Origin of the sequence: Pseudomonas sp. BS3767, assembly GCF_900099665.1 — a bacterium.
Taxonomy (GTDB): Bacteria; Pseudomonadota; Gammaproteobacteria; order Pseudomonadales; family Pseudomonadaceae; genus Aquipseudomonas; species Aquipseudomonas cerasi.
The window spans coordinates 115343-173013 of record NZ_FNCX01000008.1 but is presented as its reverse complement, the minus strand read 5'-3'; the positions used below and the strand labels follow the sequence as shown (position 1 = coordinate 173013).

Genomic DNA, 57671 nt, shown 5'->3' with positions numbered 1-57671 from the left:
CCATGCTGGAGCAGAAAATCGCTCATCCACTGGCGGGAGCGAACACCGCCTGGGTTCCCTCACCTACGGCAGCCGCGCTGCACGCCCTGCACTATCACAAGGTCGACGTGTTCGCCCGTCAGGCCGAACTGGCGCAGCGCGAGCAAGCCTCGGTGGATGACATTCTGACCATTCCGCTGGCGCCGAATACTGACTGGACGCCGGAAGAAATCCAGAACGAACTGGACAACAATGCGCAGGGCATTCTTGGCTATGTCGTGCGCTGGATCGATCAGGGAGTGGGGTGTTCGAAAGTGCCGGACATCAACGACATCGGCCTGATGGAAGACCGCGCCACGCTGCGCATCTCCAGCCAGCACATGGCCAACTGGCTGCGTCACGGCGTTGTCAGCGAAGCTCAGGTCCTGGAAAGCCTCAAGCGCATGGCACCGGTGGTGGATCGCCAAAACGCCAACGACCCGCTGTATCGCCCTCTGGCACCCGACTTCGACAGCAACATCGCCTTCCAGGCGGCGGTCGAGCTGGTCATCGAAGGCACCCGGCAGCCCAACGGCTACACCGAGCCGGTATTGCACCGTCGCCGCAGGGAGTTCAAGGCCATCAACGGCCTGTAACTCGCCGCCCGGGCAATTGCAGGTTCTGGTCCTTGCCGGGCCAGAACCTGCAAGGGCTCACTGCCTCAACTTATCCCCAATTCCCGCTTGACCAGCTTCACCAATTGCTTGGTGTTGAGCGGTTTGAGAAGGAAGTCCACCACGTTCAGGTGCATGGCATCGATGGCATCGCGCACGTTGGCGTCGCCGGACACGATGATGATCGGCAGCTCGGCCCGATCCGACTCACGAACCTTGCGAATCAGATCCAGCCCGTCAAAAGGAGCCATCCGCAAGTCAGTGATCAGCAGTCCGATGGACTGACGCGTATGGATCATCTGCAGCGCAGTATCGCCACCGGGCGCAGTCATGCAACTGATGTCATTGAGGCTTAGAATTTCGGCCAGCAGCTCTCGCGCGTCGCTGTCGTCATCGACGATCAGGACCCGTTGCGGGGCGTCGCGGGCGGGCGTGAGCATGACCTCATGGAGGGCATCGCGCTCATCGTCGCTCAGAATATCGTGGTCAATCATTGCAGTCTCATCATTCCCTGAACTAATCCGACAGCAGATACGGGTCAATCTGCGATGCATTTCGTCGGCATCCCGGCCGGTCTCCGCTCGCAATCCGTTGCGCTCGTCAAATCAGTTATGTCGCAACCAGCACGACTGTGTCACTGGGTTCAAGGTAAGACTTACGTCCAATGGGCACCTGGCTGCAAGCGGCCGACCATGAGCACCAATAACAAGAACGCGGAACAGGCCATGAGCAAGGCAGATGCTTTCACCCAGGCAGGCAAGACAGCCGTGCTGCAGAACATACACGGCACCATGCAGTTTCTGCAAAAATTCCCGCCGTTCAATCAGATGGAAAACGCTCACCTGGCCTATCTGGTCGAGCAGTGCCAGCTGCGCTTCTACGCTGCCGGTGAAAGCATCATCAAGCCTGGCGACGGACCGGTGGAGCACTTTTACATCGTCAAACAGGGTCGGATCGTCGGCGAGCGTCCGCATTCTGCCAAAGGCGGTACGGAAACGACATTTGAAATAACCACGGGTGAGTGTTTTCCGCTCGCCGCCCTGCTCGGCGAGCGTGCCACCCGCACCGAGCATCTGGCTGCCGAGGACACCTTCTGCCTGCAATTGAACAAGCAAGCGTTCATCAAGCTGTTCGCGCTCTCCACAACCTTTCGCGACTTTGCCCTGCGCGGCGTCAGCAGCCTGCTGGATCAAGTCAATCAGCAGGTCCAGCAGCGCGCCGTCGAAACCCTCGGCACGCAATACTCTCTGAACACCCGGCTGGGTGAACTTGCCATGCGCCATCCGGTGATGTGCAGCCCGGAAACGCCCATGCGCGACGCCGTGAAGCTGATGCATGAGCAGCAGGTAGGCAGCATCGTGATTGTCGACGAGCGGCAGGCGCCGCTGGGTATCTTTACCCTGCGCGACCTGCGTGAGGCGGTTGCCGATGTGAATGCCGACTTCAGCGCGCCGGTCAGGCACACCATGAGTCTGTCACCGTTCCACCTGAGCCCGGACGCCAGTGCGTTCGACGCCGCCATCGCCATGACCGGACGCCATATCGCCCACGTGTGCCTGGTCCGGGACGGGCGGTTGTGCGGCGTGGTGTCGGAGCGGGATCTGTTTTCCCTGCAACGGGTCGACCTGGTGCACCTGGCGCGGACCATTCGCAACGCGCCACGCATCGAAGCGCTCACCGGCTTGCGCGGCGATATCGTCCAGCTGGTCGATCGCATGCTTGCCCACGGCGCGTCTTCGACGCAGATAACCCAGATCATCACCCTGCTCAACGATCACACCGTATGCCGGGTGATCGAGCTGACGCTTGCAGAGAGAGGCGACCCTGGCATTGCGTTCAGCTGGCTGTGTTTTGGCAGCGAAGGCCGTCGCGAGCAGACGCTGCATACCGATCAGGACAACGCCATTTTGTTCGAAGCGCGCGATGCCGCAGAGGCAGAGCAGATTCGCAAAGTACTGCTGCCAATTGCCGAACGCATCAACCAGAGCCTGGCGCAATGTGGATTTACCCTGTGCAAGGGCAACATCATGGCCGGCAATCCCGACCTGTGTCTGTCGCAACTTGAATGGTCACAGCGTTTCTCGACATTTATTCGCGAGGCGACGCCGGAGAACCTGCTGGCCTCGAGTATCTATTTCGATCTGCGCGTGGTCTGGGGTGATGAAAGCGGCGGCGAGCAACTGCGCCGCGGCATTCTTGATCAGGTCGCAGACAACCGGCTGTTCCAGCGCATGATGGCCGAGAATGCGCTGCGCCAGCGTCCGCCGGTGGGTCGTTTCAAGGATTTCGTGCTGGCCCGCAAAGGCAGTGAAAAGGACACCCTGGACCTCAAGGTCGAAGGCCTGACGCCCTTCGTCGACGGGGCGCGCCTGCTGGCACTGGCCAACGGTATCGGCGTGAGCAACACGCAGGAACGCCTGCGCCAACTGGTCGAGCGCGAAGTCATCGACCCGCTCGACGGTGCTGCGTATGAGGAGGCCTATCACTTCATTCAGCAGACCCGCATGCAGCAACATCAGCTGCAGAGTCGCCAGAATCTGGCTTATTCCAACCGCATCGACCCCGACACACTCAACCATCTGGACCGGCGCATTCTGCGCGAATCGTTTCGCCAGGCGCAGCGATTGCAAACCAGCCTGACCCTGCGTTATCAACTATGAATCTGTTCGAATGGCTCAAGCCACGGCCGAAAAAGACGCCTTTGCATGCACATCAACTGGAGCGCCTCGAACGACTGCCGGTGTGCGCGAACCTCAGCGGCACACCGCTGCGTGAACAGCGCTGGGTCGTGCTGGATCTGGAAACCAGCGGCCTGAACATGAACCGTGATCAGGTGCTGTCCATGGGTGCGGTGGTGATTGAAGACGGCGCCATCGATCTGGGCCAGCAGTTCGAGCGCACGCTGTTGCGCGTCGACCAAAAGATCAGCCCCGCCGTTCTGATTCATGGGCTGGCGCCCAGTGCGATTGCCGCAGGCAGTGAGCCGGTCGAGGCTTTGCTGGACTTCATGGAGTTCGTCGGTGACAGCCCGATCCTCGGCTTTCACGCGCCATTCGATCAGCACATGCTGTCGCGTGCCTTGAAAGAAAGCCTGGGCTATCGCTTGCAGCATCCGTTTTTCGACGCTGCCGAAATAGCTCCGATGCTCTGCGAGCACGCCAACCTGCGTCATGCCGGGCTGGATGACTGGACCCGTTTCTTTGGTCTGCACGCCGAAGAGCGTCACCACGCCAGCGCCGATGCGCTGGTCACCGCAGAACTGGCGCTGATCCTGTTCAGCCATGCCCGTCGCCAGCAGATCGACAGCCCCTTGCGGCTGGAGGAAGCACTCGGGCAATGGCGCAGACGCAGACAGTCACATTCTTTCTGACTGCGACTGCGTCAGCGCCTCACATTCAGTTCGGGGCGATGGTCTTGGCGATCACATCCACCGTCGCTTCGACCTGCTCCCGGTAGCGCTTGAGCTCGACCTTGTGCAATTGCTCAAGCTCGATCTGCTGCGAACAAAGGTTCAGCGCAGCAAGGACCAGCAGACGGTCACCGATCAACGTCGGGTATTTGCGCTTGGTGTCGGCCAGCGACGCATTAAGCATCGCGGCGGCCTTCATGAGCGTCAGGTCTTCGCCAGCCGGCGCCTTGACCGAGTACTCATTGCCCAGAATAGTGAGGACGGTTACACCGCTGCCATCGACGTTCATGCGCCGACAGCACTTGCGCTGGTCGCGCGATCAACCAGTGCCTGGATGCGCGCGGCAGTGCTGCCATGCTTCTCTTCCTGCTCCATCAGACTCAGTTGCAAGTTCTCGTTCTCGTCCTTGGCTTTTGCCAGCTCGGCACCGAGCTGTGCATTTGTTTCCTGAAGGGCCTGGTTCTGCTGCACCAGATCGCCGACAAGTTGTTCCAATTGGCTAAGGGAGGCTTCCAACATTTTGATTTCTCGAGCAAATTTCAACGGGCGCGTACGATAAAGAAAAGTCGCTGCGCATACCAGCGCTCAGGCTTCGATACCGCTCTGTCATGACATCGACATGTCGATAACGTAGACGCGTAGGGGGCTTGTGACTGCGTATTCGGTATCCGGTTCCTGCTGTTCGTCAGACTGCCTGAAACTGCGACAAATGCGCGCAGCCAATGGGCAGACTGCCATCGCAGAAAAAGCCCCCGCCCCGTCTTTTCAAGGGGTTGCGCCCGATCCGCGAGAGAAATGAAGAATTCGTCACGATTAAGTCACAGGCGATACGTGCCTATTAACTCAAGACTTCAGTCGCACGTCCGATAGGCACCCCACTCACGGCTTTATCCCCGTCTCTAAATCGCATGGAACGCGTAAATGACCCTGGAAGCTTTCCATGTCCCTGCGAAATATGAACATCGCGCCCCGAGCGTTTCTTGGATTTGCCATGATCGGCACCCTCATGCTGATTCTGGGCGTCTTTGCACTGTCACAGATGAGCAAGATCCGCGGCGCCACCGAGGTGCTGGCCGACAGCAACGTGCCCAGCATCAAGAGCCTCGATCGCTTCGCTGAAGTCAGTATTCGTCTGCGGGTATTGTCCTATCGATTGCTGGTCAATCGCGATCCGGAAACCCAGCAGAAAACCATCGAACTGATGGCGATGCGCAACAAGCAGATCACTGACGCTCAGACCGTTTACGAAAAGCTGATCAGCGCGCCCGAAGAGCGCAACCTCTATAGCCAGTACGTGCAGTTGCTGGGGCAGTATCGCCAGCTTGAGGATCGTCTGAAGACGCTGAGCCGTGCGAACAACATCGACCAGTTGCAGGAGTTGCTCAACAACGAAATGGTCAGCAACTCCGACCAGATGAACGTTGTGCTGCGCAAACTGGTGGAGATCAATACGGCGCAGTTGAATGAGGTCAAGGAACAGGCCTCCAGCGAGTACGACTCGGCATTCAATATGGTGATCGGACTGCTGATCGCCGCCACACTGCTGACCCTCGTGTTTGCCTGGATGCTGATCAAGAGCATTACCACACCGATTGCCACCGCACTGCTTGCAGCAGAGACCATCGCGCAAGGCAATCTGACCCGGCCGATCAGTATCGATGGCACCGATGAAGCCGGTCGTCTGCTGCTGGCCATGAAAACCATGCAGGACAAGCTGCGCGATACCTTGCAGGGTATTTCCGGCTCGGCCACGCAACTGGCCTCGGCAGCCGAAGAGCTGAATGCTGTCACTGACGAAAGCGCACGCGGGCTGGTGCAGCAAAATGATGAAATAGAACAGGCAGCCACTGCGGTCAACCAGATGACCAGTGCCGTGGAAGAAGTTGCGCGCAACGCCACCAGCACCTCGCAGGCCTCGCGCAGCGCGGCCACCTCTGCGGGCGATGGCCGCGACCTGGTTCAGGAAACCGTCAGCGCCATCGAACGCATGAGTGGCGACGTGCAAGGCACTGCCGAGCTGATCATCAGCCTGGCCAATGAATCGCGCGATATCGGCAAGGTGCTCGACGTGATTCGCGGCCTGGCCGACCAGACCAACCTGCTGGCATTGAACGCCGCCATCGAAGCCGCGCGCGCCGGTGAAGCAGGACGTGGCTTTGCCGTCGTCGCCGACGAAGTCCGTGCCTTGGCCCATCGCACCCAGCAATCGACCAGCGAAATCGAACGCATGATCAGCAGCATTCAGACCGGCACGGAACAGGCCGTCAGCTCGATGCGCAACAGCACCGAACGCGCCGAATCGACCCTGAACATTGCCAAGGGCGCGGGCCAGGCATTGAACACCATCAACAGCGCCGTGGAGGAAATCAACGAACGCAACATGGTCATCGCCAGCGCCGCCGAAGAACAGGCACAGGTCGCCCGCGAAGTGGACCGCAACCTGGTCAACATCCGCGACCTCTCGGCACAATCCACCAACGGCGCCAACCAGACCAGCGCAGCCAGCACCGAGCTGTCACGCCTGGCAATCGACCTCAACGGCATGGTGGCGCGCTTCGCGCTTTGATTGCAGGCAGAGGTACCTGACTCTCGTGCCAATGCTCCGTGTTGGCACGCCTTTCTGGACGCTCGCGTCCTCTTGCGACGCAGAGCGTCGGGAACCGCATTCCCACGCTGGAGCGTGCGGAACGATGCTCTCGACGATCGTGCGGCGCTCTGCGTCGCATGCCTTTCTGGACGCTCTGCGTCCTCTTGCGAAGCAGGGCGGTTAAAGCCTCACACTCGCAAACGTCGACTCATTACGCGCCTGACTCAAGGCCGACATCGGCCCGGACAACGGGGCGAGCACCAAGGCCTGCGGGATTGGCATCATGGCAACCTGCTGTGCGGTGTTGGACCCTACGCGCTCGTCACGTGGCGGGATGCCGAAGTATTCGCGGTAGCATTTGGAGAAGTGTGGCGTCGACACGAAGCCGCACACCGACGCCACTTCGATGATCGACATCGGGGTCTGCTTGAGCAGTTGTCGGGCGCGAATCAGGCGCAGTTTCAGGTAGTAGCGCGAAGGCGAACAATGCAGGTATTTCTGGAACAACCGCTCCAGCTGCCTGCGTGAAACGGCGACATACACAGCCAGTTCGTCAAGATCGATCGGCTCCTCGAGATTGGCTTCCATCAGCGCCACGATTTCCTGCAGCTTCGGCTGATTGGTACCGAGCATGTGCTTGAGCGGCACGCGCTGATGGTCCTGTTCGTTGCGAATGCGCTCGTAGACGAACATCTCGGAAATGGCTGCCGACAACTCGCGCCCATGATCACGACTGATCAGGTGCAGCATCATGTCCAGTGGTGCGGTGCCGCCCGAGCTGGTGAAACGGTTGCGGTCCAGCGTGAACAGCCGGGTGCTCATCGACACCCGTGGAAAGGCTTCCTGCATCGAAGCCAGACATTCCCAATGCACGCTGCACTCGAAACCATCCAGCAGGCCCGCGCACGCCAGCGCCCAACTGCCGGTGCACACCGCGCCCAGACGACGCGACTGACGTGCCTGGCTCTGTAGCCAACTGACGTGTTCACGCGTGACGGAGCGTTGAATACCGACACCGCCGCAGACGATAACCGTGTCGAGCAAAGGAGCCTTGTGCATTGCCGCATCCGGCGTGATCTGCAGACCATCGCTGGCCCAGACCTGTCCGCCGTCGACACTCAACGTGGTCCAGCGATACAGCTCGCGGCCCGACAACTGATTGGCCATGCGAAGGGGTTCTACCGCCGATGCGAGGGAGATCAGGGTGAAGTTATCCAGCAGCAGAAAGCCGATGGACTGTGGCGCGCGGTTCTGGGGTTGAGTCCCTTGATTGAACGATGTCATCACACTATCTCCTCTCATATGGCAATGGTTGGCCCCAGAACAGGCTCTTCTTGTAGCCCTCGTCATTGCAGGGCCTGGTGATGACATCGCAAATCCCATGCCGGAAATTGATCGCTCATTCAAGAACACCTGAAAACGACGTCGCGAAGCGTCTAACCGGCTGCGACCCACGTACCTGTCAGCGACGCCAAGGCCGCCGCAGGCGCAGTTCGATGAGCAGTTCGGTAGCACTTGGCGGAAACGACCAAGGGGCCTTCGCACGCCAAGTGCTACTCAAGGCACATCCCGATAAAACCCTGCCGAGGGCAGGCGTTCGCGCTAAAAAGTGGCGGCCTGCAGGGCGCGTGATCGAAAAGCGCGCAGCCGCCAAAAATGGCATGCGACCGGGCATGACCACTGCCGGATCTGACCCGATAATGAACTTGTCGGCGTTACCCCCCTCCAAAAGACCGCGTTCGCGCAGGCACCGACCTGCCAACCGACCGCTGCCGAACTGCGCAGCGACTGTGTAACGTACTGGCCGTTTTTTCGCAGTTCCGACACTGCAACCGGGCGTGCGTACGATGCAACGAATCTGTAAGCGACCTTGCGCGCACTGGATACGACGCCTCCTGCACTGGATACGACGCCCCCTGTAGGCGTTTGATTTTCCCTGTTACATGATCGGTTCCGACTCGATCGCCCGGCGCAGTGATGGAGCTTCGCGAAAAGCCTCGCCAACCCATAAGCCGCGTCAGCGTTCACCTGCTGATGACCAGAAGAAACTCACAGGAGTCCACCCATGAAAGGTTCCAAATCGTTGCTGTTGGCCGCCACGCTCTGTATGCCGGTGCTCGCTCAGGCAGCCGAGCCAGAGGCCTGTCATACGGTCAACTTCTCCGACGTAGGCTGGACTGACATTACCGTCACTACTGCGGTAACCAGCGCCGTACTCGAGTCACTGGGTTACAAGACCAAGACCACCATGATTTCCGTACCGGTGACCTACAAGTCGCTGGCTGACGGGAAGAACATGGACGTGTTCCTCGGCAACTGGATGCCGACCATGGAAAACGACATCAAGCCCTATCGCGAAGCAGGGACCGTCGAAACCGTGCGTGCCAATCTGGAGAACGCCAAGTACACCCTGGCTGTCCCGGAAGCGCTCTATAACAAAGGCCTGCATGACTTCGCCGACATCGCCAAATTCAAGAAGGAACTGGGCGGCAAGATCTACGGGATCGAGCCTGGCAACGACGGCAATCGCCTGATCCAGAGCATGATCGACAAGAACGCCTTCGGCCTGAAAGATGCAGGCTTCAAGGTTGTTGAATCCAGCGAAGCCGCAATGCTTTCGCAGGTCGACCGCGCCGTGAAACGCAAGAACGATGTGGTGTTCCTCGGCTGGGAACCGCATCCGATGAACACTCGCTTCAAGATGAAATATCTGACCGGCGGTGATGACTTCTTCGGCCCCAACTATGGCCAGGCGACCATCTACACCAACACCCGCAAAGGCTACAGTCAGGAGTGCAGCAACGTAGGTCAGCTGCTCAAGAATCTGTCCTTCACGCTGGACATGGAAAGCAGCCTGATGGGCAATGTGCTGGACGACAAAATGAAGCCTGATGCCGCCGCCAAGGCGTGGATCAAGAAAAACCCGCAAGTACTCGACACCTGGCTCGCAGGCGTGACCACCGTCGATGGCAAGCCAGGCCTGGAGGCAGCCAAAGCCAAGTTGACCCAGTAAGCCGACAGCAGGCGGGGCTGACCCGCCTGCTGCCCTCTTCACCTTCCGCAAGCGGACACCCGAAATCATGCTGACTGACCATAAAATCCCTCTGGGCGAGTACATCGCCGCATTTGTCGATTGGTTGACGGCCAACGGCGCCGATTACTTCGACGCGATAGCCTCGACACTGGAAATGATGATCCACGGGTTCACTTTCGCGCTGACCTGGTTCAATCCATTCGTACTGATCGGCCTTATCGCCGCCCTCGCGCACTTCATCCAGCGCAAGTGGGGCCTGACGGTTTTCGTCATCCTTTCGTTTCTGCTGATCCTCAACCTGCATTACTGGCAGGAGACCATGGAAACCCTGGCACAGGTGCTCTTCGCCACACTGGTGTGTGTCGTCATCGGCGTGCCGCTGGGCATCATTGCCGCGCACAAACCGCTGTTCTACACCATCATCCGGCCGTTGCTCGACCTGATGCAGACCGTGCCCACCTTCGTCTATCTGATTCCGACACTCACGCTGTTCGGTCTGGGCGTGGTACCCGGTCTGATCTCGACAGTGGTTTTCGCCATTGCCGCGCCGATTCGCCTGACTTACCTGGGTATCCGTGATGTACCTCAGGAGTTGCTGGATGCCGGCAAGGCCTTCGGCTCATCACGCCGCCAGTTGCTGACACGCATTGAACTGCCCTACGCGATGCCCAGCATTGCAGCCGGGATTACCCAATGCATCATGCTGTCATTGTCGATGGTGGTCATCGCGGCCCTGGTCGGCGCCGACGGCCTGGGCAAGCCAGTGGTCAACGCGCTGAACACAGCCGACATCGCGCTCGGTTTCGAAGCCGGTCTGGCAATCGTATTGCTGGCCATCATGCTCGACCGCATCTGCAAACAACCCGAAGCCAAGGTAGGGTCCGACGCATGAGTATCATCAAATTCGACAAGGTAGACGTCATCTTCTCCAAGGACCCGCGTGAGGCCCTCAAGCTGCTCGACGAAGGCCTCACGCGTGACCAGATCCTCAAGAAAACCGGACAGATCGTCGGCGTCGAGAACGCCAGTCTGGATATCGAGAAGGGCGAAATCTGCGTGCTGATGGGCCTGTCGGGCTCCGGCAAATCCAGCCTGTTGCGCTGTATCAACGGTCTCAATACCGTCAGCCGTGGCTCGCTGTTCGTCGAGCATGAAGGCTCACAGATCAACATCGCCAACTGCAGCGCGGCCGAACTGAAAATGATGCGCACCAAGCGCATTGCCATGGTCTTCCAGAAATTCGCCCTGATGCCCTGGCTCACGGTGCGCGAAAACATCAGCTTTGGCCTCGAAATGCAGGGTCGCCCCGAAAAGGAACGGCGCAAGCTGGTGGATGAAAAACTCGAGCTGGTGGGCCTGACCCAGTGGCGCAACAAGAAGCCCGACGAGCTGTCCGGCGGCATGCAGCAGCGAGTGGGCCTGGCGCGGGCCTTGGCGATGGATGCCGACATCCTGCTGATGGACGAGCCGTTCTCGGCGCTCGACCCGCTGATCCGCCAGGGGTTGCAGGACGAACTGCTCGCCCTGCAAACCAAGCTGAGCAAAACCATTGTGTTCGTCAGCCACGATCTGGATGAAGCACTGAAGCTCGGCAGCCGGATCGCCATCATGAAAGACGGCCGCCTCGTGCAATACAGCGTGCCAGAGCAGATTGTGCTCAATCCGGCAGACGAATACGTGCGCACCTTCGTTGCACATACCAACCCATTGAACGTGCTGTGCGGTCGCAGTCTGATGCGCACCGTCGACGAGTGCACCCACGTCAACGGTTCGGTGTGCCTGGACCCGAGCGGCGACTCATGGCTCGATCTGGCCGAAGGCAACGTGATCAAAGGCGCGCGGCAAGGTGCCACGGCCCTCGATCTGCAGAACTGGGCCCCCGGTCAGGACGTCGCCACCCTGGATCGACGCCCTACGCTTGTGCATTCCAACATTGGCATGCGCGACGCGCTGCAGATCCGCTACCAGACCGGCAACAAGCTGGTCCTGCAGGACGGCAATAAAGTGGTCGGCATTCTGGGTGATACCGAGCTGTATCACGCATTGCTGGGCAAAAACCACGGCTGACAAGGCCTGAAACCGACAAGCCCGCTCAACCGCGCTGGACTCATCCAGCCGGGAGCGGGCTTTTTTCGTCTGCAGCGTTGTCACGGGTAACTCCCTTCCGCTATTTCTGCTCCCTCCGCCGCCATGTCGTAAACGCACCTTTGTGTGGCGTCCATAGGCATTTGGCGTCTTCGGTCCGGCCCTACCATCGCTCTCAGAGGGCTCTGTCAGCCCGAACGACAAGTCAGGCGCCGCGCCGCCGCTGGGAGATCCGCGATGTTCAGCAAGCAAGACCAGATTCAGGGTTATGACGATGCACTGCTGTCGGCGATGAACGCCGAGGAGCAGCGTCAGGAAGACCATATCGAGCTGATCGCCTCGGAGAACTACACCAGCAAACGCGTGATGCAGGCGCAGGGCAGCGGCCTGACCAACAAGTACGCAGAGGGCTATCCCGGCAAGCGTTACTACGGCGGTTGCGAGCACGTCGACAAGGTCGAGCAACTGGCCATCGAACGCGCCAAACAACTGTTTGGTGCCGACTACGCCAACGTTCAGCCGCACTCCGGCAGTCAGGCCAACGCAGCGGTCTACCTGGCGCTGCTCCAGGCCGGCGATACCGTGTTGGGCATGAGCCTGGCGCACGGCGGTCACCTGACCCACGGCGCCAAGGTCAGCTTCTCGGGCAAACTCTATAACGCCGTGCAGTACGGCATCGACACCGCGACCGGGCTGATCGATTACGACGAAGTCGAGCGCATTGCCGTCGAATGCCAGCCGAAAATGATCATTGCCGGCTTTTCGGCCTACTCCAAGACCCTGGACTTCCCGCGCTTCCGCGCAATCGCCGACAAGGTGGGCGCCTACCTGTTCGTCGACATGGCGCACGTTGCCGGTCTGGTTGCCGCCGGTCTTTATCCGAATCCGCTGCCCTACGCAGACGTGGTCACCACCACGACCCACAAGACCCTGCGCGGCCCACGCGGCGGCCTGATCCTGGCCAGGGCCAACGAGGAGCTGGAAAAGAAATTCAATTCCGCCGTCTTCCCCGGTGGCCAGGGCGGCCCGCTGATGCACGTCATTGCCGCCAAGGCGGTATGTTTCAAGGAAGCCATGGAGCCCGCCTTCAAGGCCTATCAACAGCAGGTCATCGACAACGCACAAGCGATGGCGCAGGTGTTCATCGATCGGGGCTTCGACGTGGTCTCCGGCGGCACCGACAACCATCTGTTTCTGGTCAGCCTGATCCGTCAGGGCCTGACCGGCAAGGACGCAGATGCGGCGCTGGGGCGTGCGCACATTACCGTCAACAAGAACTCGGTGCCCAACGACCCGCAGTCGCCGTTCGTGACGTCCGGCCTGCGCATCGGCACACCGGCCGTGACCACGCGCGGCTTCAAGGTGACCCAGTGCATCGAGCTGGCAGGCTGGATCTGCGACATCCTCGACAACCTCGGTGATGCCGATGTCGAGGCTGACGTTGCCAGCCAGGTCGCCGCCCTGTGCGCCGATTTTCCGGTTTATCGCTGAGTCAGGAGTAGCCTCACATGCAGCATTACTCAGGCTTCGGCCTTCTCAAGCATTCCCTCAGCCACCATGAAAACTGGCAGCGCATGTGGCGCACGCCGACCCCGAAAAAGGTCTACGACGTGGTCATTGTCGGCGGCGGCGGGCACGGTCTGGCGACGGCCTACTATCTGGCCAAGGAGCACGGCATCACCAACGTGGCCGTGGTCGAGAAAGGCTGGCTGGGCGGCGGCAACACGGCTCGCAACACGACCATCGTGCGCTCCAATTACCTGTGGGACGAGTCTGCCCACCTGTATGAACATGCGATGAAATTGTGGGAAGGCCTGTCCCAGGACCTGAACTACAACGTCATGTTCTCCCAGCGCGGCGTCTACAACCTGTGCCACACCCTGCAGGACATGCGCGACTCCGAGCGCCGCGTCAGCGCCAACCGGCTTAACGGCGTGGACGGCGAATTGCTCAACGGCCAGCAGGTCGCCGAGGAAATCCCGTACCTGGACTGCTCGAAAAACACCCGCTATCCGATCATTGGCGCAACGGTTCAGCGCCGTGGTGGCGTCGCCCGTCACGATGCGGTGGCCTGGGGCTTCGCCCGTGCGGCCGACGCGCTGGGCGTTGACCTGATTCAGCAGACCGAAGTCATCGGCTTTCGCAAGGAAAACGGCGTGTGCATCGGAGTGGAAACCAACAAGGGTTTCATCGGTGCCAAACGGGTCGGCGTGGTAACCGCCGGCAACTCCGGGCACATGGCCAAGCTGGCAGGCTTCCGTCTGCCCATCGAATCGCATCCGTTGCAGGCACTGGTCTCCGAGCCGATCAAGCCGATTATCGACAGCGTCATCATGTCCAACGCGGTACACGGCTACATCAGCCAGTCCGACAAGGGCGACCTGGTGATCGGTGCCGGCATCGACAGTTGGGTCGGCTACGGCCAGCGCGGCTCGTACCCGGTGATCGAACACACCATCCAGGCCATCGTCGAGATGTTCCCGGTACTGTCCCGCGTGCGCATGAACCGTCAATGGGGCGGCATCGTCGACACCACGCCGGACGCCTGCCCGATCATTTCCAAGACCCCGGTGCCGAACATGTTCTTCAACTGCGGCTGGGGCACAGGCGGCTTCAAGGCTACGCCGGGCTCGGGCAACGTATTTGCCGCCAGCCTGGCCAAGGGCGAGATGCACCCGCTGGCCAAGCCGTTCTCCATCGACCGTTTCCACAACGGCGCACTCATCGACGAACACGGCGCTGCAGCCGTAGCCCACTAACAGGAGAACCCGACCATGCTGCATATCTTCTGTCCTCACTGTGGCGAACTGCGCTCCGAAGAGGAATTCCACCCGTCCGGTCAGGCGCATATCCCGCGCCCGCTGGACCCCGGTGCCTGCACCGATGAGCAATGGGGCGATTACATGTTCTTTCGCGATAACCCGCGCGGCCTGCATCACGAACTGTGGATACACGCCGCCGGTTGCCGCCAGTATTTCAACATGACGCGCAATACCGTGACCTACGAGATTCTCGAGACCTATCCGATCGGTACCAGGCCGCAGTTCACGGATCAGGGAGAAAAGGTATGAGCCAGACCCATCGCCTGCCCAACGGCGGCCGCATCAACCGCAGCAAGGTGCTCAACTTTACTTTCAACGGCCAGACCTACCAGGGCTTTGAAGGCGACTCGCTGGCCTCTGCCCTGCTGGCCAACGGCGTCGATATCATCGGCCGCAGCTTCAAATACTCCCGCCCGCGCGGCATCTTCGCAGCGGGTTCGGAAGAACCCAATGCCGTGCTGCAGATCGGCGCGACCGAAGCGACGCAGATCCCCAACGTGCGTGCCACGCAACAGGCGCTCTATGCCGGACTGGTCGCGACCAGCACCAACGGCTGGCCGAGCGTGAATACCGATGTCATGGGCATTCTGGGCAAGGTCGGCGGCAAACTGATGCCGCCGGGTTTCTACTACAAAACCTTCATGTACCCGCAATCGTTCTGGATGACTTACGAAAAGTACATCCGCAAGGCTGCAGGCCTGGGTCGCTCGCCGACCGAAAACGACCCGGACAGCTACGATGCGATGAACCAGCACTGCGACGTGTTGATCGTCGGCGCAGGCCCGGCTGGTCTGGCTGCCGCGCTGGCAGCAGGTCGCAGCGGTGCCCGAGTGATCATTGCCGATGAACAGGAAGAGTTCGGCGGCAGCCTGCTCGACAGCCGTGAAAGCCTCGACGGCAAACCCGCCGCCGAGTGGGTGTCTACAGTCGTCGCCGAGCTGAAAAGCCTGCCCAACGTCACCCTGCTGCCGCGTGCCACGGTCAATGGTTACCACGATCACAACTTCCTGACCATTCATGAGCGCCTTACCGACCACCTGGGTGATCGCGCGCCGATCGGCATGGTTCGCCAGCGCATGCACCGGGTACGTGCCAAGCGTGTGGTGCTGGCCGCCGGTACTCACGAGCGTCCGCTGGTCTACGGCAACAACGATGTGCCCGGCAACATGCTGGCCGGCGCCGTATCGACTTACGTTCGTCGTTATGGCGTGGCGCCGGGCAAGAAACTGGTGCTTTCCACCAACAACGATCACGCCTATCGCGTCGCTCTGGACTGGATCGACGCCAGTCTGCACATGGTCGCGATTGCCGATGCACGGCATAACCCGCGCGGCCCGCTGGTTGAAGAAGCGAGGGCCAAAGGCATTCGCATCCTGACCGGCAGCGCGGTCATCGAGGCCCGTGGCAGCAAGCGTGTGACGGCTGCCCGCGTTGCCGCCATCGACGTCAAGACGCACAGCGTGACCAGCCCTGGCGAATGGCTTGAATGCGACGTGGTTGCCAGCTCAGGCGGTTACAGCCCGATCGTGCACCTGGCCTCGCACCTGGGCGGCAAGCCGGTCTGGCGCGAGGACATCCTCGGCTTCGTGCCGGGCGAAGCACCGCAGAAACGTATCTGCGTAGGCGGCGTCAACGGTGTCTACAGTCTGGCTGACAGTCTGGCCGATGGTTTCGAAGGCGGCGTGCGCGCTGCCAGTGAAGCGGGCTTCAAGGTGGTCGAAGGCGTGATGCCCAAAGCCCTCAGCCGTGCGGAAGAGCCGACGCTGGCGCTGTTTCAGGTGCCGCATGAGAAAGGCACCGCTCGGGCACCCAAGCAATTCGTCGACCTGCAGAATGATGTGACCGCAGCGGCCATCGAACTGGCGACCCGCGAGGGGTTCGAGTCGGTTGAGCACGTCAAGCGCTACACCGCGCTGGGTTTCGGCACCGATCAGGGCAAGCTGGGCAACGTCAACGGTCTGGCCATCGCCGCGCGTTCGCTGAACGTGTCGATCCCGGAAATGGGCACCACCATGTTCCGCCCCAACTACACGCCGGTGACCTTCGGCGCGATAGCCGGGCGTCATTGCAAACACATCTTCGAACCCGTGCGTTTCACTGCGCTGCACGCCTGGCATGTCAAAAACGGTGCCGAGTTCGAGGATGTCGGCCAGTGGAAACGGCCGTGGTACTTCCCGAAGAACGGCGAAGACCTGCCCGCAGCCGTCGCTCGCGAATGCAAGGCGGTGCGCGACAGCGTCGGCCTGCTGGACGCTTCGACGCTGGGCAAGATCGATATTCAAGGCCCGGATGCACGCGAGTTTCTCAACCGCATCTACACCAACGCCTGGACCAAGCTGGACGTGGGCAAGGCGCGCTACGGCCTGATGTGCAAGGAAGACGGCATGGTCTTCGATGACGGGGTCACTGCCTGTCTCGCTGACAACCACTTCCTGATGACCACCACCACGGGCGGCGCAGCGCGCGTCCTGCAATGGCTGGAAATCTATCAGCAGACCGAATGGCCGGACCTGAAAGTGTATTTCACCTCAGTGACCGATCACTGGGCGACTCTGACGCTGTCCGGCCCCAACAGCCGCAAGCTGCTCAGCGAAGTCACCGATATCGATCTGGGCCGTGAAGCCTTCCCGTTCATGACCTGGAAGGAAGGTCTGGTCGCCGGTGTGCCAGCTCGCGTATTCCGTATCTCGTTTACCGGTGAGCTGTCCTACGAGGTCAACATTCAGGCCGACTACGCCATGGGCGTTCTGGAAAAGATCGCCGAGGCAGGCAAGCAGTACAACCTGACGCCTTACGGCACCGAGACCATGCACGTACTGCGCGCAGAGAAGGGTTTCATCATCGTCGGTCAGGACACCGACGGCTCGATGACGCCCGACGACCTGAACATGGGTTGGTGTGTCGGTCGTACCAAGCCGTTCTCCTGGATCGGCTGGCGCGGCATGAATCGCGAAGACTGCGTGCGTGAACAGCGCAAGCAACTGGTCGGCCTCAAGCCGGTGGACCCTGCCAAATGGTTGCCGGAAGGTGCGCAACTGGTGTTCGACACCAAACAGACGATCCCGATGAGCATGGTCGGCCACGTGACCTCCAGTTACGCGCACAACTCGCTGGGCTATTCGTTCGCGATGGGCGTGGTCAAAGGCGGTCTGGCGCGCATGGGAGAGCGGGTCTTCGCGCCTCTGGCCGATGGCAGCGTGATCGAAGCCGAGATCGTTTCTTCGGTGTTCTTCGATCCGAAAGGCGAGCGGCAGAACGTCGAGTAGTCCACGGTGAGCCGATCATCCGCAGCACACAGAATTCAAGCAGGTGAATCATGAGCACAGCCAACGTTTACCAGCAGCGCCCGACCACCGACGTCAAAGCCGAGTCGCCGCTGTTCCACGCAAACCTCGACAGCCTGATTGGCAAGGGGCGCGCCAGCCCGGGGGTTTTCCTGCGCGAGAAAAAGCTGCTGGGCCATCTGACGATTCGTGGCAATGCCCACGATCCGGCCTTCGCCACAGGCGTACACAAGGCGCTGGGCATGGAGCTGCCCGCCGCACTGATGCTGGTCATCAGTGGCGAAAGCTCGCTGCAATGGCTTGGCCCGGATGAGTGGCTGCTGATCGTGCCGAGCGGCGACGAGTTCGCGGCAGAACAGAAGTTGCGTGACGAACTGAGCGGGCAACACATCGCCATCGTCAATGTCAGCGGCGGGCAATCGATTCTCGAACTGAGCGGGCCGAAGGTGCGCCAGGTACTGATGAAGTCCACCAGCTACGACGTGCACCCGGACAACTTCCCGGTGGGCAAGGCAGTCGGCACCGTGTTCGCCAAGTCGCAACTGGTGATCCGCCGGACCGGTGAAGACACCTGGGAGCTGCTGGTCCGCCGCAGCTTCTCGGATTACTGGTGGCTGTGGTTGCAGGATGCGAGTGCCGAGTACGGGCTGAGCATTCAGACGTGAAGCGCCGGGAACCGGGGCTGAAACCGTAGCGTCGGTCTCAATGAAGACTCTTGGATTATCGTTCCCACGCTCCGCGTGGGAACGCAGTTCCGGACGCTCAGCGTCCTGCCCAAGCCTACAGGCTGGCACTGTCAGTCATATTTGCGGATAACAAATACTCTGGAGCATTGATTCAATGAGCCGCGCGCCCGACACATGGATTTTGACCGCCGACTGCCCCAGCATGCTGGGTACGGTAGACGCAGTGACGCGCTTTCTGTTCGAGCAGGGTTGCTACGTCACAGAACATCACTCCTTCGATGACCGTCTCTCGGGACGCTTCTTCATCCGTGTGGAATTTCGTCAGCCCGAGGCTTTCGACGAGCAGGCGTTCAGGGCCGGGCTGAGCGCGCGCGGTGAAACGTTCGGCATGATCTTCGAACTCACGGCGCCCAACTACCGGCCAAAAGTAGTGATCATGGTCTCGAAAGCCGATCACTGCCTCAATGACCTGCTCTACCGCCAGCGTATCAATCAACTGTCCATGGACGTGGTCGCGGTGGTGTCCAATCACCCTGATCTTGAGCCATTGGCTGGCTGGCACGGCATTCCGTACTACCATTTCCCACTGGACCCGAACGACAAGCCCGCGCAGGAAGCCAAAGTCTGGCAGGTCATTGAAGAGTCTGGTGCAGAACTGGTGATTCTTGCCCGCTACATGCAGGTCCTGTCTCCGGACCTGTGTCGCAAGCTGGACGGCAAGGCGATCAATATCCACCACTCGTTGCTGCCCGGTTTCAAAGGTGCCAAGCCCTACCATCAGGCTTACAACAAGGGGGTAAAACTGGTCGGAGCCACGGCGCATTACATCAACAACGATCTGGACGAAGGTCCGATCATTGCCCAGGGCGTGGAAGTGGTCGATCACAGCCACTATCCCGAAGACCTGATCGCCAAGGGTCGGGACATCGAAGGACTGACACTGGCCCGTGCGGTCGGTTATCACATCGAACGGCGGGTGTTTCTCAACGCCAACAGGACGGTGGTTTTATAGCTGCAACGGCTTCTCTCTGCTCCACCACAATAAAAGCGAGGTGACATGTATGTCTGGTAATCGCGGTGTAGTGTATCTCGGCGCTGGCAAGGTCGAAGTGCAATCAATTCCTTTCCCGAAAATGGAAGACCCACGCGGCAAGCGCATCGAACACGGCGTGATCCTGCGCGTGGTCTCCACCAATATCTGCGGCTCGGACCAGCACATGGTACGCGGCCGTACCACGGCGCAGACCGGGCTGGTGCTCGGTCATGAAATCACCGGAGAGGTGCTGGAAGCCGGTCGCGACGTGGAGCATCTGAAAGTCGGTGATCTGGTTTCTGTGCCATTCAACGTGGCGTGCGGCCGCTGCCGCAGTTGTAAGGAACAGAACACCGGCGTCTGCCTGACGGTCAACCCGGCGCGTCCCGGTGGTGCCTATGGTTATGTCGACATGGGCGACTGGGTTGGTGGCCAGGCTGAATACGTGCTGGTGCCTTACGCGGACTTCAACCTGCTCAAACTCCCGGACCGCGACGCGGCGATGGAGAAAATCCGCGACCTGACCTGCCTGTCCGACATCCTGCCCACCGGCTACCACGGCGCAGTGACTGCCGGGGTTGGCCCTGGCAGTACGGTTTATGTTGCAGGCGCCGGCCCGGTCGGCCTGGCTGCGGCGGCGTCAGCACGCTTGCTGGGCGCTGCCGTGGTGATCGTCGGCGACGTCAACCCGACGCGTCTGGTTCATGCCAAGGCTCAGGGCTTCGAAATTGCCGACCTGTCCCAGGACACCCCTTTGCACGAGCAGATCGCTGCCCTGCTCGGCGAGCCTGAAGTGGATTGCGCCATCGACGCCGTAGGCTTCGAAGCACGCGGTCACGGCCATGCTGGCGCTCAGGCCGAAGCACCCGCCACCGTTCTCAACTCGTTGATGGGCGTGGTGCGCGTCGCAGGCAAGATCGGCATCCCCGGCCTGTACGTCACCGAAGACCCGGGAGCCGTGGACGCCGCCGCAAAAATGGGCAGCCTGAGCATTCGCTTCGGCCTGGGCTGGGCCAAATCACACAGCTTCCACACCGGCCAGACCCCGGTCATGAAATACAACCGCCAGCTGATGCAGGCGATCATGTGGGACCGCATCAAGATCGCCGACATAGTGGGTGTCGAGGTGATCAGTCTGGATGAGGCTCCGCGGGGTTATGGCGAGTTTGATTCGGGCGTGCCGAAGAAGTTTGTGATTGATCCGCATGGGTTGTTTGGTGCAGCGTAAGCATCAACCGTAACGTCGGCTTCTTGGCTACTTACGTTAGCAGATTCGAAGCGGGTCATTTAGCCCCTCGAATCTGCTTAATTATCAAACTCAACGCGTCATCATCAACAATTTCAAGAGCGAGTTTGTAAGAGGGTGGTGTCGACAGGTCCTGAATAGGCTTAGCCAGTTTTCGCTGCTCTCTTATGTAGCGTTGAACATGTGTATATTCATAAACGACATCATCCTCATCATACAAACTTAATCCAACTCGCGTATCATTTTTCAGCTTTTTAGCCTTGTTGATATACTCACGATAAAGCTTATCATTGGCCTCAAACTCTTTTGCAGCTTCTCTAGAGTCAAGACCTGCTTGTTTATTCAATTTTTTTGCAGACACACTCAGTGACTCGACTTGTCGCACCGCTGCAGAGCGACTTGACTGTGGCGCACTCGCACTTAGTCCTGAGTTTATTTCATCAGAAAGAGGCCGCCAAGAAGCACCCGTAACGTTGCCCGATGATAAACGCCGAGAAGGCTTCATTACTTTAAATGCCGTTAACAGCCCCGTAAACAAAGCGCGTATGTTTCCTGTCCAGTCAACCCAGTTAACCGGATCCCCCCCACAATACCCATACGCATTCACCCCACCCTCACCAAACGGGCTCAGACTGTCCGGGCTGTTGAACCTCATCAACACCGGGTTAAACGTCCGATACCCATTCCCCAGCAAATAGTGCCCCGTCACCGGGTCAACTCGCTGGCCGGTAAAGCCCGGCAGGCTCGCGGGCCCTGAAGGATGACGATGTCCGTAAGGCGTGTAGGCAAACTCCAACCCCTGAGCGGCAATCACTGACTGCTGTTGATCCGTCGCCAACAACGCGCCGTCGCGCTGATTATTTTCTGTACTCAGGCAAGCAAGCACATGCTCATCCGTGCGCATAAGCGTGTGCTGGACCTGCCCCTGAACCTGCGTAGCCAGATGTGTCTTCTGATAAAAAAGGCGAGTGCTGCTCTGCCCCGCAGGCGCGCAATCGGCCAGGCGATCCAATGGATCGTAGCGGTAGACACAGAGCGCGGATTGCCCGGACGAAGCCATGGTTTCACTCCTTTGAAGTCACCCATGGCAGCAAGTCTGGGCTGAGTCTCTGTTTCCGCCCAGCTAGCAGAACTACTAGGCTGTTCCGCCTGCGGGACGAAAAACACTGGAGACGTGCCCTACTGCCGCACGGGCCTCACCAATACCGAGTAGTAATGCTCCTGCACATAGGCATTGCTATCAGGTTCCGGCACCCCGCGCATGCTGTCGATCGAAGGGAAAAGACCCAGATTCCAGTTCCGTCTGGCGGGCAATTGCGGCGTAACTCCATTTTGATCAGGCTCACGTGCAGGCTCGGACAAGTCCGAGGCCAGCACGCCGGTAATCTGCCCGTTCCGGTCCAGTACTTTCCCCGCCACGAACATGAAATGAAACGGGTAGTCCGATGACGGGCTGCCTTCCAGCCCTCCTCGCTCGATGAAACCGATACCTTCGCCGATCTCGGGAAATGACTGCTCGCCGACAAAATAGTCAGAGTGGCCGCGTGCATTTATCCAGTCATCGAGCGCTGTTGTCGTGATATTCAGGCTCACCAACTGACCATCCTGCCTGGCGACGACCTCGACATTGGGCACCACTGGAGCCGGATCACCCAGGCTCTCGCCCTTGTAATCGAACGCGACTTGCCCTCCGGCATATTTCGATACCAGGAACTCGGTGCTGGAGATGCAGCTTTCAGGCACCGCTGCCCTGGCTTCCAGCCTCACGTAACCGTCACGATCCGCTGCGATGGAGTGGAACAGGCTCGATGGCACATTAAGCTTGCCGGGTACCAGAACGTCGTCGCTCATGATGTGCAGGTCTTCGTGGTGAACCTGAAGCGTTCCGCTCGCTGTGTCATGAGCGGAATGGGACTCGTGAGTTGCCAAACGACCGGCCGGCCGCCGGGTGCGGATGCTGCAGATCATCTGATCGATGAGATTGCCGCCCTTGAGCGCTGGACGGTTGATCAGCGTGAACTCATGTCCGCCGATGTGACGCACCCAGGGCAGTGCCAGGGTCTCGGCGCGCGACCTGCCTTGCGGTGGTACCAGCAGAAACACCCCGTTGCGCTCATCCCAGTCGGCGCGGTAGATCCTGCCGTTATCCAGCTTGATGTAGTCACGTCCCTCAATCGAGTAACTGCCACGCTTTGGCCCGCTGCTGAGCGCTTCTGCACCGGTCAGATCGACAATCGCGCTGGCAATCCCCACACCTCGGGTCCGCTCGGGATAAAGGGCGTCATCGATGTGCAGTTGCAATTGCGCACCGCTCAGATGTGTATGCTCGTCCGGCTGCTCCAGACTGGTGACCGACTCATAGGTATAGCCGCGCTGCGAGGAGAGAAAAATGCGTCGCGCATCGGCTTCCGGGACGTCATCAAGGGACAGCACGGCGATACGTTCAATTCTCGACGGGTCGGTAAAACAGGCTTCGATATGATCGATGATCGACCCCGCATGACTCAGGTAAAACTCGTCGTGCAGATGCCCCGCCAGCATGCCGAGACGCCTGGCAGGCGAATGGGCGAACCAGGATTTTCCCCCTGACTTCAGGCTGACTTCTGCCATCATCAGGTTGTTGCGGGCCAGCTTCTCCTTAAGCTGACTGACGAAGGCGCTCCGCTCGCTGGCGAGCGGCGGAATGTTTTCCTGAGCAGCCAGAAGCGGCTCGCTCAGACGAAGCTGTCTGAGGATATTTTCCCCCAGGCGTAACTCTCTGGATCTCGATGCCGCTCCCCATTCAACGGTATGGCCCAGCAAGGTATTGGCCAAGGCCGCCTGGTTGCGCGCAGCAAAAAGAATGGCCAGTTCCTCAGGGGTATCGAGTACATAAAACGGATTTTCCACTGTGGTAATGGACGAGGGCAGCCGCGATTTGATTTTGGCCACAGCATCGATGTTCCTGGCGACCCATTGAGGGTTGCGCACATAGGCTTCGTTCGCCGCCTTCGCGCCATAGAACAGCTCCAGTGCAAAGTCATCATGGGCGATGCCGTTGCGATAATCCGACTGGTCGTGCCACAGCTGAGGCAACGCTCGTTTGGGATCGGCGTGCGGGCTGATTTTCTGCAGGCTCAGGGCAACAGGCTGCTGGTCGTGTAACGTCTCGCCCGGCGCCAGCGCCAGGAAGTGCTCGATGGGCAGCGTGCCGCGATAGTGAACGCCGCGATCCGCTTCGATCACCAGTTCCTGTCCGCTGCCATTACTGAGCGTCGCCAGAACACCCGCAACGGTCTTGCTGCCGACCAGACCTTGCAGCGTGTCGCTTATTCGGACGGTCACGAACATGCCTTGAGCCGCGACAATCTGTGCCTGAATTTCAGGCTTGTAGGCCGGTATGGCAGGCAACACCCTGGCGACTTCCATGCGGCTGCCGTCGGCGCGAATGAAGGCGGTCGTCTCAACATCGGTGCCCGCATGTTCGAGTACTTCGACATGACCATTACGCTCGGTGACGTATTTGTGCTCGATCACACCAAGCGCCATGCTCTGCTGGCTTACCCTGCCATCTGCGTCGATGACCCGCACGGAGGCTGTTTCAAGCGCCGCCACGCAGTTGTCATACCAGCTGACTGTGTTGGTGGGAGCCAGAAAACGCTCCGGGCGACCGCTGAAGCCAAGCGGAAAATCCTCGGTGTGGGCAAAACGTGAAAGCTGCGGGGCGTCGACCGTTGACTGCGGGTGCCTGCGCCATTGACCTGCTTCGAGGTCCAGCGCATGCAGAGGTCGCAATTCCGGCCCTGTCAGTCCGCTGACTGTCCGGCAGGCATGGCCGTTGAGCATGTAGATCTTCTCGCTGATTCCACCGAGCAGTACCGCCCGAGCGCCACCTTCGACCATCGCGTTGCCATTCCAGTCGAGGCTCGTGACCTTCCGGCCCGTCGGCAGCTCGGAGATCTGCCCATCCTCCGAGACCCGCCAATAGGAGCTGCTTGTGGATAGGCGACGCCGCGCGAGGTGTGCGCCCTCGGCTTCGCGTTCGATGGCATCGCCGTGCTCGCTGTGTCGGGCCGTTTCGTTCAGATCAGAGCGGTCAGAAACAGCGCGCTCGCTGACGGTCTGTTGATAACGCAGTATCGCGGACCGGAGCCCTTTCACCGCCGATATGCCGCAATGCAGCGCCGAATGCAGACCGACCAGCAGAAAACCGAAGTTCTTCACCGACTCCTCGTAGTCGTTGGCCTTGATCGAATCGCCGAGGGCCTGGACCTGCTGGCTCATCGTCCAGATAGTGGTGCCTTGCAGCATCAGCACACCCGCCACTCTGGGAGGGAGCGTGCGCATTTTGCACAGCACCAGTTCGGCAATGATGTTGAGTGCATCCAGCGCGATGCCTTCATCATTGCCGTCGTAAATGTCGAATCCCAGGTTGATGAAGTTGCCCAGCACAGGGATCAATCCGCCGACCTGATGCACCAGTTGCAGCACATGCTGCGCGCTGGTCGACATGTTCTGAATGTCATCGTCGTTCGCTCGGGCGCTCAACATCTGCCTGAACGCCAGAGCACTGGCTTCAAGCCGGACCTTCTCGTCGGCGCTCAATAACTCGATGCAATGAACCGGCCTGTCACTGTCCGCCAGCGCAACCCCTTCCAGAATCTGCAGGCGCTCGGCGGCAGTACCGGATACCAGCACCAGCCGCTCGGCCTCCAGCATCCGATAGGTTTCGGTCGCCTGAATGGCGTAGTTCTCGGCCTCGAGCCTGAACGCTGCCTGTGGTGCGGTCAGTCGAGCAGGCAGGTGGCCGTTGTTGACGAAGGCAATGTTCGCGTCGAATAAACCCGTCAGCTTCGCTTGCAGCACGTCCAGACTTGCCGTGTAACGGGTTTTAACGGCGAGCGCCTGAGCCAGTTGCCCGAGCCGTTCATCACGATTGTCGGCAAGCGCCAGCTCGCGGCGCAGGTCTTCGTCATACACCACACTCAGCAGGGTTCGATAACCGACCGACTCTTCGTGCCGGAAAAACGTACCGGTATTGATCCAGCCGGCCCGGTAACTGATATCGAACGAAGACCGTGCAATCACCGGCCAGCAGGCTTCATTCAACCCCAGATAACGGCATAGCTCACGCGCCACGAATTCCGGCTGGGTCGGCTGCAGAACGACTTGCAGGCGCTGTTGGTCCTCGAGGTTCTGCGCAATCACTCTGTAGTAGGTGTTGACGGCATCATTCAAGCGCCGGGTATAGGCCGCCTGACGCTGCGCGTGCGGCAACGCCGGCAGGTCCTCCTGGTAATGTGCCAGCAGGTGACGGGCCGCACGCAGCAACGTGACAGAGTGGCCGACGCTCCATTGCGCCTCGCGCAACTCATCGGTCAACTCCACGAACCGTGACCTGATGACGTCATAAGCACCCAGCGCCAGGGGATCCACGTAAAGAAACGGAGGTTCTTTGCTGCGGATATCGAAGGCTTCGATGTCGATATCGGCCAGCGGATGACGACGCTGGACAGGATTGGGCACGATCACTTCCACGATCAGCCGCTCAATATTGATCGCCCCCTCGGCTTCGCCATAGCGAATGGTGTTGATCATGTAAGACGACAGTTCCTGGCGCGCCGCGTCGAAGTATTCCGCAAGATCCTTCGCGCGCCAGGGATTGACGGTGTGCTGCTCGCGGTAGATGTCGTGGTGGCCATCGCTGTCGTAAACGACCAGTTTCAGCGTGATGCCACCGGTTTGCTGGAGCATTGTCAGCAGCGCGTTTTCGTTGTCTTGCAGCGACGCGCCAAAATGCCGGTAACTGTTCAGCAAGGTGCGGCATCGACCAAGATGCCACTGCATCTCCTTCTTCAGCTCAAGGTCGATGACACCGTAGTCGTCAGTGCCGTGCGCCTGAACCTTGTGCTGCCGAAAGGTGTAGACCTGCGAGGTATCGAGCATGAAACGCTGCTGTTCGGCGAGGGTGAAAGGCAACGCGGGTGCCATCCCCGCAGGATGGGCTTCGCGCTCTCCGGGCAACAGCGCAGTGATCGCCTGCAGCAGATGGTCGCGGGTGGCAGCCAGCGGAATGTCGACGCCGTAGTAATCGAGCAGACCATGCAGTGAGACGGTTTGATCGTCGCGAATGGCCAGGATGCACTTGGCATCTGCCGATTCAAGGTGCGGTACCAACCGGGCCAGGCAGTCGGTGAAACGGATAAATCGGAGGTGCAGGTCAGACAGCGTGGCGTGCGCAGGTTGCCGTCCCTCGGAGATGCCCTGCAGTCGCAGCGAGTGAACCGGCCTACCTTCATTCATCCTGACATGCAGCACACAGGTGAAAGACTGCCTGAAGTCCACCTGAGACGTGTTGACCAGATCAAGAACGTAGCGCAGGTCTTTACGGCGTACCCCGGGCAACAGATCGTCATCGACCTCGCCAGCCGGACCCGCGCTGGCGATAGCCCTGAGCAACGCCTTGAACCGCTGCAATATCGAACCGCCAAAAGTGACGCCGGCAAACAGCGGCGAGTCGTCGGCCACGGTCATGAATACTCTGTTGGTCATACAGGTGCCGGTCTTCACGTCGCGCATTCGTGCCCGCAGCGTGTTCAGCAACCTACGGTAATCGCCCCGCGTGCGGTCTATGCGCTCGATTCGGATGCTCGGCGAATGTGACTCGCGCTGATGACTCTGCGCAATATCGAGCGCCGCCTTGGCCAGTTCGTGCTCGGGGCCTGCCTCCAAGGCTGGCGAAGCGACGGAACGGGTAACGCGTTCTGCGCTGTCCCTGAGCACGTTCAGTTCATCGTCGAACAGCACTGATTTCAGGGTGTTCAGGAGCTCGATATCGTCGGCCCATCGCCCGAACACGCTGGCAGCCCCAAGTACCTGAATCTCGTCCAGTAGCGTGAAACCTTCAGGCCGCGGCCGTTGCAGAATGGCGGCCAGTTGCTCGCTGCCTTCGGTTGCCAGCATGTGCTGAAGCCTTTCCCGGCCGGCAACTGGCATGGAAGGAAATGATGAGGTGTGGGTATCGGTCATTGCTGATGCTCCGTGCATTCCAAATGACCGACACCATGCTGTTTCGCGGAAAAACGAGGTAATACATAGATGTTTTCGGACGACACGGGCCAGACACCGGGCAAATACAGGCTCTGCCGTTGTTCGCTACCGCGCGCTGGGAACAAGCTTCTGTTCCTCCAGTCAAACCCTGTGCTTCATCGCCCACTCACGGGCGGTTCGAGCTCGATAAAGGTGACGCAATGAAAACTGCACGCGCAATGGCTTTGGCAACGTTGATGGCAGCGGCTGCAAGCCCTGCATTTGCCTTCAATCTGAATGACGCCGCGAACGCGGTCTCCAATGCCACCAATGGCAATCAGAAAGCCACGGCGGCACCCGAAGTCGCGGGGCTGCTCAATACTCTCGGTACGCAGCTCAATGTCACCCCGGAACAGGCGGTTGGCGGGACAGGTGCGCTGCTCGGGCTGGCGAAGAACAAACTGACCAGCACCGATTATTCGCAGTTGGCCAAATCGGTCCCGGGCCTGGAGCAAATGTCCGGCACTTCCGCACTGGAAAGTCTGGGCGGCGCCAACGGGCTGGGCAGCCTGCTGGGCGGCAAGTCGGGCAATAGTTCGATGCTCAACAGCGCGCTGGGCAACGTGCAGAGCATGGGTGATGTGAACAACGCCTTCAAGGCGTTGGGCATGGACAGCACGATGGTCAGCCAGTTTGCCCCGCTGATTCTGCAATACCTGGGGCAGCAAGGTGCCAGTGGCTCGGCGTTGCAGAGTTTGAGTGGGTTATGGGGTGCCGGGAGCTGAACCGGACCTTATACGTGTAGCGTTCCTCAATATATCTCCGGTCTTATATTGCTTTTTTTGCACAGCGCCTGAGATCAACGCACCTGCTGAATTGAAGGCCACACCCACCATGGCGGTGCTGCGGTCTTCAGGAAATTGCCTTGCCCATTTGATAGCAGCCGCCCCAAAGGCGGCCGGGTCGCTTTTTTTCCCCGAATACACTTGCGACGCCAGCCCCGCGTAATACTCGGCCTGCTTAAAACTTAACCTTCCGTCTCCGTGAGTCGCAAAATGGCGATTCACTTGACGGAGGTTTTTGATGAAGGAAGACTGGCTGTCATTGAATCGCTCAAGCGCGTCATCAAGCCATTTTCTACTGCCTTGCAGAGGCATCGATGAGCCAACCGCAGGGATCAACCCTTTGCGGGCTGTTTCAATCACGTCGTTAAATTGCTCGCTGATCAGCTTTACAGACTTTATCGTACGCGTACTGAAAACTGCTACAACCACCTTAAATACTCGCCCCGTCGGATCGACATTATTGACAGGGTTTCCTCCACAGTAGGCATAACCATTTATCCCGCCCTCACCAAACGGGCTCAGCGTATCCGGGCTGTTAAAGCGCATCAGCGTCGGGTTGAATGCGCGAAGTCCATTGCCCAGCAAGTAATATCCAGTGATCGGATCAATCGTCTGCCCTGTAAAACCAGGTACGCTCAGTGCGGATGTTTGCAGGGATCGCAGGCCATAAGGACTGTAGACAAACGCCTGATTGCGCATGGCATCAAGGCTGTGCAGCACCGAGTTGGCTTGATCTGTCGCAAGCAGATCGAACAGGACCTGATCAGATTCCACACGGCGCAACGCCAGTAAAAGACCCTCTGCCTGAACAACAGAATGGTGGGAAGTGCCCTGTATTGCTGTGGTCAGGCGGTTGTTTCGATAGAAACGCCTGACGACCTCCTGCCCCGCAGGGGCGATGCTTGCCAGTCGGTTCAGTGCGTCGTAACGGTATAGGCCGATCGGCGAAACATGGGGCAATGACATGAGAGCGGATTCCGGCAACATTAAAGGCCAGTTTCATCCGCCCGTTTCGCCTCGTCTACCTGTCAGAACTGTCAGTGCCCAGGCAACTCCAGCCGCAACGCCGCAATACGCGCATCCTTTTCGTCCCAGAGCTGATTGACCCAACCCTGCACTTTCTCGCGAAATGCAGGATCGTTTTCGTAATCGCCCTGCCACAGCGCCGGGTCCAGCTCGCGGGTTCGGATGTCGACGATCACGTTGGAAACCCGGCCGCAGAGCATGTCCCAGAAACCGGGAATGCCTGAATCGGGATACACGACCGTCACGTCCAGGATGGCATCGAGTTGCTCGCCCATTGCCGCCAGCACGAAGGCAACGCCGCCGGCCTTGGGCTTGAGCAGATGGGTATAAGGCGAGCCCTGGGCCGCATGTTTGGCCGTGGTGAAGCGCGTGCCTTCCAGGTAGTTGACGATGGTCACCGGCTGACGCTTGAACAGTTCACACGCGGCCTTGGTGATTTCCAGGTCCTTGCCCTTGAGCTGCGGATGTTTCGCCAGGAACGCCTTGCTGTAGCGCTTCATGAACGGGTAATCCAGCCCCCACCACGCGAGGCCCAGCAACGGTACCCAGATCAGCTCTTTTTTCAGGAAGAACTTGAAGAACGGCGTGCGCCGGTTGAGTGCCTGGACCAGCGCGGGGATATCCACCCACGACTGGTGATTGCTGATAACCAGGTAGGACGTGTCACCGCGCAGCCCTTCATCGCCACGGATGTCCCACTGCGTCGGTATGCAGGTGGCGAAGATGACCTTGTCGATCTCGGCCCAGGTTTCGGCGATCCACATCACCGCAGCCGAACAGCGATCGCGCATACGGCCTCTGAACAGCAGTTTGAGCAGCGCAAAAATCAATAGCGGACCGATAAGCACCAGCGTATTGATCAGTAACAGCAGGGCAACAAAACAGCCGGTGAACAGACGGCGCATGACGGACTCTTGAAGGTTCAGGGGCGGCAATAATAAAGACCCACGCGTTTTACGCCAATTACACAGGTGCTTACAAATGTTTCACGTCTCGGCCTTTATGCTGACGTCATATTCATCCTGACGAACCTACTGCAGGTTCGCTGTCTAAAAACGGGCGCCAATCAGGCGCTGACTATTGCGAGGAACCTCTCACGTGAAACCGATCCTGGCGCTATTGTCTTTGCTGGCCCTGCCGGTCATGGCCGCTGAACCGACGTTGTATGGTCGCTACGAGAACATCAAGGTTGCGGAAATAGGCCAGACCTTCAAGGCCAAGATGGACACCGGCGCACTGACCGCCTCGCTGTCGGCAAAGGACATCGAGTTGTTCAAACGCGATGGTGATGACTGGGTACGTTTCCGCCTGGCAACCAAGGGTGCGGACGACAAGGTGTATGAGCACAAGGTCTCGCGGATCAGCAAGATCAAGGGACGCGCCGAAGGTGACGACGACGATGACGAAAGCATCAACCCCGCCAAGCGCCCTGTCGTTGACCTGGAACTGTGTCTGGGCGACAAGAAGCGTACGGTCGAGGTCAACCTGGTGGACCGCAGCCACTTCAACTTCCCGCTGTTGATCGGTGCCAAGGCGTTGCGTGAGTTCGACGCCGCGGTCAACCCGGCCCGCCGTTATACCGCTGACGAACCTGATTGCTGAGGTTATCCACAGTCCTCAGTATCGTGTGACGCTCCGCGCCCGATCCGGGATGTGCGGCACAGCGTAGATCTGTGACGCAGAGCGTCACCCACGGCATTCCCACGCTGGAGCGTGAGGAACGATCACCTTGTAACTATCGTGCCCATGCTCCGCGTGGGTATGCATTTCTGGACGCTCCGCGTCCTATCCGGAATGTGCGGCGCGGCGCAGATCTGTGACGCAGAGCGTCACCCACGGCATTCCCACGCTGGAGCGTGAGGAACGATCACCTTGTAACTATCGTGCCCATGCTCCGCGTGGGTATGCATTTCTGGACGCTCCGCGTGCTATCCGGAATGTGCGGCGCGGCGCAGATCTGTGACGCAGAGCGTCACCCACGGCATTCCCACGCTGGAGCGTGAGGAACGATCACCTTGTAACTATCGTGCCCATGCTCCGCGTGGGTATGCATTTCTGGACGCTCCGCGTCCTATCCGGAATGTGCGGCGCGGCGCAGATCTGTGACGCAGAGCGTCACACAGGGCATTCCCACGCTGGAGCGTGAGGAACGATAGCCGCCCGCAAGAACACCATCGTGCCCATGCTCCGCGTGGGTATGCCGTTCTGGACGCTCTGCGTCCTATCCGAGATGTGCGGTGCGACGCAGATTGACTCAGACCGGCGGCTGGGTCGCGATCATCGACGGGCGTTGACTGACGTCCAGATACCAGGCGGCCAGTCGCGGATAAGTGCTGCGCCAGTTCAGATCCGGCTGGCGGAAATCCAGATATCCAAGTGCAGCGGCGACGCTGATCGATGCGACATCGAAGGACGTGCTGAGCTCGGTGACCGCGTCGCTTTCGAAGTAATGCAGCGAGCGCTCAATCTTCTGCTGCTGGTTGTCCAGCCACTGATTCCAGTGTTTTTCCTGCGGACGCAAGGCAGTTTCGTAGCGGATCATTACCGCTGCATCCAACACCGCATCGGCCAGCGAAGCCAGGGTCAGGCGCCTCCAGCGTGCCGAGCCTTCCCGGGGGATCAGTGGCAGGCCCACGTGCTGGTGGTCGAGATAATCAAGAATCACCCGGCTGTCGTGAATGACGTTGCCGTCAGCCAGCCTTAGCGCGGGAAGTTTACCGGCCGGGTTGTCTTCATTGAGCTCGGCAGACGGGCTGACCGGTGTCAGCACTGTGGTCTGCAACTCGACGCGATCGAGCTGAGCGGTTTCATGCAGCATCACCATCACCTTGCGGGCGAAGGGTGAAGCCGCGTTGAAGTACAACGTCATCGTGGGCGCTGACATGGGTATTCCTCGAATGAGACAGGATCCTAGACTAGTCAGCCTGTGACGCGTCTGCAATCAGCGTTTCAATCAGCCGCGCCGCGCCAGCAAGCCCTTGATGCTCAACAGGGCAGCCGTCCCCATGCCCAGCCACGCCAGCGTATCCCACCAGCCATCACCCAGCAGCGCGGCGAACAAGCCGACGCCGATAAGCAGCGCTATCACGGCGGGTATCGCAAAGGTCCTCCAGAATCGCGATGGCCTGGAACTCATTGCGCCACCTGAGCCCGAAACACGCTCACCGAGCGCGCGGCACGACGCCTCACCCACCACAGATAGACGCCGCTGCCGAGTACGATGATGGTCAGCACGTCCAGCACTGCCCAGAGAATCTTCATCGGCATGCCGCCGTAATCACCGAAATGCAGAGGTTGCGACATGCCCAGTGCGTCCATATACCAGGGACGTTCGACCACGGCGGTGACTTGCAGGGTCTGCGCGTCGATCAGCACCGGTGTGGCGAGGTGCGCAGTCAGGTGTGTATTGCCTTTGAGGAACACCGCGTAATGATGCTCGCTGGAGAAGCGCGTGCCGGGGAAAGCGATGAAATCGGCCTGCATGCCCGGCGCAGCGGATTCGGCAATTTCCAGCAATCGAGTCGCCGGGGCGCGCTGGGTCAATGGCGGCGCGTCCTTGTAAGGGGCGATCATGGCCGCCAGCGCATCATTGCGCCAGGAGGCAATCAGCAGATCGGCACAGGCGCTGATGACTCCCGTCACGCCGACCACCAGCGCCCAGGTCAATGTCACTACGCCGATCAGGTTGTGCAGGTCCAGCCAACGCGTACGCCTGGATTTATTGGCCCGCACCTGGCCGAACTCCAGCTTGCGCATGAACGGCGCATACAACACGGTCCCGGAAACGATCGCCACCACAAACAGCAAGCCCATGAACGCCAGCAGCAATTTGCCGGGCAGGTTGGCGTACATGTCTACATGCAGGCGCAGCATGACCATCATGAAGCCGCCGTTGGCAGAAGGCATCTCCAGCGCCTCACCGGTGCGCGCATCGAGGGCGAAGGTGTGCGAGGAGTTGGGCTCGGTGCCGGCGGTTGCAGCGGTGATTGCCATTACGCCATTGGGGTCTTCGTCGTCCCAGCCGAAATACTGCATCACCTCACCGGGGCGATGCGCTTCGGCTGCCCTGGCCAGTTGCTCCAGATCCAGGCGTGGTGTGTCGGCAGGCATCTCCCGGTAATGCGGAGCGTCGCCGAGCAGATGATCGATTTCATGATGAAAGATCAGCGGCAGGCCGGTGACAGCCAGCATCAACAGGAACAGGGTGCAAATCAGGCTGCTCCAGGTATGCACGATGGACCAGCGGCGCACGGTTTGGCTTTTCATGGTTTATCCACAGACGAAGAGACGCAACGCTACGCGCGTCCCCGAAATGACTTGTAAGACTAAGCCGCTCGAAACCAAAAAAGTGTCAGGGCGATCCGCTGTCTGCATGAACGGGTATGTTTCAGAGTTTTGCCGGAGGATTACCGGGCTGTTGATCCCTGGGCAGCACGGACACCCACCACGCCGTGTGCTGTTCTATCTGCACAGGCAAGGTCGGCAGCAGCGCCCTGAGCGCCAGGTCAGTGTCTTTCAATGGGAAGGTACCGGTAACCCGCAGATCAGCCACCTTCGGGTCGACGCCCAGATGTCCTGCCCGGTAACGCCCCAGTTCAGCGAGCATGTCCGCCAGCCGCGCGTTGTCCACCACCAGCATGCCGCGCGTCCAGGCGTCGACACCGGAAGGCATGCCAAGCAACGGGCCAAGTCCGTTGCGGGTCAGCAGCACCTGTTGGCCCTCGCGCAGAACCTGTTCACCGGAAGCATTGCGCGGGTGGGCGACGACCGCCGATTGCAACACGCTGAGCCGTGTTCCATCGGACTCGCGCCGGACCAGAAAACGCGTTCCCAGAGCGCGCATCTTTCCATCCGCCGTCTCGACGATGAAGGGCCGCGGGTCGTCATGATCGCCGGTCTGCACCAGTATTTCACCGTCCTGCAGAATGACCCGACGTTGCTGCGCATCGAAGCGCACATCGATTGCGCTGTGGGTGTTGAGGCGAATCAGGGTGTTGTCCGCCAAACGCACGTCACGCTGTTCACCGGTGGCGGTGCGCTGGTCGGCAAGCCAGTAATCTATCGGCAGATAGCGGTCGCCGACGAACAATGCCAGACCCAAGGCCATGAACACCCCGGCCAGACCGCCACCGAGCTTGCGCAAACTGTGTCGCAGGGCACCCGGCGACTGTTGCAACGCCTTGCGTGCCGGACCTGCGGGCAAAGCAAAGCGCTGATTGACCATGCCCAACTGGCTCCAGGCCCGGGCATGCTCTTCATCGGCGGCCAGCCAGCGCGCCAGTTCGGCGTCATTGCCGTCGTTGCTGTCCATGTTCAGTTGCCACTGGATGGCCGCATCGAGCACGCGGGCAGAGACCGGTCTGGCGTTCACGTCGGCTCACCGTAAAGTGCCACGTAGCACTGACGCATGGCCTGAGCCAGGTATTGCCTGACGCGCGAGACCGAAACGCCCAGCCTCTCGGCAATCTCAGCGTGACTCATGCCGTCGAGGCGACTGTACAGAAAGGCTGCCCGTGCCTTGCTGGACAGTGTGCCGAGCATGCTGTCGATCGCCTTGAGGTCTTCCAGAATCAGCATCTGCTCTTCCGGAGAGGGCTGCTCGGCCTCGGGCACCTGCATCAACTCCCCAAGATAGGCCTGCTCCAGCGCAGCGCGTCGGAAGTGATCGAACATCAAGCCTTTGGCGACGGTTGCCAGGAAAGCACGCGGTTCTCTGGGCGTGAGTAATTCATGGCGCCCCAGCAAGCGCACAAACGTGTCCTGACTCAAATCCTGAGCACGTTGCGGGCAGGCGACATTGCGTCTGAGCCAGGCCAGCAGCCAACCGCGATGATCGCGATACAGCGCACCAACGATCTCGCTATGAGTGCTTGGGACTGACGACACGAATGGCCTCGATGAGAAAGTTCTAACTAAAGAGAATCATTCGCGATTGTGGCAGAGCGGAGGGATAGTGGCAATTCGCGTCTGTCGGGAGGCGGGTCTGAATCGAGTGGGCGCTCGTGCCCATGCTCAGCGCCATTGCGAAGCGGAGCGTCGGGAAATGCAGTCTCACGCTGAAGCGTGAGGAACAAGAATCCTGTAACTATCGTGCCGATGCTCCAGTGTGAAATACATTCACGCTGGAGCATGCACAACGACAGGCGTCCCGGGAGGACGCCTGGGCGTTAGATCAGGCCTGGTGGCTGATCTCGCGCAGCGGCTTGCCGCGTGCCGGCTTGTCGCCTGCGACGAAGTAGTCGGCCGTGCTGCGTGGCAGCGGCTGGCGACCACGGATCTTGTCGGCGATTTTCTCGGCGATCATGATCGTCGGTGCATTCAGGTTACCGGTGGTGATGATCGGCATGATCGAGGCATCGACCACACGCAGGCCTTGCAGGCCATGCACGCGACCCTGACCATCGACAACCGCCATTTCGTCGGTGCCCATCTTGCACGAGCAGGACGGGTGATAAGCCGTCTCGGCATGCTCACGCACGAACTGGTCCAGTGCCTCGTCAGACTGCACGTCGATGCCGGGGCTGATTTCGCGGCCACGGTACGGGTCCAGTGCCGGCTGCTGCATGATCTCGCGCGTCAGGCGGATGCCATCGCGAAACTCCTGCCAGTCCTGCTCGCTGGCCATGTAGTTGAACAGGATGCTCGGGTACTCGCGCGGGTCTTTGGATTTGACCTGCACGCGGCCACGGCTCGGCGAACGCATGGAGCCGACGTGAGCCTGGAAACCGTGCTCCTGAACGCCCTTGGTGCCGTTATAGTTAATCGCGACCGGCAGGAAGTGGTACTGAATGTTAGGCCATTCGAACGCTTCACTGGAGCGAATGAAACCACCGGCTTCAAACTGGTTGCTCGCACCGATACCTGTACCGAGGAACATCCACTCGGCACCGATGGCAGGCTGGTTCCACCACTTCAGCGAAGGGTACAGCGACACCGGCTGGGTGCAGGCGTACTGCAGGTACATCTCCAGGTGATCCTGAAGGTTCTGGCCAACGCCCGGCAGGTCATGAACCACCGGAATATCCAGCTTGTTCAGCACTTCGGCCGGGCCGACGCCGGAACGCTGGAGAATCTGTGGCGAAGCGATCGCGCCGCCACACAGCAGCACTTCCTTGCGGGCACGGGCCTGGATGCGGGTATCGCTGTCGCCTACCAGGTACGCCACGCCGACTGCACGCTTGCCTTCGAACAGAATGCGATCGGTCAGCGCGTGAGTGACGATGGTCAGGGTCGAGCGCTTCTTGGCCTCGTCCAGATAACCACGGGCGGTACTGGCGCGACGACCGTTAGGCGTCACGGTGCGGTCCATCGGACCGAAACCTTCCTGCTGATAACCGTTGAGGTCGTCAGTGCGCGGGAAACCGGCTTGCACGCCCGCCTCGACCATCGCGTGGAACAGCGGATTGTTGCCCGCCTTGGGCGTGGTCACGCTGACCGGACCTTCACCACCGTGGTAGTCGTTCGGGCCAATGTCGCGGGTTTCGGCCTTGCGGAAGTAAGGCAGGCAGTCGAGGTAGCTCCAGTCTTCGAGACCCGGCTCCTTGGCCCAGCCGTCGTAGTCCATCGCGTTGCCGCGGATGTAGCACATGCCGTTGATCAGCGATGAGCCGCCCAGGCCTTTACCGCGGCCGCATTCCATGCGGCGGTTGTTCATGTGCGGCTCTGGCTCGGTCTCGTAGGCCCAGTTGTAGCGACGGCCCTGCAGCGGAAATGCCAGGGCGGCAGGCATCTGGGTGCGGAAATCCAGCCGGTAATCCGGGCCACCGGCTTCGAGCAGCAGAACGGTGACGCCTGCGTCTTCGGTGAGACGGGCTGCCAGGGTGTTACCGGCCGAGCCGGCACCAATGATGATGTAGTCGTATTCGGATTGAGTCGTCATAGAGGCTCCCTCATAGAGCTGCGAGTTTCAAGCCTTGGCCGCAAGCAGAAGCAGCGAGGCGATACTCTTGAAAATGGGGTGCGGCAGGCAGCTTTTGAGTGCGTCTGCTTGAGGCCTGCCGCGTGCCACTGAAACCGTGTTTAGAAAACCGAGGCGTAATCGCCCAGTTCGATTTGTACCGACTTGATGCGCGTGTATTGGGCCAGCGAGCTGATGCCGTTCTCACGACCGACGCCCGACTGCTTGTAGCCGCCGACCGGCATTTGTGCCGCCGACTCGCCCCAGGCGTTGATCCAGCAGATACCGGCTTCCAGCAGATGAATCACGCGGTGGGCGCGGTTCAGGTCGCGGGTCACGATGCCTGCAGCCAGACCGAAGTCGGTGTCGTTGGCGCGGCGCACCACTTCGTCTTCGGTGTCGTAACCGAGGATGCTCATCACCGGGCCGAAGATTTCTTCACGCACGATGGTCATCTCGTCGGTGCAGTCGGTGAACACGGTCGGCGCAACGAACGCGCCCTTGTCGAACACACCGCCGGTCAGGCGATCGCCGCCGCACAACAGACGTGCGCCCTGCTCTTTGCCCTTGGCGATATAACCCAGCACGCTTTCCATGTGCTCGAAGCTGACCAGCGGGCCGAAATTGATAGTTTCGTCTTCCGGGTTGCCGGCGCGGATGCGCTTCACACGCTCGAGGATTTTCGCTTCGAACTCGGCTTTCAGAGCGTTCGGCACGAACACGCGGGTGCCGTTGGTGCAGACCTGACCGGAACTGTAAAAGTTGGCCATCATCGCGATATCGGCCGCACGGTCCAGATCGGCGTCGTCGAACACGATCAGCGGTGATTTGCCGCCCAGCTCCATGGTCACTTCCTTGAGCGACGAGCTCGAGGCGCTGGCCATGACTTTCTTGCCAGTGTCGGTGCCGCCGGTGAAGGAGACTTTCTCGATGCGCGGGTGCTCGGTGATCCAGGTACCGACTTCACGGCCGCTGCCGGTCAGCACGTTGAATACGCCGTTCGGTACGCCCGCTTCGGTGTAGATTTCTGCCAGCTTCAGGGTGGTCAGCGAAGTGACTTCACTCGGCTTGAAGATCATCGCGTTACCCGCGGCCAGCGCCGGGGCGGATTTCCACAGTGCGATCTGGATCGGGTAGTTCCAGGCGCCGATACCGGCCACCACACCCAGCGGCTCGCGGCGGGTGTACACGAATGAAGAGTCGCGCAGCGGAATCTGCTCACCTTCGATGGCGGGTACAAGACCGGCGTAGTATTCCAGCACGTCGGCACCGGTCACGATGTCCACGTAGCGGGTTTCGGAGATGGCCTTGCCGGTGTCCAGCGTTTCCAGAGCGGCCAGTTCATCGTTGCGCTCACGCAGGATGTCGACGGCACGGCGCAGGATGCGCGAACGCTCGACGGCGGTCATGGCGGCCCAGATTTTCTGGCCCTTTTCGGCGGCGACGACGGCGCGCTCGACATCGTCCTTGCCGGCGCGCTGGATCTGCGCCAGGACTTCGCCGTTCGCCGGATTGATGGCGTCGAAGGTTTCAGGGTTGCTGGCATCGACATAACCGCCATCGATGTAAAGTTTCTGCAGTTCAAAACGGGCCATAAAGTCCTCGCAAATTCAGTGGGGGGGCGATGACTGATTTCAGTGTGCCGGGTTCGTTCGGCAACAGGCTTTTACAGTCGTTCGGTAAGGGGCTTCGAAAGCCTCAGCTCGCCGATTTCGCCAATTGGAAATCCATGTACTCGTAAGCGATCCGTTGCGCTTGCTCGGTGTCGAATGCATCGCCTGACAGCGCGCCTCTCAGCCACAACCCGTCTATCAGGGCTGCCAGCCCGCGGGCGGCGCTGCGTGCCTGTTCCAGTGGCAAGGTACGGCGGAACTGACAGCACAGGTTCGAATACAAACGGTGGTCGTTGATGCGCTGCAATCGGTGCAGCGAAGGGTGATGCATGCTGGTCGCCCAGAAGGCCAGCCAGGTTTTCATGGCCGGGCCGCTGACCTGACTGGCGTCGAAGTTGCCTTCGATGATCACTTGCAGGTGAGCCCTGGGGCTGTCCTCGGTCAGCGCCTGACGGCGTTCGCGGACGTTCTGGATCAAGGCGTTCATCAGATGCCGCATCGTGGCGGCGATCAGGCCGTTCTTGTCCTGAAAATAGTGACTGATGATGCCGTTGGACACGCCTGCCAGTCGCGCAATCAGCGCAATGCTGGCATCGCCCATACCGACCTGATCGACCGCAGTCAGCGTGGCCTGGATCAACTGTTGGCGGCGGATGGGTTGCATTCCGACCTTGGGCATTGGCGCGATTCTCCCGGGTGTCTGCAGTGATCGTTGTACCAAAACGGTGAGACCAGTCTAAAGATTTTTTATTGAACGATCAATCAATAAAAAATAATCGGCGGGTTTTCGCCGGTAAACGGCAAGCTGAAAAGCGCCTGAATGCGGGAGTTCTGGAGGATGCGTCAAGGCGCAGATTTGTGACGCGGAGCGTCACCCACTGCATTCCCACGCTGAAGCGTGAGGAACGATATCTCAACTATCGTGCTCAGCTTCATCCTCAACTATCGTGCGACGCTCCGCGTCCGGTGTTCAGCGCTGGAACAGTCAATCCTGCAAAACCACATCCGCCAGTTGATCAATCGCTTCCTGCCGCTCCGCCTGATTCGGTTTGGCGTGCGGGTTGAGTGTGGACCATTGCGGGTGGGCGCGGGCGCGATTCAGGGGCTCGGGGATTTTGCCTTTGCGCCAGGTCTTGTCCTGCGGTGTGGTCAGTTCGATGCTGTGCAGAGCAGCGTGGCCCCTGACACCCAGCGCCAACAGCAAGTGGCGCTGACGCAGGGCGAGCAGGCGCAGTACCGCATCATCGACGGTCAGTTCTCTGCGCCCCTTGAACTTGCCGAGCAACCGGCCTCCGTAGCTGCGCGCCGTGGATAACGCACCACCAGCAATCGCGCCGACCAAAGCCGCCGCGCCAAGCGTTACGCCGCCGACCATCAGGTCGACCCCTGCACCGGCCGCAGCGCCAGCCGCCACCCCGCCGCCAACGCGCACGCCCATCAACTTCAGGGTTTCCGGGTTGAACAGATCATCACCCCAACGACCGTCCATCAACGGCAAATCGCTGCTGGACACATCATCCTTGCGAAACGCATACAGCTTGAGCAGCGCCTCGACACATTGCTGTTCGCGCTGGCGAACCGCCTTGCGCAACGCTTCCACAGCCTGCTGCTCCTGCTCGGCAGTGGTCTCGACGCTACGCCGGCATGCAGCACAATCAATCAGCAGTTCGGCGATCAGGCGAGCAGCGCTGTGACGTTTGGCCGTGCGCTGTTTTTCCTGATCCTCAATCAAACGCTCGAGCCGCGGCCGCGCGCTTTCCAGTAGAAGCGCCAGGCTTTCATACAGACGTCGACCGCCGTCTTCCGGCGGTGCGACGCTGTCGAAGCGCACCAGTGCATGCAGCCCCAGGCGTGAAAGCGCTTCGCGCCACTCCGGCTCGCGGTGTTGCTGTGCACTGACGAAATTCAGCACCGGCAGCAGCGGCTTGCCACAACTGGCCAGCACCGCCAGCTCATCACGGTACTTGGCGAGTACCGGTTCGCGTGCATCGATCACATACAGCCCAGCGTCCGAGCCGAGCAACTGGCGCATGACTTTGGCCTCCTGTTCAAAACGCTGGCGCGCCTCGCTGCCCTCCAGAAAGCGCGCCAGTCGCGCCGGTCCGTCCAGACGCTCGCCGGGACGGTCCAGGCGCTCCAGATAATCGAGCAGTGCGATAGCGTCTTCCAGGCCAGGCGTGTCGTACAACTCGACCAAGGCCTCGCCGTCCACAGAAAGGCGCGCGCCTTCGACATGACGAGTCGTGCTGGGGCGATGGGACACTTCGCCAAAGCTGACATCACCGGTCAGGGTACGCAGCAGCGAGGTCTTGCCGACGTTGGTATGACCGACCACCGCCAGCTTGATCGCACGAGTGCTGTCTGCTTCAGTCATGGCCTGTCTCCAGCCAGTTCAAGGGCGCACTGTCGGCGTGTGGCAACTGCAGCTGATCCAGCGCGACGTGCCAGTCGCCAAGGCGCTCGGGGTCAAGCCTCTGCCCGGCAGGCGCGGGCAGCAGCCAGATGCGCGCTGCACCGGCGCAGCGTGCCAGTTCGGCGATCAACGCCAGACTGCCACGGTCCGGCGAGCGGCGCGGGTCACAGGCGATCACTATGCGCGCAGGCGGATACTGGGTCAGTTGCTCCAGCAGCTTGTGGCGCGACTCACGGCTGTCGAGAACACCTGCATCAGCAACACCCGACGGCAGCGCTGGCGGCCAGACCTGCTGATCATCCAGCTCGATGGCCACCAGCAACGCGCCGTCGCTTTCGCTCGCCCCTGCGCCGGACTGCACCTGATGCAGTGCGGCAGGCTCGGCATCGTTGACACCCAAGCGCTCGCTGCTGGGCATCAGGCGCTCACGCAATTCAAGGTATTCGGGCAAATCCAGATCAAGGCGCAGCGCTGCCCTGCCCTGCTTCCAGCGCCACAGGCAGAACCCGGCCAACAAAAGACGCGGCACGATGCCGTACACCAGCAGCACACCGACCAGCCATGCCGCCCAGGCCTGACGCGCATTCTCGATACTCAACGCGCCATTGCCGCTGGCACGAATCATGGTTTCGTCCGGCACACTGAATCCCAGCCACGCCGGGATCGTACTGAGCGTCTGGGTAAGGCTGACGAACGTGTCGCTGCTCAGAATGGTGGTTTCCCAGACAAACCCGTAGCGTCGGGTCGCCATCAGCATCAACAGCAACACCAGCGCAGTGAGTAACGCCAGCAGCCACAAGCTGTGAACCACCAGCCCCAGCGCCCAGCGGTTCAGGCGCTGGCGTTGCAGCAGCAAAACCAGCGCGGGGGCAAGCTGCGCGGCCTGGGCGTCACGGGCGAGTTTTTCGCTCAGCCACAGCCACACTCGGCCCAGCCCGGTGTTACTGCGCCCGGCGAAGATCAGGCCCAGCGCCCAGGTCAGCAACAGCACAAGGTTCAGCCCCAGCAGGCTGCCCAGCGCCCAGAACACATTGACCGCTGCCTGCCCGTCGCCCATTGCAGCGAACGCCAGGCCAGCGCCACTGATCACCGAGAGCACCGCCAGCGCAATCAACGCCAGCCGTGCGCCCTGCTTCCAGTGGTGCAGTGCGCCAAGCATGCCGTCGCGCTGCGCCAGGCCGAGGGCGCGGTGGGTAATGCGCGCAGTCAGGTCGCCTCCGGCAGCGCGGGCACGGCGATTGGCTTCCTGATCATCCAGCACGCCCGCCTGCTGTTCACGCAGGCGCACGGCTTCGGTCAGCCAGAGGGTATCGAGGGGGGTCAGTGCAGTCACACAGTGTCTCTTGATTGAATTCAGCGGTGAGCATAACCGCAGTCATGGGACTGAGCACGGCGCATGTCAGTTCATTCGCCTGCCCTGCGACCTCTGATATCCTCGCGGCATGAAAACTCATCTCCCCCTCAGCCTGATTGCCGCCCTTGGTGAAAACCGAGTGATTGGCGTCGACAATTCCATGCCCTGGCATTTGCCGGGGGATTTCAAATACTTCAAGGCAACGACGCTCGGCAAGCCGATCATCATGGGCCGCAAGACCTGGGATTCGTTGGGTCGCCCGCTGCCTGGCCGCCTCAACCTGGTGGTCAGCCGCCAGACTGATCTGCAGCTTGAAGGCGCGGAAGTCTTCGCTTCGCTGGACGCCGCCGTCGTGCGCGCCGAGCAGTGGGCGCAGGAACAGGGTGTCGACGAGGTGATGCTGATCGGCGGCGCGCAGCTTTATGCCCAGGGCCTTCCCGAGGCGGATCGCCTGTACCTGACTCGCGTGGCACTGAGCCCTGATGGCGACGCGTGGTTTCCTGAATTCGATACGGCGCAGTGGGCGCTGGTATCCAACATCGAAAACGCCGCCATCGATGACAAGCCTGCCTACAACTTCGAAGTGTGGGAACGCGTCTGATCAGCAATTTCTGGAGCAATTGCGGCCGCTGACGAAAAACTGCAACAAAAGTGTCGTTTTTGGTTTCACTGTCGCAAATAAAGGGGCAAACGGCGTCATTTGGCCTTTTTCGGGTCGCTGACGTACTTTTGCCTTCACAATAATTTGTTACGGTCTGCCCCTTCGTTTTTTCGACAAGGGGAAATCGCCTATGAAACTCGTGCCAAAACTGTTGGCTGCTGCCGTCTGCTTCGGGCTTGCCAGCCAGGCTATCGCGGCCACCGAATTGAAGCATTGGCCCGAGCCTGCCGCCAAGGCGCTCGACGCGATGATTGCGGCGAATGCCAACAAGGGCAATTACGCCGTCTTCGACATGGACAACACCAGCTACCGCTTCGACCTCGAAGAGTCGCTGCTGCCTTACATGGAAAACAAAGGCCTGATCACCCGCGAAAAACTCGACCCCTCGCTCAAGCTGATCCCCTTCAAAGACACCGCCGAGCACAAGGAAAGCCTGTTCAGCTACTACTATCGTCTTTGCGAAATAGACGACATGGTCTGCTACCCGTGGGTCGCGCAGGTGTTTTCCGGCTTTACGCTTCAGGAGCTCAAAGGCTATGTCGATGAGCTGATGGCCCTGAAAAAGCCGATCCCTGCGACCTACTACGAAGGCGATACCGTCAAGCAGCTCAATGTCGAGCCGCCGCGGGTATTCACCGGGCAGACCGAGCTGTACAACAAGCTGATGGAAAACGGCATCGAGGTGTATGTGATGACCGCCGCGTCCGAAGAGCTGGTGCGTATGGTCGCTGCCGATCCGAAGTACGGCTACAACGTCAAACCGCAGAATGTGATCGGCGTGAGCACGCTGCTCAAGGACCGCAAGACAGGCGAGCTGACCACCGCACGCAAGCAGATCACAGCGGGCAAATACGATCCGAAAAGCAACATGGGTCTGGAGCTGACGCCATACCTGTGGACACCGGCAACCTGGATGGCGGGCAAGCAGGCGGCCATTCTGACCTACATCGACCAGTGGAAAAAACCGGTCCTGGTCGGCGGCGATACCCCGACCAGCGACGGCTACATGCTGTTTCACAGCGTCGACGTGAGCAAGGGCGGCGTGCACTTGTGGATCAACCGCAAGGACAAGTACATGACCCAGCTGAACGGCATGATCAAGGACAATGCCGAAGCTCAGGCCAAGGAGAAGCTGCCGGTCACGGCGGACAAGAACTGGGTGATCGTCAAGCCGGACGAGATTCAGTAAGCGACACGACATTGCGGGTTGTCAGCAACCCGCAAACCCGGTCAGTCGACTTTCTCGAACTTCAGATCCCAGACGCCGTGTCCGAGCTTCTCGCCACGGCGCTCGAACTTGGTGATCGGCCGTTCCGCAGGGCGCGGAACGTACTGGTTGTCTTCGGCCTGGTTGCGATAACCGGGCGCCACGCTCATCACTTCCAGCATGTATTCCGCGTACGGGCCCCAATCAGTGGCCATGTGGAACACGCCGCCTTCCTTCAGCTTGCTGCGCACCAGTGCGGCGAATTCAGGCTGCACGATACGGCGCTTGTGGTGACGACTCTTGTGCCACGGGTCCGGGAAGAACAGCATCAGTCGATCCAGGCTGTTGTCCGCAACGCAGCGGTTCAGCACTTCAATGGCGTCGCAATCGTAGACGCGCACATTGGTCAGCCCCTGGGTGAGTACGCCGTTGAGCAATGCGCCTACGCCTGGAGAGTGCACCTCGACACCGATGAAGTCGTGCTCGGGAGCCGCAGCGGCCATTTCCAGCAGCGAGTGGCCCATGCCGAAGCCGATTTCCAGCGTACGCGGCGCAGAGCGACCGAATACCTGATCGAAATCAACAGGCGTGTCGGTCAGCGACAGGCCATACAGCGGGAGGCCTTGATCGAGGCCGCGCTGCTGACCTTCGGTCATGCGGCCGGCACGCATCACAAAACTCTTGATGCGGCGGTGCGGGCGCTCTTCGCCTTCTTCGACAGCAGGCGACTCTGGGTGCGGAACGTGCGAATCAGTCATCAACGGGCTCTTACTTGATCAGGCCATCCAGCGGCGAAGACGCGCTGGCATAGAGTTTTCGTGGCATGCGCCCGGCCAGGTAGGCCAGACGACCGGCAATTACGGCGTGCTTCATGGCTTCGGCCATCATCACCGGCTGCTGGGCATGGGCGATGGCCGAGTTCATCAATACGGCTTCACAGCCCAGTTCCATCGCGATGGTGGCATCGGAGGCAGTACCGACACCGGCATCGACCAGCACCGGCACTTTGGTTTCTTCAAGAATGATCTGCAGGTTGTACGGGTTGCAGATACCCAGGCCGCTGCCGATCAGGCCGGCCAGCGGCATAATTGCGATACAGCCGATTTCGGCCAGCTGACGGGCGATGATCGGGTCATCACTGGTGTAGACCATAACGTCGAAACCGTCCTTGACCAGGATCTCGGCGGCCTTGAGGGTTTCGATCACATTCGGGAACAGGGTTTTCTGGTCGGCCAGCACTTCGAGCTTGACCAGATTGCGGCCGTCGAGCAGTTCGCGGGACAGGCGGCAGGTGCGCACGGCCTCGGTCGCATCGAAGCAGCCAGCGGTGTTCGGCAATATGGTGTAGCGATCAGGCGGCAGCACGTCCAGCAGGTTCGGCTCGCCGGGATTCTGGCCCAGGTTGGTACGGCGCACGGCAACGGTCACGATCTCGGCGCCCGAGGCTTCGATGGCCAGACGGGTCTGTTCCATATCGATGTACTTGCCGGTGCCTACCAGCAGGCGCGACTCGAAAGTCCGACCGGCCAGGACGAAGGGCTTGTCGCTGCGAACATTGCTCATCGGAAATCCTCATAACGTGCAGATTGGGTTGGGCGCAGTGCGGATTGCGAACTAGCCACCGCCAATGGCATGAACCACTTCGACCTGATCGCCTTCACTCAGGACGGTCGCCGCATGTTGACTGCGCGGCACGATATCCAGGTTCAGTTCCACCGCGACCCGGCGCCCTGCAAGGTCCAGACGGGTCAGCAATGCCGCGACGGTTTCGCCATCGGGCAATTCAAAGGGTTCGCCGTTCAACTGAATGTGCATGCGAGAGCAGCCATCATTTTAGGGGGCCAGCATTCTAGCCCGATCAGCCGGTATGACCAAGGCAAAGCCACGCCATTCGTCTCAAGCGCGGCCTGCTTTCCGGGGAGCAGGCGCTCAAGGAGGCGAGCCCAGCCTCCAGGCCGCCAGACCGAGCATCGACCAGCCGAACAGAAATGCCAGCCCACCGAACGGCGTGATGATGCCAAGCTTGCTGAAACCGGTCAGGGTCAGCGCGTAGAGGCTGCCGGAAAACAGCAGGATACCGACCGCGAAGGAGAATCCGGCCCAGGTGATCAGGCGCCCGGGGATGTGCGTTGCCAGTATCGCCACGCCGAGCAGGGCCAGCGCGTGAATCAGCTGATAAAGCACACCAGTGTGGAACACCGCCAGATACTCGGCACTCAGGCGTTCCTTGAGACCGTGGGCAGCAAATGCGCCCAGGGCGACACCGGTGAAGCCGAAGAAAGCGGCCAGCATCAAAAAGCTACGAAGCATCAGGAACTCCAGTGAAAAATCGTCGAAAGGCGCACGGTCTGTATAATGGCCCGTTCAACGGATTCGGCCAAGCCATCTCTATGCTGCAGTCTATTCTTCGTCGTATTGTCAAAGCCCTGCTGTGGTTCGCCGCAGGCAGTGTTCTCGTGGTTCTGGTTTTGCGCTGGGTGCCGCCACCGGGCAGTGCGCTGATGGTCGAGCGCAAAGTCGAATCCTGGGTCGATGGCGAGCCTATCGACCTGCAACGCGACTGGGAACCGTGGGACAAAATCTCCGACGACCTGAAAATTGCGGTCATTGCCGGCGAAGACCAGAAGTTTGCCGAGCATTGGGGGTTCGACGTCGACGCCATTCAAGCGGCCATCCTGCACAACGAGCGCGGCGGCTCGATACGCGGTGCCAGCACGCTCAGCCAGCAGGTGTCGAAAAACCTGTTCCTGTGGTCCGGCCGCAGCTACCTGCGCAAGGGGCTGGAAGCCTGGTTCACCATGCTGATCGAACTGCTCTGGTCCAAGGAGCGCATCCTCGAGGTGTACCTCAACAGTGTCGAGTGGGACGAAGGTGTATTCGGCGCCCAGGCTGCGGCGCAACATCACTTCCGCACCAACGCCAGCGCGCTTTCCGCCCAGCAGGCCAGCTACCTCGCCGCCGTCCTGCCCAACCCGCGCCAGTGGAGCGCCAGCCACCCGAGCAGCTATGTCTCCCGCCGCGCGGGCTGGATTCGTCAGCAAATGCGTCAATTGGGTGGGGATGAGTATTTGCAGGGGTTGAACAGCAGTCGTCGCTGGTGATGCGCTGGCGCTAGTTCGGAGAAGAGGACGCAGAGCGTCCAGAACGGCATGCCGACGCAGAGAGTCGCACGATAGCTGATACACAAACAAAAACGCCCCGATTGTCTCGGGGCGTTTTTCGTTGCTAGGTAGCCTTACGCGGCAATCGACGTCTTGAGCTTGTTCATCGCGCTTTTTTCCAGCTGACGAATGCGCTCTGCAGAAACGTTGTACTTCTGCGCCAGGTCGTGCAGCGTGGCTTTTTCTTCTGCCAGCCAGCGCTGGTAGAGGATGTCGCGGCTGCGTTCGTCCAGCACGTCCAGCGCCTGATGCAGATTGGCGGTGGAGTTGTCGGTCCAGTCGGAGTCTTCCAGTTGACGCGCCGGGTCGTAGCGGTGGTCTTCCAGATAATTGGCTGGCGACTGGAACGCGCTGTCGTCATCCGCCTCGGCTGCCGGGTCGAAGGCCATGTCATGGCCCGTCAGACGGCTTTCCATCTCACGCACTTCACGCGGCTCCACACCCAGGCTTTCAGCGACGCGGTGCACTTCATCGTTGTTCAGCCAGGCCAGACGCTTCTTCTGGCTGCGCAGGTTGAAGAACAGCTTGCGCTGCGCCTTGGTCGTGGCGACCTTGACGATGCGCCAGTTACGCAGGATGAACTCGTGAATTTCAGCCTTGATCCAGTGCACGGCGAAGGACACCAGACGCACGCCCATTTCCGGGTTGAAACGCTTCACGGCCTTCATCAGACCGACGTTACCTTCCTGGATCAGGTCGGCCTGAGCCAGACCGTAACCCGAATAACTGCGCGCGATGTGCACGACGAATCGCAGGTGGGCGAGGACCATTTGACGGGCCGCGTCCAGATCCTGCTCATAGTAGAGACTCTCAGCCAGTTCACGCTCCTGCTCGGGCGTCAGCAAAGGAATGCTGTTGACCGTGTGCACGTAGGCCTCGAGGTTCGCACCCGGGACTAGAGCATAAGCAGGTTGCAAAGAAGTGGTCATACGAAAAAACCTCCAGCGCACAGGTTATGTGCAGTTCAGCATTAGCCAGATTGACCCGGAACCGCTAACCAAGTTCCTTGATTTTCAGAGGCCAGTCTGGTGAAACAATAATGTGGCTCTACCGGGGCGCCAGTTCACGAAGATGTCGGGCCACCGCAATCCAGGCACCGATATACCCTAACAGAACCGCTCCAAGCAAGAGGGAAAGACCATCACCCATCGGCACACCGGCCAGCGCAAAGTCACTTCCATAGAGACCTGCCAGTCCGACAACCGCGCCGTTCAGCCAGTTCAGGCCATAAGCCAGAACGCCCCAGGAAAGGATGCCCGCCCCGAAGCCGTACAGCGCGCCCATATAAAGGAAAGGCCTGCGCACGTAGCTGTCGGTACCGCCCACCAGCTTGATCACTTCAATTTCGATGCGGCGGTTTTCAATGTGTAGACGAATTGTGTTACCAATTACTAACAGCAAAGCCGAGACCAGCAGAACCGTCAAGCCGAAAACGAAACGGTCACCCAGTTTGAGGATCGCGGCCAGCCTTTCTACCCAGACCAGGTCCAGTTGCGCCTGTTCTACTTTAGGTAATCCGGCGAGTCGCGTACGCAAGGCTTCCAGCGCAGGTTTGTCCACTTCGTCCGGCGTCACCAGCACCACGCCCGGAAGCGGGTTCTCCGGCAATTCCTTGAGCGCCTCGCCTAACCCGGACTGCTGCTTGAACTCCCCCAATGCCTGTTCGCTGCTGATGTACTCGGCATCTGCCACACCGGGCATCGCCTTGATTTCATCGCGCAGGCGCGTGCCGTCGGCAGTACTGGCATCCAGATTCAGATAAATCGAAATCTGCGCCGCGCGCTGCCATGAACCACCCAGACGCTCGACATTGCTCAGCAGCAACGACAAGCCCATCGGCAAGCTCAAGGCAATCGCCATCACCAGACACGTAAAAAAGCTGCCAATCGGCTGTTTGCCCAGGCGTCGCAGGCTGTCAAGTAGACTGGAACGATGGCTTTCCAGCCAGGCGGACATCAGCGCACTGAAATCAGGGCCATCGTCATCGTGGTCGTGGCGCTGCTTTTTCTGTTTCGGCGGTAGCGGATCGGCCGCTTTTGGCGCGACGCGCTCTGAAACCTTGGGGCTGCGTGTGGCACTCATACTCCGGCCTCCCCGTCACCGATCAGACGACCGCGCTGCAGGGTCAGCATGCGATGACGCATGCGGGCGATCAATGCCAGATCGTGACTGGCAATCAGCACGCTGGTCCCCAGTCGGTTGATATCTTCAAACACACCCATGATCTCCGCCGCCAGCCGTGGGTCGAGGTTACCGGTCGGTTCATCGGCGAGCAGCAGGGCCGGACGGTGAACAATGGCGCGGGCAATGCCGACACGCTGTTGCTGACCGGTAGAGAGGTCACCCGGGTACAACTCGGCCTTGTCGGACAACGCTACCCGCTCAAGCGCCGAATCGACCCGCTTGGCGATTTCGGGCTTGGACAGGCCGAGGATCTGCAAAGGCAACGCAATGTTGTTGAACACCGTGCGATCGAACAGCAACTGGTGATTCTGGAATACCACGCCGATCTGACGACGCAGAAACGGGATTTGTGCGTTGCTGATTTGCCCAAGATCCTGACCGGCCAGCATCAGTTTGCCGGTAGTCGGACGCTCCATGGCCAGCAACAGGCGCAGCAGCGTGCTTTTGCCGGCACCGGAATGACCGGTGACGAACAAAAACTCGCCGCGACGTACTCGAAAGCTCAGTTCATGCAACCCGACATGTCCATTCGGGTAGCGCTTACCGACCTGCTCGAATCGAATCATGGACGCTCCCGCTCCGCAAACAGTGCCTGAACAAAGGGTTCGGCCTCGAAGGTACGCAGATCATCGATACCTTCACCAACGCCGATATAGCGAATCGGCAAGCCGAACTGCTTGGCCAAAGCGAAAATCACGCCGCCCTTGGCGGTGCCGTCCAGCTTGGTCAGCGCCAGCCCGGTCAGCGTGACGGTCTGGTTGAATTGCTTGGCCTGATTGATAGCGTTCTGCCCGGTGCCCGCATCGAGGACCAGCAGGACTTCGTGAGGGGCATCTGCGTCCAGCTTGCCGATCACGCGGCGAACCTTCTTCAACTCCTCCATCAGATTGTCCTTGGTGTGCAGACGTCCGGCGGTGTCGGCGATCAGCACGTCGATGCCACGAGCCTTGGCAGCCTGCACGGCATCGAAGATGACAGAAGCCGAGTCGGCACCGGTGTGCTGAGCGATGACCGGTATGTGATTACGCTCACCCCAGACCTGCAATTGCTCGACGGCTGCAGCGCGGAACGTGTCGCCCGCCGCCAGCATGACCTTCTTGCCTTCCAGTTGCAGCTTCTTGGCCAGCTTGCCGATGGTGGTGGTCTTGCCCGCGCCATTGACGCCGACCACCAGAATCACGAACGGCTTGTGCTCGGCCTTGATCACCAGCGGTTGCTCGACAGGCTTGAGCATCGCAGCCAGTTCGCCCTGCAACGAGGTGTACAACGCTTGGGCGTCGGTCAACTGCTTGCGCGCGACCTTCTGAGTCAGGCTCTTGATGATGACCGAGGTGGCCTCAACGCCGACATCGGCGGTCAGCAGGCGGGTTTCGATTTCTTCCAGCAGATCATCATCGATGGCCTTCTTGCCCAGAAACAGGCTGGCCATGCCTTCGCCGATGCTGGCACTGGTCTTCGACAGGCCCTGCTTGAGACGCGCAAAAAAGCCGACCTTGCCGGTTTCTGGCTCAGGTGTCGGTGCGGGCGCCGGCACTGCAACCGCTTGCGCAGCAGGCTGAACAGGTTGCGGCATTGCCTGCGCGACCACTGGCTCAGGCTCTGCAACAGGTTGAACCAGGACCGGCTCAGGCATCGCGAGCGGCACGATATCCGCCACCGGCTTCGCTATGACGGGTTCAGGCTCCCGCGGTTCGGGCGCAACAGGGGCATGGTTCTGTTCAGGGATGGCCGGCGTGACATGCGGCTCTCGCTCGCCACTCAATGCCACAGGCTCTTCAGTCACCGGCAAGGTCAGCCAGGGCTGGGGCGACGGAGCACCGGGCTCGACATGACGTTGCGAGGCAGGCTCAGCCGCTTCGACGGTGACTTCAGACACCGATTGCGAGGCAACATGAGGCTCAACCTGCGGCGTCGCTGCAACCTGATCGGCGATCGGGTCGGGTTGCGTCGGGGATGATTCTGCTGGCTTCGACTCGGTTTGCTGCGGCTTCTTGCGCAACCATCCGAACAGGCCTTTCTTCTCTCCAGCCTCGGCTGGGGTCTTCTTGTCGTCGTTGGAACCAAACATGGAGGACGGCTATCTCAAGGTTGCGGGGCGCCAGAGGGCGACCCGGAAAAATTCTGACATGCAAAACAGACTGCGTTTAGGACTTCTTGTTCACTCATCGGCCGCGTGTGCAGCTACCTTTACCTGCGTTTCAGACAGGTTTCACTCGCAATCGGCCAGTGAAGGCTGTCTCTGAAGCAAACGGATCAGTATCCTAACACCCCCGCGCCCGCCGACGCTAAGTTCAAGCGGGCCGTCCTACAGGTTCAAACTACGAATGAATGCTCTTGCCCGCCGCGCCGCAGGCCTGCTGCTCAGCACAATTTGTCTGCCTTTGACAGCATTGGCTGCTGATCCGCAACCGACTCACGAATTCACCCTCGACAATGGCCTGAAGGTTATTGTTCGCGAAGACCACCGCGCTCCTGTGGTGGTATCGCAGATCTGGTACAAGGTCGGCTCCAGCTACGAAACGCCGGGCCAGACCGGTCTGTCCCACGCACTTGAACACATGATGTTCAAAGGCAGCAGCAAAACCGGGCCGGGCGAGTCCTCGCTGATTCTCCGCGATCTGGGCGCTGAAGAGAATGCGTTCACCAGCGACGACTACACCGCCTATTACCAGGTGCTGGCGCGTGACCGCCTGAACGTCGCGCTGGAGCTGGAAGCCGATCGCATGGCAACCCTGAAATTGCCCGCCGACGAATTCAGCCGCGAGATCGAGGTCATCAAGGAAGAGCGTCGCCTGCGTACTGACGACCAGCCAATGGGCAAGGCGTTCGAGCGCTTCAAGGCAATGGCCTACCCTGCCAGCGGCTATCACACGCCGACCATCGGCTGGATGGCGGACCTGGAGCGTATGAAGGTCGAAGAACTGCGCCACTGGTACGAATCCTGGTATGCGCCGAACAACGCCACGCTGGTGGTCGTCGGTGATGTGCAGCCGGACGAAGTCAAAGCCCTGGCAGAGCGCTTCTTCGGATCGATCCCGCGCCGCGATGTACCGCCTTCGAAAAAACCACTGGAACTGGCCGAGCCAGGCGAGCGCAAGATCACCCTGCACGTCAAAACCCAGTTGCCGAGTCTGATCTACGGTTTCAACGTACCGAGTGTCGCAACCGCTGAAGATCCCCGCTCGGCGAACGCCCTGCGTCTGATCGCAGCGCTGCTCGACGGTGGCTACAGCGCACGCATTTCCTCGCGCCTGGAACGTGGCGAAGAGTTGGTCTCCGGTGCCTCGTCGCGTTACGACGCGTTCGCTCGCGGCGACAGCCTGTTCATGATCAGCGCCACACCCAACCTGCAGAAGAAGAAAACCCTGGCCGATGTGGAAGCCGGGATCTGGCGCCTGCTCGATGAGCTGAAAACCAAGGCACCGTCCGCCGAGGAGCTGGAGCGTGTCCGGGCTCAGGTCATTGCCGGTGTGGTCTACGAGCGCGACTCGATCACCAGCCAGGCGACCATGATCGGAGAGCTGGAAACCGTCGGTCTGTCCTGGAAGCTGATGGACAATGAACTGGAGGCGCTGCAAAGCGTGACCCCGCAAGACATCCAGAAAGCTGCCAACACCTATTTCACCCGTGAGCGCCTCAGCGTTGCGCACGTTCTGCCTGAGGAGAAAGCCAAATGATCACGCGCAATGCTCCACGTCATGCGCTGCTTGGCCTGATCCTGGCCGGTTCGCTCGGCGCCTTTGTCGCACTGCCAGCCCTGGCCGACGACGCGCCTGCCGAGCAGGGCCAGGCCGCTCCCGCGCTGGGCAGCAACCTGCAGACCCTCAAGGAACTGGACGGCAAGGCTCCGGCCCGTCGCGCCCTGAACATCCAGACCTGGAATACCGCCGAGGGCGCCCGGGTGCTGTTCGTGGAATCCCGCGAATTGCCGATGTTCGACATACGCCTGACGTTCGCCGCCGGTAGCAGCCAGGACCAGAAATCCCCCGGCATTGCCCTGCTGACCAACGCCATGCTCAACGAGGGCATCAAAGGCAAGGACGTCAACGCGATCGCCCAAGGCTTCGAAGGCCTGGGCGCCGACTTCAGCAACGGGTCCTACCGTGACATGGCGGTGGTCTCGTTGCGCAGCCTGAGTGCTGCGGACAAGCGCGATCCGGCCCTGAAGCTGTTCAGTGAGGTCGTGGGCAAGCCCACCTTCCCTGCCGATTCTCTGGCCCGCATCAAGAACCAGTTGATCGCCAGCTTCGAGACTCAGAAACAGAACCCTGGCGCTATCGCCAGCAAAGAACTGTTCAATCGTCTGTACGGTGATCACCCCTACGCTCACCCAAGCGAAGGCGACGCCAAGAGCGTCAACGCCATCACTCTGGCTCAGCTCAAGGCGTTCCACGCCAAAGGCTATGCAGCGGGCAATGCAGTGATTGCTCTGGTCGGAGACCTGTCGCGAGACGACGCGCAGTCCATCGCGGCACAGGTATCTGCCTCGTTGCCCAAAGGCCCGGCGCTGGCCAAGGTCGCTGACCCGGTCGAGCCCAAGGCAGGCACCACGCATATCGAATTTGCCTCCAACCAGACGCACCTGATGCTCGCGCAGTTGGGCATCGACCGTAACGATCCGGACTACGCGGCACTGACCGTGGGTAACTCGGTACTGGGCGGTGGCGGCTTCGGCAGCCGACTGATGACCGAAGTGCGGGAAAAACGCGGCCTGACCTACGGCGTGTCTTCCGGCTTCACTGCCATGCAGGTGGCGGGGCCGTTCATGATCGGCCTGCAGACGCGTGCGGAAATGAGCGAAAACACCCTCAAGCTGGTGCAGGACATTGTTCGCGACTTCCTCGCCAACGGTCCGACCCAGAAAGAAGTCGACGATGTGAAGCGCGAACTGACCGGCAGCTTCCCGCTGACTGCAGCCAGCAATTCGGCCATCGTGGGCCAGTTGGGTGCCATCGGTTTCTACAACCTGCCGTTGACCTACCTCGAGGACTACATGGCCGCCGCGCAGAACGTGACCGTCGAACAGGTGAAAGCGGCAATGAGCAAACACCTCAGCGCTGACAAGATGGTCATCGTCACCGTGGGTCCGACCGTCGAACAAAAACCCTTGCCGGCGCCGACCGACAAACCCGTCCGCCAACCTGCAGGGGTCCCGGAACACTGATGGCCAATCCACGTCCGAAGGGCCACAACGGCCTGGGTCAGCTTCGTATCATCGGCGGAGAATGGGGCAGCCGCCGCCTGACCTTCCCCGACGCCCCCGGCCTGCGCCCGACACCTGATCGCGTGCGCGAAACCCTGTTCAACTGGCTGGCACCCTACATCGCCGGTGCCCGGGTGCTGGACGTTTTCACGGGCAGCGGCGCGCTGTATTTCGAAGCCTTGTCGCGTGGCGCCAGCATGGGCCTGGCCCTGGACAGCAACGCGGCAGCCATCGCCAGCCTGCGCCAGAACCTCAATGCGCTGAACTGCAGCAGCGGTCAGGTCTCCCAGACCGACGCCCTGCGCCACTTGGAAACCGCCACCGCCTCGCCCTTCGACGTGGTGTTCCTCGACCCGCCCTTCCATCAGGGCCTGCTGGCTTCAGCCTGCAACCTGCTGGAAAGCCACGGCTGGCTGGCCGACACCGCCTGGATTTACACCGAAAGCGAAACACCGCCATCGACCACCGGCTTGCCGGGAAGCTGGCGATTGCACCGCGAGAAAAAGGCTGGTCAGGTGTATTACGCGTTGTGGCAGCGGGGCCAGGGCTGACAGCTCACGAACCAATGCTCCGCGTTTGGAATGCAGCTCTGAACGTTCCGCGTCCTGTTGACGACGCAGAGCGTCATGAAAGGCATTCCCACCCTGGAGCAACTACAACTATCGTGCGACGCTCCGCGTCGCATGCCGTTCTGGACGCTGTGCGTACTCTTTTGCGATGCAGAGCGTCACCAAACGCACTTCTATACGCAACGACACCGTCAAGCCACTTACATCCCGGACCACTTAATGGCAACGTACAGCTTCAGCCCCTGAACTGATCGTTGAGCAAGCACGTGTCCACACGCCCTACCTTTCTGTCCCATGCCAATCCATTCGTCCCGGCCGTCGGCATGGGCAATCCGCATTTGCAGACGCTTTGGGGACCGCTGCTGCGCAAGCCGACGCTGCTGGCGCGTACGCGAGAGCGGTTGTGGTTGCAGGACGGGGACTTTCTGGACATGGACTGGCATGGCCCGGATGAGTCCGATAAACCCTTGGTGCTGGTACTGCACGGCCTGACCGGGTCGTCCAACTCGCCCTATGTTGCCGGCCTGCAAAAGGCCATGGCAGCGCAGGGCTGGCCGAGTGTGGCGTTGAACTGGCGCGGTTGCTCGGGAGAACCCAATTTGCTGTCGCGCAGTTATCACTCAGGCGCGAGCGAGGACCTGGCCGAAGTGATCGCTCATTTGCGCTCGCTGCGGCCATTGGCTCCGATTTATGCGGTGGGGTATTCACTGGGCGGCAATGTATTGCTCAAGTACCTCGGCGAATCCGGCGCCAACAGTGATTTAAGGGGCGCCGTGGCGGTGTCCGTGCCGTTCCGTCTGGACGAATGTGCCAACCGTATCGGCCAAGGCTTCTCGCGGGTTTATCAGCGGCACTTCATGCGCGAAATGCTGGCTTATATCCGTGACAAGCAGCATCGGTTCCAGCATGAAGGCATCAGCGAGGGCCTGGCCGAGCTCGCCGCGCTGGGCTCACTGGAGAACATGCGCACCTTCTGGGACTTCGATGGCCGGGTGACTGCGCCGTTGCATGGGTTTACCGATGCCACGGATTATTACCGCAGAGCGTCCAGCCGCTACTACCTGGGCCAGATTCAGACGCCGACGCTGATCATCCAGTCCAGCGACGACCCATTCGTATTCCCTCACAGCCTGCCCGAACCCAGCGAGCTGTCGTCCTGCACCGAATTCGAACTGCACACCAAAGGCGGGCATGTCGGCTTCGTCGAAGGCTCGCTTCGTAATCCGCGTTACTACCTCGAACGCCGCATCCCGCTGTGGCTATGCGCCGCCCAGGCGCGCGACGGCTCGCCCACGAGTTGATAACGAATCAATCGGCGCCCGTGGCGATTTCCCGTTCAGGATCGGTGATCCATTCACTCCACGATCCCGCATACAGCGTTGCCAGCGGATAGCCGGCCAGACACAGGGCGAACAGGTTGTGGCAAGCGGTGACACCTGAACCGCAATAGGAGACCAGACTCTCCGGCGGGCGGCCCTGCAGCTTTTCAGCGAAACGCTGCCTGAGCTGTTCGGGCGGCAAAAAGCGTCCATCGGGACCGAGGTTGTCAGTACAGGCTGCACACTGCGCACCGGGAATATGCCCGGCAACCGGATCCAGAGGTTCTACGTCGCCTCGAAAGCGGGCTTCGGCACGGGCATCGATCAGAGTCATTTCCGGGCGCCCCAGACGACCCTGCAAGCGACTGCCGCTGAGCACCATGGACATGTTCG

50 protein-coding genes (2 of these 50 running past the window's edge) are annotated in these 57671 nt (G+C 60.3%); 23 read left to right on the top strand and 27 right to left on the bottom strand.

The genetic code is table 11. The features are described 5' to 3' along the window. Nucleotides 1-614, top strand: the 3' portion of a protein-coding gene (locus tag BLR16_RS21395; RefSeq protein WP_074807304.1) for a malate synthase G. It extends 1564 nt beyond the left edge of the window; only the last 614 of its 2178 coding nucleotides appear in the window; its start codon lies off the left edge, out of view; its stop codon occupies nt 612-614. 65 nt (nt 615-679) lie between these two features. Here the strand turns inward: BLR16_RS21395 and BLR16_RS21390 are convergent, their stop codons facing one another. Continuing rightward, nucleotides 680-1126 (bottom strand): response regulator, encoded by a 447-nt coding sequence (locus BLR16_RS21390; RefSeq protein ID WP_003372457.1) that lies wholly within the window; start codon nt 1124-1126, stop codon nt 680-682. Between the two features lie 231 nt (nt 1127-1357). On the opposite strand from BLR16_RS21390, the gene BLR16_RS21385 reads away from it, so the two are divergent. Both BLR16_RS21385 and BLR16_RS21380 read left to right on the top strand, forming a co-directional pair. Then, nucleotides 1358-3292, top strand: a complete 1935-nt coding sequence (locus BLR16_RS21385; protein ID WP_003432578.1) for a DUF294 nucleotidyltransferase-like domain-containing protein — start codon at nt 1358-1360, stop codon at nt 3290-3292. Further along, a complete protein-coding gene (locus tag BLR16_RS21380; RefSeq protein WP_060708371.1) occupies nt 3289-4002 on the top strand; it encodes a 3'-5' exonuclease in 714 nt (237 codons plus the stop codon). The genes BLR16_RS21385 and BLR16_RS21380 overlap by 4 nt, the downstream gene beginning before the upstream one ends. A gap of 25 nt (nt 4003-4027) precedes the next feature. Here the strand turns inward: BLR16_RS21380 and BLR16_RS21375 are convergent, their stop codons facing one another. Then, nucleotides 4028-4330, bottom strand: coding sequence for a cell division protein ZapA (locus tag BLR16_RS21375; RefSeq protein ID WP_003316170.1), 303 nt, complete (start codon nt 4328-4330; stop codon nt 4028-4030). Continuing rightward, nucleotides 4327-4560 (bottom strand): hypothetical protein, encoded by a 234-nt coding sequence (locus tag BLR16_RS21370; RefSeq protein ID WP_003316169.1) that lies wholly within the window; start codon nt 4558-4560, stop codon nt 4327-4329. The genes BLR16_RS21375 and BLR16_RS21370 overlap by 4 nt, the downstream gene beginning before the upstream one ends. A gap of 421 nt (nt 4561-4981) precedes the next feature. Here BLR16_RS21370 and BLR16_RS21365 point away from each other — a divergent pair, with 421 nt between their 5' ends. Continuing rightward, entirely contained in the window at nt 4982-6607 is a 1626-nt protein-coding gene (locus tag BLR16_RS21365; protein ID WP_003432575.1) for a methyl-accepting chemotaxis protein, read from the top strand. A gap of 201 nt (nt 6608-6808) precedes the next feature. On the opposite strand, the gene BLR16_RS21360 is transcribed toward BLR16_RS21365, so the two are convergent. Further along, nucleotides 6809-7912 (bottom strand): choline metabolism transcriptional regulator GbdR, encoded by a 1104-nt coding sequence (locus BLR16_RS21360; protein ID WP_003432573.1) that lies wholly within the window; start codon nt 7910-7912, stop codon nt 6809-6811. Between the two features lie 781 nt (nt 7913-8693). On the opposite strand from BLR16_RS21360, the gene BLR16_RS21350 reads away from it, so the two are divergent. The 10 genes from BLR16_RS21350 (at nt 8694) to fdhA (ending at nt 20800) form a co-directional block, all read left to right on the top strand. Further along, the gene (locus BLR16_RS21350; protein WP_003432571.1) at nt 8694-9641 is read left to right on the top strand and encodes a choline ABC transporter substrate-binding protein; all 948 of its coding nucleotides are present in this window, start codon (nt 8694-8696) and stop codon (nt 9639-9641) included. A gap of 64 nt (nt 9642-9705) precedes the next feature. Continuing rightward, entirely contained in the window at nt 9706-10554 is an 849-nt protein-coding gene (gene choW, locus BLR16_RS21345) for a choline ABC transporter permease subunit (RefSeq protein WP_170846044.1), read from the top strand. After that, the gene (choV, locus tag BLR16_RS21340) at nt 10551-11729 is read left to right on the top strand and encodes a choline ABC transporter ATP-binding protein (protein ID WP_003372468.1); all 1179 of its coding nucleotides are present in this window, start codon (nt 10551-10553) and stop codon (nt 11727-11729) included. Before choW ends, choV begins: the two co-directional genes overlap by 4 nt. Nucleotides 11730-11984: 255 nt before the next feature. Further along, a complete protein-coding gene (gene glyA / locus BLR16_RS21335; RefSeq protein ID WP_003432565.1) occupies nt 11985-13238 on the top strand; it encodes a serine hydroxymethyltransferase in 1254 nt (417 codons plus the stop codon). 17 nt (nt 13239-13255) lie between these two features. Beyond that, complete coding sequence (locus tag BLR16_RS21330; RefSeq protein ID WP_003411874.1) at nt 13256-14506, top strand: sarcosine oxidase subunit beta family protein; 1251 nt, start codon at nt 13256-13258, stop codon at nt 14504-14506. A gap of 15 nt (nt 14507-14521) precedes the next feature. Continuing rightward, nucleotides 14522-14818 carry a sarcosine oxidase subunit delta gene (locus BLR16_RS21325; RefSeq protein ID WP_003372476.1) on the top strand — a complete coding sequence of 99 codons (297 nt, stop codon included), beginning with the start codon at nt 14522-14524 and terminating at the stop codon, nt 14816-14818. Continuing rightward, on the top strand, nt 14815-17835 hold the full coding sequence (locus tag BLR16_RS21320; RefSeq protein WP_074807298.1) for a sarcosine oxidase subunit alpha: 3021 nt from the start codon (nt 14815-14817) through the stop codon (nt 17833-17835). The genes BLR16_RS21325 and BLR16_RS21320 overlap by 4 nt, the downstream gene beginning before the upstream one ends. 50 nt (nt 17836-17885) lie before the next feature. Then, nucleotides 17886-18518, top strand: coding sequence for a sarcosine oxidase subunit gamma (locus tag BLR16_RS21315; protein WP_074807294.1), 633 nt, complete (start codon nt 17886-17888; stop codon nt 18516-18518). A 175-nt stretch (nt 18519-18693) separates the two neighbouring features. Beyond that, nucleotides 18694-19551 (top strand): formyltetrahydrofolate deformylase, encoded by an 858-nt coding sequence (gene purU, locus BLR16_RS21310; RefSeq protein WP_003432560.1) that lies wholly within the window; start codon nt 18694-18696, stop codon nt 19549-19551. A 49-nt stretch (nt 19552-19600) separates the two neighbouring features. After that, complete coding sequence (fdhA, locus tag BLR16_RS21305; RefSeq protein ID WP_003432558.1) at nt 19601-20800, top strand: formaldehyde dehydrogenase, glutathione-independent; 1200 nt, start codon at nt 19601-19603, stop codon at nt 20798-20800. 55 nt (nt 20801-20855) lie between these two features. Here fdhA and BLR16_RS21300 read toward each other — a convergent pair whose 3' ends face one another. Together BLR16_RS21300 and BLR16_RS21295 are read right to left on the bottom strand one after the other, a co-directional pair. Next, nucleotides 20856-21878, bottom strand: a complete 1023-nt coding sequence (locus BLR16_RS21300; protein WP_074807291.1) for an RHS repeat-associated core domain-containing protein — start codon at nt 21876-21878, stop codon at nt 20856-20858. A 119-nt stretch (nt 21879-21997) separates the two neighbouring features. Next, on the bottom strand, nt 21998-27826 hold the full coding sequence (locus BLR16_RS21295; RefSeq protein WP_074807285.1) for a hypothetical protein: 5829 nt from the start codon (nt 27824-27826) through the stop codon (nt 21998-22000). A 221-nt stretch (nt 27827-28047) separates the two neighbouring features. Here BLR16_RS21295 and BLR16_RS21290 point away from each other — a divergent pair, with 221 nt between their 5' ends. Beyond that, entirely contained in the window at nt 28048-28611 is a 564-nt protein-coding gene (locus BLR16_RS21290) for a DUF2780 domain-containing protein (protein WP_003372491.1), read from the top strand. On the opposite strand, the gene BLR16_RS21285 is transcribed toward BLR16_RS21290, so the two are convergent. Then, nucleotides 28591-29637 carry an RHS repeat-associated core domain-containing protein gene (locus BLR16_RS21285; protein ID WP_232917435.1) on the bottom strand — a complete coding sequence of 349 codons (1047 nt, stop codon included), beginning with the start codon at nt 29635-29637 and terminating at the stop codon, nt 28591-28593. The two genes, BLR16_RS21290 and BLR16_RS21285, sit on opposite strands and share 21 nt — an antisense overlap. A gap of 71 nt (nt 29638-29708) precedes the next feature. Next, nucleotides 29709-30602 (bottom strand): acyltransferase, encoded by an 894-nt coding sequence (locus BLR16_RS21280; RefSeq protein ID WP_003432549.1) that lies wholly within the window; start codon nt 30600-30602, stop codon nt 29709-29711. 193 nt (nt 30603-30795) lie between these two features. Here BLR16_RS21280 and BLR16_RS21275 point away from each other — a divergent pair, with 193 nt between their 5' ends. Then, on the top strand, nt 30796-31299 hold the full coding sequence (locus BLR16_RS21275) for a retropepsin-like aspartic peptidase RloA2 (protein WP_003432546.1): 504 nt from the start codon (nt 30796-30798) through the stop codon (nt 31297-31299). Nucleotides 31300-31951: 652 nt separating this feature from the next. On the opposite strand, the gene BLR16_RS21265 is transcribed toward BLR16_RS21275, so the two are convergent. The 10 genes from BLR16_RS21265 to BLR16_RS21210 form a co-directional block, all read right to left on the bottom strand. After that, entirely contained in the window at nt 31952-32581 is a 630-nt protein-coding gene (locus tag BLR16_RS21265; protein ID WP_024661874.1) for a glutathione S-transferase family protein, read from the bottom strand. Nucleotides 32582-32650: 69 nt separating this feature from the next. After that, nucleotides 32651-32833: a hypothetical protein gene (locus BLR16_RS21260; protein WP_058396372.1), complete on the bottom strand. Its 183-nt coding sequence runs from the start codon at nt 32831-32833 to the stop codon at nt 32651-32653. After that, nucleotides 32830-33963, bottom strand: coding sequence for a PepSY-associated TM helix domain-containing protein (locus BLR16_RS21255; protein ID WP_074807278.1), 1134 nt, complete (start codon nt 33961-33963; stop codon nt 32830-32832). Before BLR16_RS21255 ends, BLR16_RS21260 begins: the two co-directional genes overlap by 4 nt. 121 nt (nt 33964-34084) lie before the next feature. Continuing rightward, nucleotides 34085-35068 carry a FecR domain-containing protein gene (locus BLR16_RS21250; RefSeq protein WP_003432542.1) on the bottom strand — a complete coding sequence of 328 codons (984 nt, stop codon included), beginning with the start codon at nt 35066-35068 and terminating at the stop codon, nt 34085-34087. Beyond that, complete coding sequence (locus BLR16_RS21245; RefSeq protein WP_003372500.1) at nt 35065-35583, bottom strand: RNA polymerase sigma factor; 519 nt, start codon at nt 35581-35583, stop codon at nt 35065-35067. The genes BLR16_RS21250 and BLR16_RS21245 overlap by 4 nt, the downstream gene beginning before the upstream one ends. Before the next feature lie 286 nt (nt 35584-35869). Beyond that, nucleotides 35870-37576, bottom strand: coding sequence for a choline dehydrogenase (betA, locus tag BLR16_RS21240; protein WP_024661877.1), 1707 nt, complete (start codon nt 37574-37576; stop codon nt 35870-35872). Between the two features lie 140 nt (nt 37577-37716). Continuing rightward, a complete protein-coding gene (gene betB, locus BLR16_RS21230) occupies nt 37717-39189 on the bottom strand; it encodes a betaine-aldehyde dehydrogenase (protein WP_058396369.1) in 1473 nt (490 codons plus the stop codon). A 103-nt stretch (nt 39190-39292) separates the two neighbouring features. Further along, entirely contained in the window at nt 39293-39886 is a 594-nt protein-coding gene (gene betI, locus BLR16_RS21225) for a transcriptional regulator BetI (protein WP_002555619.1), read from the bottom strand. Nucleotides 39887-40192: 306 nt separating this feature from the next. Next, complete coding sequence (locus BLR16_RS21215; protein WP_003372506.1) at nt 40193-41581, bottom strand: DUF3482 domain-containing protein; 1389 nt, start codon at nt 41579-41581, stop codon at nt 40193-40195. Further along, on the bottom strand, nt 41574-42953 hold the full coding sequence (locus BLR16_RS21210; RefSeq protein WP_046720099.1) for a DUF2868 domain-containing protein: 1380 nt from the start codon (nt 42951-42953) through the stop codon (nt 41574-41576). Before BLR16_RS21210 ends, BLR16_RS21215 begins: the two co-directional genes overlap by 8 nt. 109 nt (nt 42954-43062) lie before the next feature. Here BLR16_RS21210 and BLR16_RS21205 point away from each other — a divergent pair, with 109 nt between their 5' ends. Beyond that, nucleotides 43063-43575 (top strand): dihydrofolate reductase, encoded by a 513-nt coding sequence (locus tag BLR16_RS21205; RefSeq protein WP_074807261.1) that lies wholly within the window; start codon nt 43063-43065, stop codon nt 43573-43575. A 190-nt stretch (nt 43576-43765) separates the two neighbouring features. After that, nucleotides 43766-44824 carry an HAD family hydrolase gene (locus BLR16_RS21200; RefSeq protein WP_024661887.1) on the top strand — a complete coding sequence of 353 codons (1059 nt, stop codon included), beginning with the start codon at nt 43766-43768 and terminating at the stop codon, nt 44822-44824. A 41-nt stretch (nt 44825-44865) separates the two neighbouring features. On the opposite strand, the gene trmB is transcribed toward BLR16_RS21200, so the two are convergent. The 4 genes from trmB to BLR16_RS21180 all read right to left on the bottom strand — a co-directional run bounded on the left by trmB (nt 44866) and on the right by BLR16_RS21180 (nt 47152). Beyond that, entirely contained in the window at nt 44866-45513 is a 648-nt protein-coding gene (gene trmB, locus BLR16_RS21195; RefSeq protein WP_217636672.1) for a tRNA (guanosine(46)-N7)-methyltransferase TrmB, read from the bottom strand. Nucleotides 45514-45610: 97 nt separating this feature from the next. Continuing rightward, nucleotides 45611-46405 carry a thiazole synthase gene (locus BLR16_RS21190; RefSeq protein WP_003304387.1) on the bottom strand — a complete coding sequence of 265 codons (795 nt, stop codon included), beginning with the start codon at nt 46403-46405 and terminating at the stop codon, nt 45611-45613. A gap of 51 nt (nt 46406-46456) precedes the next feature. Further along, nucleotides 46457-46657: a sulfur carrier protein ThiS gene (gene thiS, locus BLR16_RS21185; protein ID WP_003372514.1), complete on the bottom strand. Its 201-nt coding sequence runs from the start codon at nt 46655-46657 to the stop codon at nt 46457-46459. A gap of 114 nt (nt 46658-46771) precedes the next feature. Next, nucleotides 46772-47152, bottom strand: a complete 381-nt coding sequence (locus BLR16_RS21180) for a DUF423 domain-containing protein (protein ID WP_003372515.1) — start codon at nt 47150-47152, stop codon at nt 46772-46774. Nucleotides 47153-47232: 80 nt separating this feature from the next. Between BLR16_RS21180 and mtgA the strand changes: the two genes are divergently transcribed. After that, nucleotides 47233-47943, top strand: a complete 711-nt coding sequence (gene mtgA, locus BLR16_RS21175; RefSeq protein ID WP_024661885.1) for a monofunctional biosynthetic peptidoglycan transglycosylase — start codon at nt 47233-47235, stop codon at nt 47941-47943. A gap of 134 nt (nt 47944-48077) precedes the next feature. Here mtgA and rpoH read toward each other — a convergent pair whose 3' ends face one another. The 4 genes from rpoH to ftsY all read right to left on the bottom strand — a co-directional run bounded on the left by rpoH (nt 48078) and on the right by ftsY (nt 52255). Next, a complete protein-coding gene (rpoH, locus tag BLR16_RS21170; RefSeq protein ID WP_002555629.1) occupies nt 48078-48932 on the bottom strand; it encodes an RNA polymerase sigma factor RpoH in 855 nt (284 codons plus the stop codon). A gap of 118 nt (nt 48933-49050) precedes the next feature. Further along, the gene (gene ftsX, locus BLR16_RS21165; protein WP_003372518.1) at nt 49051-50085 is read right to left on the bottom strand and encodes a permease-like cell division protein FtsX; all 1035 of its coding nucleotides are present in this window, start codon (nt 50083-50085) and stop codon (nt 49051-49053) included. Beyond that, a complete protein-coding gene (gene ftsE / locus BLR16_RS21160; RefSeq protein WP_002555631.1) occupies nt 50082-50753 on the bottom strand; it encodes a cell division ATP-binding protein FtsE in 672 nt (223 codons plus the stop codon). Before ftsE ends, ftsX begins: the two co-directional genes overlap by 4 nt. Continuing rightward, nucleotides 50750-52255, bottom strand: a complete 1506-nt coding sequence (gene ftsY, locus BLR16_RS21155) for a signal recognition particle-docking protein FtsY (RefSeq protein ID WP_092194480.1) — start codon at nt 52253-52255, stop codon at nt 50750-50752. The genes ftsE and ftsY overlap by 4 nt, the downstream gene beginning before the upstream one ends. 256 nt (nt 52256-52511) lie before the next feature. On the opposite strand from ftsY, the gene BLR16_RS21150 reads away from it, so the two are divergent. The 4 genes from BLR16_RS21150 (at nt 52512) to BLR16_RS21135 (ending at nt 57260) form a co-directional block, all read left to right on the top strand. Beyond that, on the top strand, nt 52512-53864 hold the full coding sequence (locus tag BLR16_RS21150; protein ID WP_003372526.1) for a M16 family metallopeptidase: 1353 nt from the start codon (nt 52512-52514) through the stop codon (nt 53862-53864). Continuing rightward, entirely contained in the window at nt 53861-55351 is a 1491-nt protein-coding gene (locus BLR16_RS21145; RefSeq protein WP_054081729.1) for a M16 family metallopeptidase, read from the top strand. The genes BLR16_RS21150 and BLR16_RS21145 overlap by 4 nt, the downstream gene beginning before the upstream one ends. Beyond that, nucleotides 55351-55941, top strand: coding sequence for a 16S rRNA (guanine(966)-N(2))-methyltransferase RsmD (gene rsmD, locus BLR16_RS21140; protein ID WP_044309109.1), 591 nt, complete (start codon nt 55351-55353; stop codon nt 55939-55941). The genes BLR16_RS21145 and rsmD overlap by 1 nt, the downstream gene beginning before the upstream one ends. Nucleotides 55942-56225: 284 nt before the next feature. Further along, nucleotides 56226-57260, top strand: a complete 1035-nt coding sequence (locus tag BLR16_RS21135) for a hydrolase (RefSeq protein WP_074807453.1) — start codon at nt 56226-56228, stop codon at nt 57258-57260. Between the two features lie 7 nt (nt 57261-57267). Here BLR16_RS21135 and BLR16_RS21130 read toward each other — a convergent pair whose 3' ends face one another. Further along, nucleotides 57268-57671, bottom strand: partial view of a sulfurtransferase gene (locus BLR16_RS21130; RefSeq protein ID WP_003432512.1) — the 3' portion only. The gene runs 454 nt beyond the window's last position; the window shows 404 of its 858 coding nt (coding positions 455-858); the start codon falls outside the window, past its right edge; its stop codon occupies nt 57268-57270.

Excerpts from the sequence above, each read along its gene's own strand:
- BLR16_RS21390 (WP_003372457.1), bottom strand. The coding sequence starts at position 1,126 with ATGATTGACCACGATATTCTGAGCGACGATGAGCGCGATGCCCTCCAT.
- BLR16_RS21385 (WP_003432578.1), top strand. The coding sequence starts at position 1,358 with ATGAGCAAGGCAGATGCTTTCACCCAGGCAGGCAAGACAGCCGTGCTG.
- BLR16_RS21380 (WP_060708371.1), top strand. The coding sequence starts at position 3,289 with ATGAATCTGTTCGAATGGCTCAAGCCACGGCCGAAAAAGACGCCTTTG.
- BLR16_RS21375 (WP_003316170.1), bottom strand. The coding sequence starts at position 4,330 with ATGAACGTCGATGGCAGCGGTGTAACCGTCCTCACTATTCTGGGCAAT.
- BLR16_RS21370 (WP_003316169.1), bottom strand. The coding sequence starts at position 4,560 with ATGTTGGAAGCCTCCCTTAGCCAATTGGAACAACTTGTCGGCGATCTG.
- BLR16_RS21365 (WP_003432575.1), top strand. The coding sequence starts at position 4,982 with ATGTCCCTGCGAAATATGAACATCGCGCCCCGAGCGTTTCTTGGATTT.
- BLR16_RS21360 (WP_003432573.1), bottom strand. The coding sequence starts at position 7,912 with ATGACATCGTTCAATCAAGGGACTCAACCCCAGAACCGCGCGCCACAG.
- BLR16_RS21350 (WP_003432571.1), top strand. The coding sequence starts at position 8,694 with ATGAAAGGTTCCAAATCGTTGCTGTTGGCCGCCACGCTCTGTATGCCG.
- choV (WP_003372468.1), top strand. The coding sequence starts at position 10,551 with ATGAGTATCATCAAATTCGACAAGGTAGACGTCATCTTCTCCAAGGAC.
- glyA (WP_003432565.1), top strand. The coding sequence starts at position 11,985 with ATGTTCAGCAAGCAAGACCAGATTCAGGGTTATGACGATGCACTGCTG.
- BLR16_RS21330 (WP_003411874.1), top strand. The coding sequence starts at position 13,256 with ATGCAGCATTACTCAGGCTTCGGCCTTCTCAAGCATTCCCTCAGCCAC.
- BLR16_RS21325 (WP_003372476.1), top strand. The coding sequence starts at position 14,522 with ATGCTGCATATCTTCTGTCCTCACTGTGGCGAACTGCGCTCCGAAGAG.
- BLR16_RS21320 (WP_074807298.1), top strand. The coding sequence starts at position 14,815 with ATGAGCCAGACCCATCGCCTGCCCAACGGCGGCCGCATCAACCGCAGC.
- BLR16_RS21315 (WP_074807294.1), top strand. The coding sequence starts at position 17,886 with ATGAGCACAGCCAACGTTTACCAGCAGCGCCCGACCACCGACGTCAAA.
- purU (WP_003432560.1), top strand. The coding sequence starts at position 18,694 with ATGAGCCGCGCGCCCGACACATGGATTTTGACCGCCGACTGCCCCAGC.
- fdhA (WP_003432558.1), top strand. The coding sequence starts at position 19,601 with ATGTCTGGTAATCGCGGTGTAGTGTATCTCGGCGCTGGCAAGGTCGAA.
- BLR16_RS21300 (WP_074807291.1), bottom strand. The coding sequence starts at position 21,878 with ATGGCTTCGTCCGGGCAATCCGCGCTCTGTGTCTACCGCTACGATCCA.
- BLR16_RS21295 (WP_074807285.1), bottom strand. The coding sequence starts at position 27,826 with ATGACCGATACCCACACCTCATCATTTCCTTCCATGCCAGTTGCCGGC.
- BLR16_RS21290 (WP_003372491.1), top strand. The coding sequence starts at position 28,048 with ATGAAAACTGCACGCGCAATGGCTTTGGCAACGTTGATGGCAGCGGCT.
- BLR16_RS21285 (WP_232917435.1), bottom strand. The coding sequence starts at position 29,637 with ATGTCATTGCCCCATGTTTCGCCGATCGGCCTATACCGTTACGACGCA.
- BLR16_RS21280 (WP_003432549.1), bottom strand. The coding sequence starts at position 30,602 with ATGCGCCGTCTGTTCACCGGCTGTTTTGTTGCCCTGCTGTTACTGATC.
- BLR16_RS21265 (WP_024661874.1), bottom strand. The coding sequence starts at position 32,581 with ATGTCAGCGCCCACGATGACGTTGTACTTCAACGCGGCTTCACCCTTC.
- BLR16_RS21260 (WP_058396372.1), bottom strand. The coding sequence starts at position 32,833 with ATGAGTTCCAGGCCATCGCGATTCTGGAGGACCTTTGCGATACCCGCC.
- BLR16_RS21255 (WP_074807278.1), bottom strand. The coding sequence starts at position 33,963 with ATGAAAAGCCAAACCGTGCGCCGCTGGTCCATCGTGCATACCTGGAGC.
- betA (WP_024661877.1), bottom strand. The coding sequence starts at position 37,576 with ATGACGACTCAATCCGAATACGACTACATCATCATTGGTGCCGGCTCG.
- betB (WP_058396369.1), bottom strand. The coding sequence starts at position 39,189 with ATGGCCCGTTTTGAACTGCAGAAACTTTACATCGATGGCGGTTATGTC.
- betI (WP_002555619.1), bottom strand. The coding sequence starts at position 39,886 with ATGCCCAAGGTCGGAATGCAACCCATCCGCCGCCAACAGTTGATCCAG.
- BLR16_RS21215 (WP_003372506.1), bottom strand. The coding sequence starts at position 41,581 with ATGACTGAAGCAGACAGCACTCGTGCGATCAAGCTGGCGGTGGTCGGT.
- BLR16_RS21205 (WP_074807261.1), top strand. The coding sequence starts at position 43,063 with ATGAAAACTCATCTCCCCCTCAGCCTGATTGCCGCCCTTGGTGAAAAC.
- BLR16_RS21200 (WP_024661887.1), top strand. The coding sequence starts at position 43,766 with ATGAAACTCGTGCCAAAACTGTTGGCTGCTGCCGTCTGCTTCGGGCTT.
- trmB (WP_217636672.1), bottom strand. The coding sequence starts at position 45,513 with ATGCGTGCCGGCCGCATGACCGAAGGTCAGCAGCGCGGCCTCGATCAA.
- BLR16_RS21190 (WP_003304387.1), bottom strand. The coding sequence starts at position 46,405 with ATGAGCAATGTTCGCAGCGACAAGCCCTTCGTCCTGGCCGGTCGGACT.
- thiS (WP_003372514.1), bottom strand. The coding sequence starts at position 46,657 with ATGCACATTCAGTTGAACGGCGAACCCTTTGAATTGCCCGATGGCGAA.
- BLR16_RS21180 (WP_003372515.1), bottom strand. The coding sequence starts at position 47,152 with ATGCTTCGTAGCTTTTTGATGCTGGCCGCTTTCTTCGGCTTCACCGGT.
- mtgA (WP_024661885.1), top strand. The coding sequence starts at position 47,233 with ATGCTGCAGTCTATTCTTCGTCGTATTGTCAAAGCCCTGCTGTGGTTC.
- rpoH (WP_002555629.1), bottom strand. The coding sequence starts at position 48,932 with ATGACCACTTCTTTGCAACCTGCTTATGCTCTAGTCCCGGGTGCGAAC.
- ftsX (WP_003372518.1), bottom strand. The coding sequence starts at position 50,085 with ATGAGTGCCACACGCAGCCCCAAGGTTTCAGAGCGCGTCGCGCCAAAA.
- ftsE (WP_002555631.1), bottom strand. The coding sequence starts at position 50,753 with ATGATTCGATTCGAGCAGGTCGGTAAGCGCTACCCGAATGGACATGTC.
- ftsY (WP_092194480.1), bottom strand. The coding sequence starts at position 52,255 with ATGTTTGGTTCCAACGACGACAAGAAGACCCCAGCCGAGGCTGGAGAG.
- BLR16_RS21150 (WP_003372526.1), top strand. The coding sequence starts at position 52,512 with ATGAATGCTCTTGCCCGCCGCGCCGCAGGCCTGCTGCTCAGCACAATT.
- BLR16_RS21145 (WP_054081729.1), top strand. The coding sequence starts at position 53,861 with ATGATCACGCGCAATGCTCCACGTCATGCGCTGCTTGGCCTGATCCTG.
- rsmD (WP_044309109.1), top strand. The coding sequence starts at position 55,351 with ATGGCCAATCCACGTCCGAAGGGCCACAACGGCCTGGGTCAGCTTCGT.